Below are 57,671 nucleotides of genomic sequence, written 5' to 3'. Positions count from 1 at the left end.
CCGCGCAATACTTGCAGGTATATGCCCAATATTTTTACAAGCATCATGAAATATTTGAATATGAATACGCCCATCCAAATTCAATAATGCATCGATAATGGCATGACTCACAGGTGCATCTTTTGGAATAAACTCGCGATATTGGCGAATCATCAAAATAGCAACCATAACTTCACGTGAACCAGTCGCAGTTTGTAGTGCTCGCTGAATTAATTCAGGACGCTTCTTATTTCGACGTACATCACTACTCAGGGGTTTAATGGCATCATTTAATGCAAAACTAATTGGCGACAGCCTTAACAAAGGTAGAGGCTGTGGAGATGACCACGGAATATAAATTTCTTTCTCAGATTCTTCCAAGAAATGAAATAAACTAAACAACGGACGGTTGCGAAGCTTCTTTAAATTTTCTAATTGTAAATCTTGTAGCAAAGTGGGATTTAACTCATAAATACGTTCACGAATACTGGGGTGAATATTCATCCAGCTTTGTGGGCTCAGTGAGTTAGCAAAACACATATGCGCGATTGACTCAGAATAAGCACTATGAATTTGCGAACCAGAATGGTGAACATAAATACGCAACAAGGTTTGGGTATTCGCATTATTTTTTAATAGTCGCACTGTTTTTTGGTCATTACGAAAGGTACGTCCACTCAAAGTCAAATATTTAATAAAACGAGTAATCAGTACACCTAGGCTTCCAGCCAACCAAATGACTCCACCGACCGCAACAAAAACAGTTTCAAATTTATGTTTATAACCCGGGCTATAGCGCTTAAAACCTTGCTTGGCTAATTTACTTCCCCACTGACTAAAAGTTGTTAAGCCGCTATATAAAATCTTTAATTTAGTATTCTCAACAGCCTCACCCGATAAAATCTGATTAAATTCATGGCCCAATAAACCATATAACTCAAGCTTATCCAGATTCTGTAAAGCACCCCATGTCAGAATAATTACGATATCTTTGGGATGAAAACCTGCCGTAAGTGCATTTACACCAACTTCATCAGGTAAAACATACACGGTTGGTACTTTTAGGGAAAAATTTTGGGCTAAGTGTTCTGTAATTTTTAATGCCGCGAGTTCTTCGGGAGTACTCTCCTCTTTCACCAAACGACGTGCTTTAAGTTGTTTTGCTAAAGAGTGCCCACCTTTACGCAGAATATAAAGTTCGGTAACTACCGACCAAACCATAATAAAAAGTAATAGCGCAACGAAGTAAGGACTTAAGGTGTGCCACCAAATTGGCTGGCTATAATCAAAAAAATGAACGAGTAAACCTAAAATTAAATTTAAGATAAAAATAGTAAGCAGCACAGCAACCAAACACATAGTGATGGACCATGCCATATTTTTATTTTCGATTAGATAGTGGCTTACTTCTTTCAATGTAAATATTCCCAATTACATTGTTAGGTTTCATCATAAAAGAAAAAAGCGGGAAATACCCGCTTTTTTCGGCTATTTCTATTCTTCTTTGATGCCTGTTAAATCTACAGAAGCAGCATCGACATTAACGTCAATATAACCATCTTTTTTCTTCTTAGCAGAGTCATTACGCTTCTGCTCCAAATTATTTAGATAGTTACCATCAATATCACCTGTTACGTAGATTCCATCAAATACTGAGCAATCGAACTCAGTTAAGTCAGGCACTTTGCTGGTACGTACAGCATTTTTCAAGTCTTCCAATTCTTGGAAAATCAAACGATCAGCACCAATAATTTCTTGGATCTCTTCCACGCTGCGTTCTGAAGCAATAAGCTCAGCTTTAGCAGGCATATCAATACCGTAAACGTTTGGATACATTACTTTCGGTGCTGCTGACGCAAAGTATACTTTTTTGGCACCAGAATCACGTGCCATCTGAATAATCTCATTACACGTTGTACCACGTACAATAGAGTCATCCACCAATAGAACGTTCTTACCTTTGAATTCTAACTCAACAGGGTTTAATTTCTGACGTACAGATTTTTTACGTTGCTGTTGACCTGGCATAATAAAGGTACGGCCGATATAACGGTTTTTCATAAAACCTTCACGGAACTTCACACCTAGAATATTTGCAAGTTCTAAAGCTGAAGTACGGCTCGTATCTGGAATTGGAATCACCACATCAATATCGTGGTCCTCGCCCCAGTCACGTAAAATTTTATGAGCAAGCTTTTCACCCATTTTTAAACGTGCTTTATAAACTGAGATTCCATCAATAATCGCATCAGGACGAGCAAAATAAACGTATTCAAAAATACATGGGCGGTATTTCGGATTAGCAGCACATTGTTTAGAGAACAACTCACCATTTGCATTGATGAAAATTGCTTCACCCGGTTCAATATCACGCTCAATTTTAAAACCAAGAGCAGTAATAGCAACCGATTCAGAAGCAATGATGTATTCCATCTCACCTTGTTCAGTTACACGTGAACCGTAAATAAGTGGGCGAATACCATTCGGATCACGGAAGCCAACCAAACCATGACCAGTAATCATCGCTACTACACCATACGCACCTTGGCAACGCTCATGCACACGAGAAACCGTGTGAAAAATATCATCAGGGGTAGGATTTAAAGTGCCTTTCTTCTGTAATTCATGCGCAAACACGTTTAAAAGAACTTCTGAGTCAGAATCAGTATTCATATGACGTAAATCTGTTTTAAACAGGTCATCATGAATTTCTTCTGCATTGGTCAAGTTACCATTATGTGCAAGCGTAATACCATAAGGTGAGTTTACATAAAATGGTTGTGCTTCAGCACTGCTCGCAGAACCAGCAGTTGGGTAACGTACATGGCCAATACCATAATTACCAAGTAATGCTCTCATATGACGAGTATGAAAGACATCACGCACCATACCGTTATCCTTACGAAGGAAAAGACGGCCTTCATGGCAGGTTACTATTCCAGCTGCATCTTGCCCACGATGTTGCAACATCGTTAAAGCATCAAACAACATTTGGTTCACTGGCGATTTACCGGCTATACCAACAACTCCACACATAGCAACCTCGCAGACAAGCTAGGAATTAATAAAAAGGATTCTTTGTCGAATGGTCGGATCGGTTTTCTAAATCTTCCGATTCGTCCATTGGTTTTGAAGGAGTGCCTGATGCACTACCTCCAGATGTTATTTGATGAAATGCCTCACTTGCAGCATCTTTAGACAACTCGGTAGCTAAAGGCGCATAAGGCAATAAAAACTGTATAAATTTGGACTGTTTCCAGTGCGGTGAACTTTCAACCCAAGGTCCTACACCCTGCATTGTAATTAGTACAACCAACAAGCCCTTTAAAGAACCAAAAGCACCACCTGCTAAACGATTTAATGGCCCCAATTTCAGACTTTTCAAGAGGCCATTTAAAAATGCAGAGACGATCCATGTTAAAACAATGATCAAAAGCGCTATAAATGCAAAAGCTGCAATTTTCTGAACAACTGGATCATGACTTAAACCCGACATAGACGGAGCAAGAAGGACAGCATATTTTGCACCCATAATTAATGCAATGACCCATCCTACCAAGTTCGCAAAGGCTTTAATAAATCCTTGTCGCAAACCGTTTAGCCCCCCAATGAGCAAAAGTATCAGAATAATGATATCAATTGTGTTCATATTCACTTAAGACATAGCTGCAACACATTGTTTCACTAAAATAGGACCTGTATAAATTAGCCCACTATAGATCTGTACTAATGTTGCTCCAGCTTGCTGTTTGACTGCTGCTTGTTCACCCGACAAAATTCCACCCACGCCAATTAACGGGATTTGTCCTTTTAATGTTTGGGAAAACAAACGTAAGCATTCTGTACTTTTTTCAAAAACAGGCGCGCCTGATAAACCTCCCGACTCATTACCATAAGGAAGATTTTCTACACCTTCTCTTGATAAGGTCGTATTAGTAACGATCAAGCCATCAATTTTAAACTGCACTAACTGCGCTGCAATAAATTCAACATCTTCCGCTGTTAAATCAGGTGCAACTTTCAGAACCAAAGGAACATAGTGATTATTTTGTTCAGCTAGCTCAAGTTGTCTTTCTTTTAAGGTTTGCAATAGTTCAGTTAATGCATCGCCACTTTGTAAACTTCTTAAGTTCTTAGTATTTGGAGATGAAATATTAACGGTAATATAAGAAGCGTAGTTATACACTTTCTCAAGGCAAATCAGGTAGTCATCAACAGCTTTTTCTACAGGAGTATCAGCATTCTTACCAATATTAATGCCTAAAATTCCTTTAAACTTTGAAGCTTTTACATTTTCAATCAGCTTATCAACACCATCATTATTGAACCCCATACGGTTAATAATGGCTTGAGCTTCGGGAATACGGAATAAGCGCGGCTGCGGATTACCCGATTGAGGACGAGGTGTAATGGTTCCAATTTCAATAAAACCAAACCCTAACCCAGCTAAAGCATCAATGTGTGCACCATTTTTATCAAGACCGGCTGCCAAACCTACTGGATTTGGAAATTCAATTCCCATACAAGTCGTCGGTTTCGCTTCTACGCTCTGACGGAGTAAGCCGAACTTATGTGCTTTATCAAGCATAGATAATGTTAATTCATGGGCACGCTCTGGTGCTAAACTAAACAACATCGGGCGAGCAAGTGAATATAACATACCAATCACAATCTACTGATTTTAGGTAGGCATATTATAGGCACAGGGAGCACAAAACACCATGCTTAAGACCAGCATATTTTAATATGTTATTGAACCGTCGCTGTTAATTTAATCTGACCTTCACTTGAAACCATTTCCATTTTTTCAATACTTAAGCCCATTTGTGCCAGTTGGGTTAAAAAGTTAGCTAAAATTGCGTAATTCTGATGAGTAACAATAATTTGTAACTGCTCGCCATTTTGCTGAGAAGTAACCGTTAAACCTTGCTGTTGAGCTACACGTTGTATTTTTTCTGCCTGCCCCAGCTCAAGCTCACTCGCAGGTTTCATAGTGACCGCATTACTTTGCATCCACACCATCAAATCTTTTAAATCATTTAAGCGCTGTTGCTGCTGTTCTGCTAAGGAATGCATTTTCCAAAGTGAAGCCCCAATAATAGCCACTACAACAAAAATTGTAGTAAAGACCACCATGATACGTTCACGGACAGTCAAACGGTCTAAATATTGATTAACTTGTTCGATCCACTGATCAAAGCGGTTTTGCAATTGAGCTAACATTTTCATTATTGTATTTTCACCACCCCAATTGCCCCACCACCATCGGCTTGAACATTACCTAACTCCGCCTTAAATCCTTGCTGATTAAGCTGCTGTGTTAAAGCTTGCAAATCATCTGCCGATTTTGCTTTCAAGGCCATGGTTAGTGTAGAAGCATCATAATTTAATTGCTGAGCTAAAATTTGTCTTTGCATCAGAATAGGCCCAACACGACTCAATAAAGAAAGTGCTTGTGTATCGCCTTGTTTACTCATTCTTAAATGACTTTCAAATTGGCTTTTTATATTTTGTTCATTTACGCGACTAGAAGAACCAAACCAATATTTATATTGCTCAATTGTCTGCTCAGCTGTTTGATTTGCTACATTTCTTAATTTCACCCAACGCAACAAATCATAGCTGAACTGAACCACAATAATTGCTAAAACAATAACCGCACATGCTTTCCAGTACCCAGAAACCGTTTGCTCTTGACCTTTGGCTTTTGGTAAAACATTAAAAGGATGCTGTTTAGGTTTATCTAAGCCCTGAAACTGATAAAAAAATTCTGAACGTTGCTCAACACTAGAAGCTGCTTCTAAGCTTTCTAATTGTTCTGTCGTTAATCCACTATATTGATAGTTTGTTTCAACTGGCTGGAATTCCAAAAACAATCCCAAATCATCTAGTGAATTACCGACCCATTTACTTTCACGCGCCAGTAATTTTTGGTCAATATTACACAGGATAACTTGCTGTTCTTGTGGTTCCGGCAAAATCAAAAAGTCTGGCAACAAAGCAACCAGCTTGATTGGCAACAAATTCATCGCATGTTGCCATGTTTCCACAGTAGTTTTTGCAACACCCAATATTGTTAATTGATCAGCATGAAAATGATGAACTACTTTCATGTGATCAATAGGCAAAGTTACAAACTCTTCAAGCAAATATTTAACACCATCTGCTCCGAGTTGCTTGTAATAAGACTTTGCTATTTGTTGCTGGAATACCTGAGCATGACGACTAGGAAAAAAGACAGCAGCCTCTTTTCCTTGGTGCAATTGTAGGTCTTGTATTAATTGATCAAGGCTTTCGGCCTGTAACCAGTTTTCTCCGTTAGACCAATGCCATATTCCATTGGTTTCAGGCATCCATAAATACAGCATAATGGGCTAAATAACCTTTTTAATTATATTGTGGGTATAAAACTATTTTTTTGTGTTGATAAACCAGTTGCAATCACAGCCTGATCATAAATTCGAGCTTCAGCCAGTGCAAATGGATTAAAGTTTTCATGGGTCAGCAGTTCAGCAATATGCCCTACTACATTCATATGACACACGACCACAATTGACTCATAAGGAATCTGAGACAACCACTCGACTGCCTCTTTGGCGTTATCATCCGGTTTAATTTTATCGCATAACAACACAGGCACATCTTTAAAATAAGCTTGAATATGTGCCAATGTCTCTTGAGCACGTAACAAAGGACTAACTACAAAAATATCAGGCTTAACAATATCTTTTAAAAATGTTGCTGTCTGTTCTGCTTGAGCATGTCCACGAGCAGTAAGAGGGCGTTTAGTGTCGTTACCATTTACAGGTGGAGCGGCTTCCCCATGGCGAACCAATGTCAGTTGCATAAATTTTCCTTGTTAATAATTCCTGCATTATAACCACAATTTATGACATTTCTTCTTCAGACTTCGTGATGAGGTAAAACAAATTCAACATCACTACGGTGTCCGTTTTTCATAAGAGATAATGCAATATTTAAAGGAGGCGCCCCTTCAAAAATAACTTCATATAAAGCATTAGTAATAGGCATATAAACATCTAATTCTTCTGCTTTACCACGCACCTGAACAATTGTATTGATGCCTTCTGCTGTCTGCCCCAACTCTTTACTCGCCTGATCCAGCGTTTTACCCGAACCTAAAGCATAACCAATCTGATAATTACGGCTTAAAGGGCTATTACAAGTCGCGAATAAATCACCAACACCTGACAATCCCAAGAATGTAAGCGGATTTGCACCTTGTTTTACTGCAAAACGGCTCATCTCAGCCAAAGCACGCGTTAAAATCATACTCTTGGTGTTTTCACCAATTTTGTAAGCGGCACCAATTCCCATTGCAACCGCATAAATATTTTTAAGCGCACCACCTAACTCCACTCCGTGTACATCATCACTACCAAAAACACGGAATAAAGCACTATGCAGAGCATGTTGCACAGCATAACGAACCAGCTCAGAATCACTAGCAATAACAGTACCAGATGGCATACCTGCCATAATTTCTTTTGCAAGGTTTGGACCTGATAGCACACCATAAGGAACTTCAGGTAATTCTTCACGAATAATATCGCTCATGAAGCTGAAAGTTTTAGCTTCAACACCTTTGGTCAAAGACACAACCGCTTGTGCAGTAATATAAGGAGCGATTTGTTTTAAAACATCGCGAAATGAGTGACTTGGAATTGCGACTAAAATAATATCTCGGTCACATACAGCTTGCTCAAGATCAGACACAGCGCGTAATGATGACTCTAAAATAAAATCTGGCAAATAACGTTTATTAATGTGTGTTTTATTAATTTCCTCAGCTGTTTCGGCGTCACGAATCCAGATCATGGTATCGCAACCATTACGTGCAGCTAAATTTGCCATAGCCGTTCCAAAGCTCCCTCCCCCTAGAACGGTAATACGTAAAGCAGTTTTTTTATCAACCGCAACAGGTTCTACCAAATCTGTAAACTTAAATTCAGCCATCTTTTATTATCCTATTTCTTACTTCTACAGACGTTTAAGCCTGCCAAACTTTTACGAATTCTTTACTTTCAATATCTGCACGCGGTGCAATTACTTTAGCTGCTGTGCCGACGTAAATAATACCTGAAATTAAATCACGAGGTTGCAGACCTAAATGCTGTTTTAACCAATTTGATTCGACAACTGCACCACTACGCCACATGGTCGAAAAACCTTGAGCTTGTAGAGATAATAAAAGATTTTGTACTGCGGCACCCGTACTTAAGATTTGTTCGAAATGCGGTACTTTCGGATGATCTTGTAGTTGTGTAAGCGCTAAAATGAGTAATGGTGCGCGAAAAGGATGTTGTTTAACACGTTCGAGTTGAGCGGGATCAGTTTCACCTAAATCTGCTAGAGCCTTTGCTAAAACTTCACCAAAAGCACCACGTTGTTCGCCTGAAACAACCACAAAACGCGTTGGCTTAAGTCTATGATGATCTGGAGCAGTCAAAGCTGCTTGGAAAGCTAACTCTAATTGCTCTGTACTTGGAGCTGGCTCAACTAATTGGCCAATAGACTGACGCTGATGAATATTTTGGTGAATTATTTGTATTGCTGATTCCGTCATTAATATTGATCTAACTCAAAAATTCAAAATAGATTAGCATAATCTACCGTTAATCCACCATTGAATCTAGCTTATAAAATTAGCGAACTCTCACTTTGACATTTTTTAATACAAAACATCAAAACTCATACAACGTCTTCAAAATCAACTAGAAAACTTATGTTCAAATAGCTATGTCTTTTAGCGATTAACTTTAGGTGCATTATGAAAAAAATAATTTTAGCGAGCGCAATGAGCGGTGTTGTTTTATTACTTGGTGCTTGCGCAACTACTCCTAAAAATACTTTAGCAGTTCAAAAAGAAAATAATCAGTTTGAAGTTACAGGTATTGGCAAAACCAATTTAATTGCAAAAAATAATGCAATTACTGCAGCTCAAAAAACTTGCTCAAAAAACACTACACCAGTCGTTGTAGATGAAAAAACAACCTATAACGGTGTATTAAAAGATGTTGTAAGTGAAAAAACCGGTCAAATGGTTGAAGCAGCAGCAGGTGTTATTGGTACATTAACTGGTAAAAATGCATCTTTAGCAAAAGATGATGACTACCAAACAACGCTTACTTTCTATTGTAAAATTAATTAATAAAAAAATCCCAATCATTTGATTGGGATTTTTTTTATTAGCAATAACCATCTAATCTGGTCAGTGGTAATTTCTTACCAATTGCTTTTTCAATTTCGGGTAAATAAAAGGCATCATCTTCAGATAAGAAACTAATACTTACCCCTTGTGAGCCAGCACGACCTGTACGACCAATACGGTGTACATAATCATCAGATTGTTCAGGCAATGTAAAGTTGATGACATGCGACACGCCATCCACATGAATACCACGACCAGCAACATCTGTCGCAATCATAATATTATGTTTACCTTGCTTAAATTGCTCTAACATTTTTAAACGTTTATCTTGAGCAATCTCACCAGAAAGCATACCAACTCTATATCCATCTTTCTTTAAATGATCATAAAGACGGCGGACCTGGTCACGTCGATTAGCAAAAATCATGACCTTATCGATTGGTTCTTCACGCAAGATATCTTGTAGTAAACGATATTTGTCTTGTTTAGCTACAACATAAACACGTTGTTCTACATCGTTATTGGTCTTTTGTTCAGGCTCAATTTCAACAGTTACAGGTTCAAATAACCATTGTCTTGCCAAATTCAAAACGTCATAACTAAACGTCGCTGAGAACATGAGTGTCTGACGTTGTTCCTTGCGTGGTGAATAACGAACAATACGTTTTACGGAAGGAATAAAGCCCATGTCTAATAAACGGTCAGCTTCATCAATGACTAAAAATTCAATTTGATCGAGCCAGACTTCTTTTTGTTCTACAAAATCGATTAAACGCCCTGGCGTGGCTACCATGATATCGACAAAATTAGCATCAAGTTGCTTCTTCTGCTTATCGAAATCAACACCACCCAATAGGGTCACTAAATGTAAATTAGAGAATTTTGTGAGAAATTTCGCATCACTTTCAATTTGCAATGCCAACTCACGAGTAGGCGCCAAGATTAAAGCACGAGGCTCGCCACGGAAGCGTTGCTCTTGAATCGGATTATTGAGTAAATCATTAATTACACTAATCAGAAAGGCAGCTGTCTTACCTGTTCCTGTTTGTGCTCGCCCAATTGCATCATGCCCGGCTAATGTATATTTTAAAACCTTTTGCTGAATTGGGGTCATTTGAGTAAACCCTAAAGCATCAATCGCCTTTTTAAGTTGCGGATGTAAATTCAAGGTTTCAAAACCAGATGTCATAAATACGCGCTCTAACAAACAATCTCTCGAATGAGAAGATCATTATAAACAAAAACGCCCCAATTCAAAAATTGGAGCGTCCATCATTCATCAAAAAGATGAATTAGTCTTAGTCTAAAGGCTGAACGTTTTCAGCTTGAAAACCTTTTTGACCTTGTACAACGCTAAACTCTACACGTTGACCATCACGTAGAGAACGGTGACCGTCACCTACGATTGCACGGAAGTGAACGAATACATCGTCGCCGCCGTTACGTTGAATAAAACCAAAGCCTTTAGTGTCATTAAACCACTTTACTACGCCTTGTTCACGAGCTGTCATAAGTCAATCCTCAGATGTTGAAAAAAGGACCTTCCGGTGTTGCAAACAGCAGAGCAAACAAGGTTTTAAAATATTTATAATCTTAAAGCTTGTAATCATTCTGTAAAACTATCAACAATTTCCGGTTACATCCATTTGTTATAGGGTTATTAAATCAATTTGATTGTGTGGTAAATCCTAAAACGGTTCGAGCTTAACACGGGTTTATGACAATTAATAGAATTTTTTTCAAATATTTCCCCTATTTTTAGTTCTTTTTTTAAACAGCTTATTACAATATTTTTTATAGAAATTCCCTGCATCTTCTTTCATAAAATATGCTGTATTTATTAAAAATTTGTTAGAATATTTTTTTTAGTTGTTTTGATGATGAATGAGCAATACTTCTTCTAATACAGCACCCATTGAAATTAATGCCCTTGGACAACCCTGCCCAATGCCATTGTTAATGCTAAAACGTGAACTTAAAAAAGCGTCAGGCAAACAACAATTTTTATTAAAATCTTCAGATCCTCATAGTGAAATTGATGTAACTCGTTACTGTGGTTTACATCATTTTACGTGTCAAACTACACACATATCGGAAAGAGAATTTCACTATTTAATTGAAACTCAATAATTCTTTGCTAAACTAAAAGATTAGAAATTGCATAAAATTTTACATTTCTCTACCCAATTTTCCTTAATTATGAAGCTGATTCAAATTAAGATGAATTTATTGGTTATCCCATTCGATCCTATAAGGAGAACTCATGAGTGACAGCAGCAATCAATTGATGCCCCTGTCATTGTCTGCGCCCGGTGTAAACCTTGGTGCATATATCAGTACTGTCAATCAGATTCCTATTTTAACGGCCGAGCAAGAAAAAGAACTTGCTGAACGTTATTATTATGACCAAGATCTTGATGCCGCAAAAATGCTGGTAATGTCGCATTTACGTTTTGTCGTTCATATTGCGCGCAGCTATGCAGGTTATGGCCTACCACAAGGCGACCTTATTCAAGAAGGTAATTTAGGCTTAATGAAAGCCGTGAAACGTTTCGACCCAAATATGGGCGTGCGTCTAGTATCTTTTGCCGTCCATTGGATTAAGGCAGAAATCCATGAATACGTTATTCGCAACTGGCGTATCGTCAAGATTGCAACGACAAAAGCTCAGCGTAAATTATTTTTCAATTTACGTAGTTTAAAAAAATCGAGTAAAAAATTAACGCTCGAAGAAGCTCAATCGATTGCTAATGACTTAAATGTAACTCCAGAACAAGTTCTGGAAATGGAAGGTCGTTTAACTGCTTATGATGCTGCTTTTGAAGCACAAGGCGATGACGACGACGATACTCCACACACAGCGCCTGCGTTGTATCTTGAAGATAACCGCTACGACCCTGCCCGTTTAGTCGAGAACGAAGACTGGGAAGAGCAAAGTACTTCAGCCTTGCATGATGCAATGGACCAGTTAGATGACCGTTCGCGTAATATTTTACAACGCCGCTGGTTAGATGATGACAAGTCTACTCTTCACGAGTTAGCAGCTGAATATAATGTTTCGGCAGAACGTATTCGTCAGCTTGAAAAGAATGCGATGGAAAAAATCAAAACTGCCATGTCAGCAAGCTAAAATAAAAAAAAATAAAAGGGCGAATCGCCCTTTTGTTTTATCTGGCTATGTTTAGCCAACCCAATCTATGTTAACGTTGCCTTTCATTATTCAGTTGCGTTTTTTGTTATGTGGATCGCCATTTCAGCCCTTAATCTTGCTTTTGCAGTCATGTTGGGTGCTTTTGGAGCACATGGTCTTAAAGCTCACGCGAGTCCTGAGCAACTTGCTTGGTGGCAGACTGCAACCGACTACTTTTTTTATCATGCGCTTGGCCTACTAGCCCTTGGTATTTTAAGTAAAGTTCTTCCTCATTTCCCAATCAAGTTATCTTTCTTGCTTATCCAAATTGGTATTCTATTATTTTGTGGTTCGCTTTATATCATGGCGCTGGGTTTACCACGAATATTAGGTGCAATTACGCCAATCGGTGGAGCCTTAATGATTGCGGGATGGCTAGTCTTGGCTTGGAATGCTTTCAAATACGCAAAATAATCGGAATGTGATCATGCAAATTTATTTAAATGGCGAATTAACGGACACGCCTAGCCAAAACCTGTTGCAACTCATTCAGGAGTTGGCACTTGAAGGAAAACGTTTTGCTGTTGAGCACAATCAGCAAATCGTTTCTAAAAGCAAATTAGAGCAAATTTCTATTGCTCAACATGACCGTATCGAAATTATTCACGCTGTTGGCGGCGGCTAAGTCGGAGTTATCCATGCAAGACACCCCTCTCATTATTGGTTCACGTTCTTTTCAATCTCGCTTATTGGTCGGAACTGGCAAATATAAAGACTTAAGTGAAACGGATTTAGCTATTCAAGCCAGTGGTGCAGAAATCGTAACTGTCGCAATCCGCCGTGTGAATATTGGACAAAATCCAGATCAACCGAATTTACTTTCGGTCATTCCGCCAGAGAAATATACAATTTTGCCAAATACTGCAGGTTGTTTTGATGCTGACAGCGCAGTACGCACGTGTATGCTAGCGCGCGAGCTACTGGATGGTCATAACCTAGTAAAACTTGAAGTATTGGGTGATGAAAAAACCTTATATCCAAATGTAACCGAGACTTTAAAAGCCGCGCGCACTTTGATTGATGACGGTTTTGAGATTATGGTCTATACCTCTGACGACCCAATCATTGCTCAAGAACTTGAAAGTATGGGCTGTGTTGCGATTATGCCTTTAGGTAGTTTGATTGGTTCAGGTTTAGGTATTTTAAATCCACATACCATTTCAATTATTAAAGAAAATGCGAAAGTTCCAGTTTTAGTCGATGCAGGCGTTGGTACAGCAAGTGATGCTGCTATTGCGATGGAACTTGGTTGTGATGGTGTATTGATGAATACAGCGATTGCAGCTGCGCAAAACCCTATTTTGATGGCTTCTGCAATGAAAAAAGCTGTTGAAGCAGGACGTGAAGCATTTTTAGCAGGTCGTATGCCACGTAAACGCATGGCAAATGCAAGCTCGCCAGAAACAGGTTATTTCTTTAAATAATTTATTTCCAAGGAATCACTGCTTTTTCCAGTGATTCCTCTCCTGTCATATAACCATTTTACGTTTTAAAAATATATCGCTTTATTCTAATATGCTTAGGCTATTCCAATATTCGTCTTAAATTATCCTTGGCGTTTAACTCAAAATTCTTTTGGAAATATACAGTTTGATAAAGTGACTCAGACTGATAAAAATGTATTAAAACTTGTTTTCTCTTAATTGAATATACTTCTGGATCAACCCAAGAATACTCCTGCTGAATTTGCTGTTCATACTGGATAAAACGTTCAGGTGTTGCTGCCAAAATAGCTAAATCAATATCCAATAAAAATTGCAAATCTGTTTCATCGGTTAATGCATGCTTTTGAGTCGCAAGAATCCAACGCTTTATTTTCTTTAGGGTATCAAACGATAAATCTTGCGCCATCAATTGTTCAAATAACTCAGCACTTTTAAGCTCATTATCTGGTGCTTGAGGATCATAGATAACATCATGAAACCAGAGAGCCAATGCAACAGCATACGGATCATTTAATTCGTATTGGACCGCCTCCATTAAACTCAAACATTCATATAAATGTTGGACGGTATGGTAGGCTCGCTGTTTTTCACTATAAGCCGCAATAAGTTCATCATAGATTTTCTGCGGTTCAGAAAAATTATAATACTGATGCAGCTCAAACCAAACATGCTTTAGTTTTGATAAATAAAGCTGCATCGTCATCTATTAACCACGCTTAAGATTATTGCTCATCACGTTTAAATACCAACTCTTTTGCCGATGAGTTATCAGCATCAAAGTAATAACCCTCGGTATTAAACGCTTTGATGTCTTCAGCTTTATTTAATTGGTTTTCAACAATAAAACGAGCCATTAAACCACGTGCTTTTTTCGCATAGAAACTAATGACTTTATATTTGCCATTTTTCTGGTCAAGAAAAACAGGCTTCACAATTTCAGCCTTAATTTTCTTTTCATTGACAGACTTGTAATATTCATCTGAAGCTAGATTTACCAGCAATTCAGATTTAATTGCGGCCAAGTCTTCATTAATTTGGTTAGTGATGATATCACCCCAGAATTCATACAAATTATGACCTCTAGTATTTTTTAATTTAGTACCCATCTCTAAACGATAAGGCATCATTAAATCTAAAGGACGCAATAAACCATATAGACCAGAGAGCATACGCAAGTGCTGCTGTGCAAAGTCAATATCTTTATCTTTTAAATGGTACGCATCTAAACCGGTATACACATCCCCTTTAAATGCATAAATTGCTTGGCGAGCATTTGAGAAATTAAATTCGGGATTCCAGTCTCTAAATCGATCTGCATTTAGTGTGGCAATTTTTTCACTTACACTCATTAAACTCGCAATTTCCGAAGCAGAAAGTTTGCGGCAAACATCAATTAATTGTGCCGAGTTTTCTAACAAGCGAGGCTGAGTAAACTCATCTGTAGGTAACGCTGTTTCATAATCTAAAGTTTTTGCAGGAGAAATTAAAGCAAGCATAGACAACCTGAAAAAATTATTCTTAATACCAACTATAACAGTAGATATTTTTTAATGCTAACTCGTGTTTTCAATGACGACTATCGGTAAAATAGCACTACGTATTGTTATTTAGCGGTTCTTATATGTCTGAGCAAACTTTCATCCAGGGTCCAGTAGGTAAAATTGAACTTTTCGTTGACCGCCCTGAAGGTGAAATCAAAGGCTTTGCGGTTGTTTGCCATCCGCACCCATTGCAAGGTGGAACCCCTCAGCATAAAGTCCCTGCCCTTTTAACCCAAATTTTTAATGAATATGGTTGTATTGTTTACCGTCCTAGTTTCCGTGGTTTAGGCGGCAGTGAAGGCATTCATGATGAAGGCCATGGTGAAACTGAAGATATCTTAGCTGTAATTGAGCACGTTCGTAAGCTTCATGAAGGCCTACCCTTTTATGCAGGCGGTTTTAGCTTTGGCTCACATGTTTTAGCAAAATGCTTTGCACAGCTTGAACCTGAATTACGACCTGTACAGTTAATTTTATGTGGTTTACCAACAGCTACTGTAGTAGGTTTACGCCACTATAAAACTCCTGAAATTCAAGGTGATATTCTACTCATTCATGGTGAGCAAGATGATATTACTTTACTTTCAGATGCAATTGAGTGGGCAAAACCACAAAAACATCCAATCACAATTTTACCGGGTGCTAACCACTTCTTTACAGGCTATTTAAAGCAACTTCGCCAAATCATTACACGTTTTATTATCATGAAATAAACGGTAACTTGATGGGCATAACTCGAGAGTATGCCCATCATTTTATAAGCCGTGTCATTATTGAAAATTATTCCAACTTAACCCAAAACGTGCCAAATATTTTTTCACTCGGTCACTATCGTTCGTTGTATTACGCTGTTGACGAGATACTGAAAAGAGTTGTCTTCCCGCCTCTGCCATGGATTTTGAATTTTCGCAGATTTTGAGCACACCTCGTAATTGAATCTGATCAAATTCATCTATTTGTTCTAGCTGCTCAGGACTTAAATAGTTCAACAAAATATCTGTATTTTTATCATTGTAAGATTCATCCTGAATAAGCCAAAGCTGCTTTAGACGTTGAATTTCTTTTTCTACAGCTTCACGGCGAATTAACTCACCTTGCGATAAAGTTGCCAAACGAGTTACGCTCGCTGCTAAATCTCTAAAATTTCCTTGCCATGATGCATCTACTGATTTAGCAAACTTTAAATATGTTTCTAAAGCATCACGTTGAAAACGTAATTGTCTTTGATGAATTGCAGCAAAACGCTGTAGCTCAAAATCAATATTGGGTGCAATATCTTCTACACGGTCTTTTAAATTTGGTAAGAAGAACGTCCACGTATTCAAACGAGCCCATAAATCTTCACGAAAACGACCAGCTTGAACCTCATTGTGTAAATCACGGTTAGTACCTGCGATTAGCTGAAAATCGGCCTGAATTTCCTTATCACTTCCAACAGGAAAAAAACTTTTGTCTTCTAGCGCTTTTAGCAGCATAGCTTGTTCATCAAGTCCTAATTCACCAATTTCATCTAAAAATAAAATGCCTTGGTCAGCACTTTTTAATAAACCAGCACGAGAAGCTGCTGCTCCTGTAAATGCACCTTTTATATGACCAAATAAAGTTGACATGGCACTATCACCACGCAAGGTTGCACAGTTAACATCAATAAAACGACCGCTTAATTGAAATTTATCTTTCTTTAACTGAAAAATTTGTTTTGCTAAATGAGACTTACCAACCCCTGTTGCCCCCATAATCAAAATAGGTGCACTAGAGCGGGTTGCAACTAATTCAACTTCCTCAATAAGCTGATTAAACGCTTTATTATGAGTAGAAATATTTGCTTTAAGTTGTTGCCAATTTTGTTTTTGTTCATCATCGAAGCGCTGTTTTAAAACATCGTATCGAGATAAGTCCAGATCAATAATTCTATATTCACCTTCTGAGGTCTTTTGCTGATTAGGTGAACTTTGGATAAGTTGAGCTGGTAAATAATGTGCATCTACCAATAAATACCAACAAATTTGAGCAACATGCGTTCCGGTTGTGATATGCAATAAATAGTTATTTTTTTCAACATCAAACGGATAGGTTTTTACAAAATCATAAAGTGCACCATAAACTTCAGCAAAATCCCAAGGATCTTTAATACTTACCTTATGTCCAGAAACCTGTGTTTGGGGAGAGATCTCTTTAGCATCTGCTGCTATAGATTTAACTAAATTATGATGTTGTCGATCATATAACAGTACCAATTCATCTATAAGCAAATCTTCATGCATTAACAAGCTGATCGTAGGACGCCAACGTTGCCATCGATCTGGCTTTCTCCCCTGATCAAGTGTAGAACCGACAAAGCCAATAACGACTGTTTTCTTTGCATCCGCCATAATTTCTATAAAATTTTATAACTGTCTATAATATACAATACGCATTTGACCAAAAAATTCCAAGAATATGCTTCATTTTACTTTTTTAGGCACATCTTCAGGTGTACCGACCTTAACACGTAATGTTTCAGGATTAGCAGTTCGTAACATCAAAAATAAGGACTGGATTTTAATTGATGCCGGCGAAGGGACACAGCACCGCGTTCAACAAGCTAAACTTTCACTACAAAATCTAGTTGCCATTTGTATTACACACGTTCACGGCGACCATTGTTATGGTTTAGTTGGTTTATTGGCAAGTGCAGGCATGAATGCCCGCAGCAAACCATTAATCGTGATTGCACCGAAAGAAATTCAGCAATGGTTTGAAATCACTGCCCAGCTTACTGACTTACACTTACCTTACTCACTACAATTTATTGATGTAAATGAAGCAATGCAGCCACAACAGATCACTGATGAATTCATTGTTCAAGCACACCCACTAAGCCATCGTGTTCCAAGTTTTGCTTTTAGCATTTATATCAAATCGATTCAGAAGAAGTTAGATACCCAAGCTCTAACTCAGCTTGGCGTACCTCAAGGCGATATGTGGGGCCATTTAAAACGAGGCTACAATGTTGAATTTGAGGGGCAAACTTTAAAAGCTCAAGACTTTATCAAAGTTCAAAATCAACAAGTTCATGCAATTATAGGTGGTGATAATGACCAACCTGAACTATTAGCTGATGCTTGCAAAGATGCTCAACTCCTTATTCACGAATCGACTTACTTGCAAACGGTTTTAGATAAAGTCGGCAAAGGTCCAATGCATAGCTCAGCAAAAATGGTGGCTGAATTTGCAGAACAGCAATCTTTAAGTAATTTAATTCTGACGCATTTTAGCCCTAGACATCAGGATAAAGCTGGGCAGCAAGCTATTACTGAAGAAGTTCGCCAGTTTTATAAAGGTCATTTTTATTTAGCAAATGATTTTGATGAATTTACTTTAAATGAAGCTGGACAGCTTCTAAAAGTCGATAAAAACGGGAAGCCCAATTAAACACATATATCTAAAAAGATATTTAAATATATTTTTAGATATATTTTTAATATTAAAAACCGCCAATAAAATTTATCCGACAGAAGATAAAATTATTTTTATTTATTATTTTCAATAATTTATACTTAAATTAAATACTTTTTTAAAAAGTTGGCACACTCAGTGCAATAGTACAAAGCACACAACATCATTGGGATCTTGTGAATAACACCTGCCTGCAAACGCTTGGCAGGCAGGCTTTGAAAGGAAAAGAAAATGTCTGTCATTGAAGAAATTAACCAACAAGCTCAGTTTGAACAAAAGCAGCAACAACGTTCTTATGAAGTTCTGCAAAATGAAAAAAGTATGCCAGTCAAAATGTGGACTAAAGGCGTGCTTGTTGATGACAACTCAAAACAACAATTATTACAAACAGCTCAAATGCCTTTTATTTATAAATGGATGGCTGTTATGCCAGATGTACACTTCGGTTTAGGAGCAACTATTGGTAGCGTGATTCCAACTAAAGGGGCAATTATTCCTGCTGCTGTGGGTGTAGATATTGGTTGTGGAATGATGGCAACCCGTACAAGCTTAACTGCTTCGGATTTACCAGATAACTTACATGCACTACGTACTGAACTTGAACGTTTAATCCCACATGGAATGACTAAGCGCGGACGTGATCGTGGCTCATGGGAAACTCCACCAGAAATGGTAGATCAAGCTTGGTCCGATCTAGTGGCAGATTTTGAATACATTTGTACAAAACATCCACGTTTAAAAAACACCAACAACCGCAAACATTTGGGAACTTTAGGTACGGGAAACCACTTTGTCGAAATCTGTTTAGATGAGCATGATCATGTTTGGATTATGTTGCACTCAGGTTCTCGTGGTGTAGGAAATGCTATCGGTAATCATTTTATCGAACTTGCCCGTAAAGACATGGAGAAGCATTTCATTAATTTGCCAAATAAAGATTTAGCATACCTAGTAGAAGGAACTGAACACTTTGATGATTACTGGTTTGCTGTAGGTTGGGCTCAACGCTTTGCAATGAAGAACCGAGAAATCATGATGCAATCTGCGATTAAAGCCTTGGCGACTATTGTACCAAAGCCTTTTCAGGCACGTTTGGAAGCAGTGAACTGTCACCATAACTATGTGGAAAAGGAAGAACACTACGGTGAAGAAGTGATGGTCACTCGTAAAGGTGCAGTTCGTGCGCGTTTAGGTGAATATGGAATTATTCCAGGCTCAATGGGAGCGAAGTCGTTTATTGTCCGTGGGCTTGGAAATCAGGAATCTTTCTGTTCATGTTCGCATGGTGCAGGTCGTGTTATGAGCCGTACTGAAGCAAAAAGACGTTTTACTGTTGAAGATCAGATTGCACAAACTGAAGGTGTGGAATGCCGTAAAGATGCTGCTGTTATTGATGAAATTCCATCGGCATATAAACCAATTGAAGATGTTATGAAAGCACAAAGTGATTTGGTTGAAGTGGTTTATACATTAAGACAAGTAGTGTGTGTTAAAGGGTAAGAAAAAAATGTTTCACAAAATACTTAAACCTGAATATTTAAAATATTATGAAGGAGTTACTACTTGTACGACTCATAAACTTGAAGATACTCCGCATTGCGCAACTTTTATAGAGTTTGCAAGAAATGACTTAAGCACCTCACAGAACTTACATGCTATTTATAATGCTGTATCAAATGCTAAACGTGCCCTTCATAGAAGGGTAGATATTTTATGTTCATTAGCAGGATATGAAACTTATATTGCTAAAAGAAATAATTTTCCTAGTAAGTTAGATTTCTTAGAGAAATGTGGATTCTTCACCCCTCAAATAATTAGGCGTTTAAATTACATCAGAAATAAACTAGAACATGATTATGAAGCACCCAACTATACTGAAGCAGAAAATTATGTAGATATAATTGAACTTTTTCTAGTTGCGACTAGTGTTTTTATCAAAAACTATCCGACCATTTATGAGTTTTTTATAGTTGAAAGTGAAAGTGTTGATAATACTGAACTTTATAAAACTCTTCCAAGATGGATTTCTATAGAGGTAGAACTTGAAAAGGGGAACTTGGATATGCGTTTTCCCGGCCAAGATGAACATTTAATTAAATCAATAAAAGATACAGATTACTTTGATTGGCTTAAACCTATTATGCATGGGTATTTCTGGTACTAAAGGAATAAAAATGAAACTCGCAGAAGCACTTTTACTTCGAAGCGATCAACAAAAAAAGCTTGCTTCGTTAAAACAACGAATTAATGCCAATGTATTGGTACAAGAAGGTGATGAACCTAGTGAAGATCCAAATGAGCTCATCAAACAAGTATTCGCTTTAACTCAGGAAAGCAATCAATTGATTTGTCGTATTCATTTGACCAATGCACAAGCAAAACTGGAAGATGGCAAAGTATTGTTGTCCCTATTAAGCTTGCGCGCTAGTTATGCTGAACAGCATAAGATTTTAATCGATGCGATTGCCAATACGCATCGAGAACCTGATCGTTATAGCTCACGTGAAATTAAGTGGAAGAAAGTCATTCCGGTTTCTAGCTTACAAAAACAGGCGGATGATATCAGTGCGGAACTCCGTGACTTAAACGTAAAAATTCAGGCTGCTAATTGGCAAATTGATCTAATCAATTAAACAATAGATTTTGTGAAATCATTTTCACAATCAAAGTTTGGGCATACTGGGCGAGTACAAGATCCTGCATTACTCCGATCTGAGGGATTGAAAATAATTCAGGCGGCTATGGCAGCATGTGAGCCGTGCATCGATATTCACTTATCAGGCTCAGCACTATGCACCTAGTAAACCTTTATCAAAAGCAAAGTCACGCGTTACTTCGCATTACCATGTACTGACAGTATGTTCATTAAATTAGAAAATAAGGAAAATATAAGTGAAGACAGTTTTGGCAAATATGCCAAAAGCCATTCAAATTGATGGCTCACAAGGTGAAGGTGGTGGACAGATTTTAAGAACCGCCCTTGCCCTTTCAATGATTACAGGCCAGCCGTTTGAATTAATTAATATACGTGCTGGGCGTAAAAAACCAGGTTTAATGCGTCAACATTTGGTTTGTGTACAAGCATCTCAACAAATTAGCCAAGCTTATGTAGAGGGTGCTGAATTACATAGCCAACGTTTATATTTCACACCTCAGCATGTTCAAAGTGGTAAATATCAATTTCAAATCGGTTCAGCGGGTAGTACAACACTGGTTTTACAAACGCTTCTACCTGTTTTGTTATTACAAAATGAAGCTACCGAACTCACCATTTCAGGGGGTACACATAACCCACTTGCACCAACAGCAGATTTTATTGAACACTGCTTTTTACCTGCTCTAACAAAGATTGGAATTAACGTCGATTTTAGATTAAATAAAGCTGGCTTTTTTCCAATTGGTGCGGGTGAAATTCAAGTTACCATTCAGCCATGGCAACATCGAAACAGCTTAAAGTTATTAGATCGTGGTGCTTTGCAATGCAATGAAGCTTTTGCAGCAGTATTAAATCTTTCAGAAGAAGCACAGATAGCACAACGTGAATTAACTACATTAAGTAAAGAACTAAACTTAAGCTCTCAGCAACAATTTCATTTAAATGGAATTAGCCAAGGCAATACAGTCTATGTGAAAGTTACTCATCAATATCACACTCAACTGTTTACAGCTTTAGGTGAGATGCGCAAAAGTGCAGAGCAAATAGCTGATCATTTAGCAAAAGATGTAAATCTATATTTATCTTCGCAGGCTGTTGTAGATGAGTATTTGGCAGATCAATTGCTTCTACCTTTAGCTCTAGGTCAAGGTGGTGAATTCACCGCACAATATATTAGCGAACACACTCGTACTCAAGCAGCCATGATTGAAAAATTTATTGATTGTGAAATCGAATTTGTCGAGTTAAATCCACATCATTTTCATGTAAAAGTTAAAGTTTAAGAAGCTCACAATTGAGCTTCTTATTTGTACAAACTACTCTACAGATGCTAAAGCTGTTACCAACAGCTTCCAGCATTTCTCTACAGTATCAACTTTCACTCGCTCACCCGGTGCATGTGCTCCCTGAATATCAGGTCCAAAAGAAACCATTTGTAAATGTGGGTAATGTTCAGCAATAATCCCACACTCTAAACCCGCATGAATCACTTTTAGATTTGGCTCAATGTTAAATGCATTTTGATAGGCTTGTTGTAAACACTTTAAAGCCGCCGAGTCAGGGTTTGGTGTCCAACCCGATACTAAGGGTGTGAGTGAAGAAGTAATATTAAATTGACTAAAATGCGTTTGAATTTTTTCTGCAAAGTCTTGAGCTTCTTGGTTCACCATTGAACGAACCATTAAGACAGCTTTTCCACCTTCTCGATTTAGCTTTACCACCCCAATATTGTTTGAGGTTTCAACTACATCTGGTAGAACTTGACTCATACTTGCAACACCATAAGGACTTGTTGCTAAAGCTTGCAACCATTCATTTTGCTGTTGTTGAGCAATCACTTCGGTCACTTCAGCACTATTAGGCTGAATAGTTAATTGCAGATTGTCATCAATACCTTGTAGCTGTTTTTTCCATGCTGTTTGATATTCAGCGAGTAATTGTTCTAATTCAGGCAATTGGCTAGATGAAATGGCAATGGTTGCTACAGCTTCGCGAGGTAAGGCATTACGAGCTGTACCACCTATAAACTCAACAAGCCGTCCACCAAGTTTCGCTAAATGCTGATTTAAAAAACGGGCCAGAATAACGTTGGCATTACCACGTCCTAAATGGATATCTACGCCAGAGTGGCCACCTTTAAGACCAGCCACCTGAATATTAACAATATTCAAATTTTTAGGAATTGGTTCATAATTAAGCGGTTGCTCAACTTCAACATCAATACTACCAGCACATCCGAGATACAACTCGCCCCACTCTTCTGTATCAATATTAAATAGCCACTTCCCTTTCAGTACACCTGCCTGTAAAAGTCGCGCACCACTCATCCCTGCTTCTTCATCAACTGTTAGAAGAACTTCAATTGGCCCATGAGCAATATCATTTGAGTCTAAAACTGCCAAAGCTAATGCTACCCCAATGCCATTATCAGCACCTAAAGTAGTATCTTTAGCAATTAACCAGCCATCTTCGAGGACTGGCTGGATCGGGTCTTTAAAGAAGTCGTGTACTGTGCCAGTATTGGCTTGAGTGACCATATCTAAATGGCCTTGCAGAATAACGCCAGACACATGCTCTTTACCCAGAGTCGCATTCTTACGAATAATCAAATTCCCCACTTCATCTACGTAAGTTTCTAAATTTCGACTTTCGGCCCAGTTTCTTAAAAACTCACGAAGTTGCTGTTCATGCTTCGATGGGCGAGGAATAGTGCAAAGTGTTTGAAAATGCTGCCAAACCACTTGAGGAGATAACGCTGCAATATCAACTTGTGTCATGAAAACCACACTCTAATTATGTAAATATCTTAATAATTTCAATATACACAATGCATTAAAGATAGGTAGGGATTTCGGGAAAGATTTTGTATTTTTATATTTAATCTAAAGAGATTGTACGACTTTTCTAAAAGCCGTACTTCATGAATAACTCTTAACAGCCGTGCGCTTAGTTTTTCCATTCAAATGCTGAAAAGCTATGATCAGCTTTCAAACTATTTTCAACGGCCTGCGCAAGCTGACGAATAATGCTTTGTGTTTCGATTTTCTCAAACCAATCTTGTTCTTCATCAGGATTGGCAGAGATTTCACACATCAAATGCCCTTCATGGTCTGTTTTCTGGCAAGTAATAGACAAAGGTAAAAGATGATTATCAATACTCACTTCTACCTTTTCATGCTCATGCACAATATGCTGTGCATCAAAGCCATAATGCCCCAATTGTTTAAACAGTAAAGCCGCTACATATTCTTGAGTGATATGGCATTCATTTGGCGGATGATCAAGCACCCCATGCTGTGGGCAACTGGCAATAAATTGTAATTTTTTCATCCTTTGTCCTAACACTTTTATCATTATCTGCGCTTAGCATAAGCAATAAACAAACAGCAGCCAAGCCTTTAGCCCGCTGCTGCCGTTGCTATTGTGTTAGCAATTATAAAATGTGTCAGGTCAAAAGTTATTGGCTAACTTCGATTGTTAAGCCTGCACGATTCGCCAACTCAGTGAAAGTCGGGAAGCTTGTCGCCACAGTTTCAGTACCATGAATCGTAATCGGACCAGAATTACGAAGACCTGCCATACTAAAACTCATAGCAATACGGTGGTCATGATGTGATTCAATTTCGCCGCCAGCAAAGATTGGTGACCAATCGCCAGATTTGCCTTTACCTTCGATAATGATGCCATCATCAGTTGGCGTACAGTCAATACCCATGATTTTTAAGCCATCAGCCATAACCTGAATACGGTCAGACTCTTTCACACGAAGTTCTGCCGCACCAGTTAATACTGTTTGGCCTTCGGCACAAGCTGCTGCAATAAATAAAGCTGGGAATTCATCAATTGCTAAAGGAACTTGGTCTTCCGGCATATGAATGCCTTTAAGTGTGCGTGAACCTTTAATATGAATATCAGCAATCGGTTCGCCACCAGCAATACGTTCATTTTCAACAGTCAGGTCAGCACCCATCTGTTTTAAAATTTCAATTACGCCAGTACGTGTTGGATTAATACCTACAGCTTCCAGAACAACATCGGAACCTTCTGTAATTGCAGCACCCACCATAAAGAAAGCAGCAGATGAAATATCAGATGGAACCTGAATATCAGTACCTACTAATTTTCCACCACCAACGAGTGAAATCTTGTTGCCTTCGGTTTTAACATCATAACCAAATGCACGAAGCATACGCTCTGTGTGGTCACGAGTTGGTTCTGGCTCAGTTACCGAAGTTTCACCTTCAGCCCATAGGCCCGCAAGTAAAATACCCGACTTCACCTGAGCAGATGCCATTGGCAAGTCGTATTGAATGCCCTTTAATTGCTGGCTACCCGTAATGCTTACAGGTGGTGTACCTTTCTCACCTGTTGTCTGGATTTGCGCACCCATTAAACGCAATGGTTTAGCAATACGCTCCATTGGACGTTTAGAAAGTGATGCATCACCTGTCATCACTGAATCAAATTTTTGTGCTGATAACATACCTGAAAGCAAACGCATGCTCGTTCCAGAGTTACCCATATACAAGGCACTCGCTGGTGCTTTTAAACCATGCATGCCCACGCCATGAATGGTCACTTCACCATTTTTAGGGCCTTCAATGCTTACACCCATATCACGGAAAGCTTGTAAAGTTGCTAAAGCATCTTCACCCTCAAGGAAACCAGTGACATGAGTCGTGCCTTCGGCAATAGCACCAAACATAATGGAGCGATGTGACACAGATTTGTCACCCGGTACGGTAAATTTACCTTTAAATGCCTTATTTCCCGGTAAGATACTGAATTGCTGTGTCACCTTATTTTTCTCCATTAAAGGTTTTTTGGCTAACATATGATTGAAATGCTGACGTGCTGCCTGAGCATGGCCGAGTAAACCCATTAATGCATGAGAATCTTCGTTTTCAATCAATTTTCTAAGTACGGTAAGTTGTTTCTCGAAGCCATCTACAGCATTTAATATAGCGGTTTTATTGGCAAAGAAAATATCATGCCACATTTGTGGATCACTAGCAGCAATACGCGAAAAGTCACGAAAGCCACCTGCTGCATAGCGGAAAATATCAAGATTATCTTCACGATTCGCAAGTTGCTCAACCAAATTAAATGCCATCAAGTGCGGTAAATGACTTGTATGTGCTAAAACTTCATCATGCTTGGCAACAGCCATACATATCACTTCAGCTTTAGCAGCTGACCAAAGTTGAATCAGTTTCTCAACTGCCCATTCTGCACTTGTTGGTAATGGAGTCAAAATCACTTTGTGATTTGCAAAGAGATCGACCTTACCTGCGTGAACACCCGTGTGTTCACTTCCCGCAATAGGATGCCCGGGAACAAAACCTGCTGGTAAATCTTCACCAAATACAGCTTTTGCTGCATCTACGACATTACCCTTTGTACTTCCCACATCAGTTACAATTGTGGTTTCTGACAAATAAGGTTTAATTTGCTCAAGCACTTTTTGTGTTGCACGTACTGGCAAGGCTAAAACAACTAAATCTGCCCCTTTCACGGCTTCAACAGGATCAGAAAATCCTTCTTGTATTAAGCCAAGTGATTTTGCATCTTCTAAAGTTTTTTGTGAGCGTGTAGAAGCCACTATAGTTGTCGCCAACTTTTCGGCAACAATAACCCGTGCCAAACTCGACCCGATGAGTCCTAAACCAATAAATGCAACTTTTTTAAATAGGGGTTGTGACATAACTTCAACTTTGCTTTTGCTCAAAGTGATTTAAACCTTTGAGCAATTTGTTTTTAAGCATAATGACATGACCATCTTGATGCATGTCATTATTCCAACATGAGTAATTAGAGAACGGCAGCAGGATATGAACCTAAAATACGAAGCTCTTTCACCATTGGACGAATATCATTGATTGCAGCAGCAACATTCTCTTGATCGATATGACCTTCTAAATCGATAAAGAATACATATGCCCATTTTTCAGGTAATGCTGGACGGGTCTCAATACTTGTTAAGCTAATATTATGTTTTGCAAACGGCGCTAAAATTTCTAATAAAGCACCAGCACGGTCATGTGCTGAAATTAATAATGAAGTTTTGTCATTGCCACTTTGTGGAATTTTTTCACGGCCAATGACTAAGAAACGAGTAGTATTTTCCGGATTATCTTCAATATTGCTATGTAAAATTTCGAGGTTATACATACCTGCTGCAATATCTGATGCAATCGCTGCTGAGTGCCATTCGTTGCGAATACGGCGTGCAGCTTCTGCATTTGAGTTTAAAGCAACACGTTCAACACCCGGATAATGCGCGTCTAACCATTGACGACATTGAGCCAAAGTCTGCTGGTGGGCATAAATCTGTTTAATACTGTCTTTACGTGTATTTTCAGAGACAAGGAATTGATGATGAATACGTAATTCAACTTCACCAATCACATTTAAATTCGATGTTTTAAAACAATCTAAAGTATGGTTCACAATACCTTCAGATGAGTTTTCAACTGGCACTACGCCGTAATGTGCACTACCTGCTTCTACTTCACGGAACACTTCATCAATTGTTGGTAATGGACGAACAACTGCATCTTTACCAAAATGCTTAAGCACGGCAGATTGAGTAAAAGTACCTTCCGGTCCTAAAAATGCAATACTTTGCGGAGCTTCTAAAGCAAGGCAAGCAGACATAATTTCACGGAACAAACGCGCCATGGTGACATCAGACAAAGGACCTTGGTTGCGCTCCATGACTTTGCGTAAAACTTGTGCTTCACGTTCAGGACGATAAAACAAAGGATTCTCTTCGGAAGCAAATTTAGCTTTAGCAACAGCTTCAGCAAGGCTTGCGCGGCGATTTAATAATTCTTGAATCTGTTGATCTACACTATCAATATCTTCACGAATTTGTTCTAAACTAAGAGAAGTCGTTTTGTTTTGATCATCGTTGATCATTAGAATGCAGCCTCAGTAAAATCATCTTTTAAACGAGAGTATAACAATAGTCTGCTTTGATTTGTTAGGCAATATAGCTGTAAGAGCTTTTTTCATTAACCTTTTTGCTTCCATTTCTTGATTACTTTATTTGATAATGATTTTCATTTATCATTTGTATAATAAATTTTATTATCGCCCATTATGCAAAGATCATTTTTCCTTTTATCTACTAGTTTTTTATTTAGTACTTTAATAAGCTGTTCTACCTTCGCCCAAACGCCTATACAAAATCAACCAAAAATCGTTTTTCAAAATAATCAGGCACAATTTCAAATTAAATCTAAAAATACAGGCCATGATTATCTTATTCAAATTTATAAACCACCTGTCGCCCCACCCCAACATGGGTATCCAGTACTTTATATATTAGATGGAAATGCTACATTTCCAAGTGCTGCCAATATTGCCCAGTCGATTGGCGCTGGTTCTAACAAATTAGGACTAGATCCACTCATGATCGTAGCGGTTGGTTACCTTCATCAAAAAACCTTTGATGTGCAAAAGCGTGCTTATGATTACACTCCAAAACCTTCTGCTGAATTTCAAGCACAAGGTAAATATAAATATGGGGGTGCTGATCAGTTTATTGCTTTTTTAAATAGCGAACTCAAGCCTACAATTGCAAAACAATTTCCGATTAATAGTCAACAACAGAGTCTATATGGGCATTCTTTTGGTGGCTTATTGGTTCTTTATCATTTTTTTCAAAAGCCAGATGCATTTCAGCGTTACTTTGCTGCAAGCCCTTCCCTCTGGTTTGACCAAGGCATGTTATTTCAGCAGTTAAATCATTGGCAAAGTCAGAAACCAAATCATTCCCCTTTACTCATGACCACAGTCGGTACACATGAGCAAGGTGGTCCTCACACTCAACTTAACAATAAATTTAATGAAGCAGATTTCTTTAAAGCTCTGGAAAATAAACGTTCAGATCAATTTACTTATTGGCATTTTTATAACCCAGCTGAACAACACATTACAAATTTGTATGCGAGCTTACCTAAAGCCCTTGTGTTTGCTTCTTGTCAAAATTTAGAAAGCTGTAAATCTTTATTTGATGAGCGATTGCAGCAACCAGCCAAGTAAAAAATAATTACATTTAAAGATGATTATTTCGTTGTTCTTAAAGATAGTCCTCTTAATGTATAGATTGGTTATACTGACCCAATATGTCATAACAACAGTAAAATAGAATGAATAAAATTATTGTTTTAGGCTTACTGGGTATTACAAGTTTTAGTTTAACGGCTTGTGGCGGTTGCCCCTTAATTGCAGGATGCAATGGTAGGGATAATTCTCCGTACTATATGACGACTGTCAGTAATCAAGTTCGTGGCATTCTAATTCCACCTCAAACCAAGCTGACATATCAGTCACAACATTTTAGGCAGAAATATGAGCAAACACATGCTTTAAAAGAGAAAAATTTATCAGGCATCTATTTACCACCAGATATAGCAATCATTTGGGGCGGTATGCCAGTAGATATGTTTATACAGTTTTCTAATCCCGAAATGAAAGGCTTCTCGGTCTATCCAGCACGAGGATTTAAAGCAGAATTATCAAATGAATTTTTACGTTTATGGAAAAGCTGTGAAAGTGATTTAAACATTAACTTAAAGAATCCAAATGATTGGTCATTTAATCCTGAAAATATGAAAATAACGGGTTGTGGTGTCGTCTTTCAAGAACGTAGTAAATACACCGAAGATTCATTCCATCAAGATGAAGCAGATAAGTTTTTAAGAAAGATGAATCATGCATTACAGCAATTACCGAAACAACAAGACTATCCTGTCATTCAACAGAAGACCAAATAGTTAAAAACAAAACAGCCCATTCTAGGACAGGCTGTTTTTCTCTGCTTAATTAAGCTTTGCCAATTAATCCACGCGCTACAATTTCTTTCATAATTTCATTTGTACCACCGTAAATACGTTGAATACGTGCATCTACAAAGAAACGTGAAATTGGATATTCAGTCATATAACCATAGCCACCAAAAAGTTGCAGCAAGTTGTCTGCAACTTTCATTTGCATGTCAGTGCTGAAACTTTTAAGCGCTGCTGCTGTTTCAACATCAAGTTTACCTTCTTGATATAGAGCAACATTTCTCTCATAAAAAGCAGCCGTAGCAAGCTCATCAATTTTTGCTTGTGCTAAAACAAAACGAGTATTTTGGAACTGTGAAATAGGTTGACCAAATGCATGACGTTCTTTTACATAAGCAGTTGCCAAATCAATTGCACCACGAATAGCGCCAATTGCGGTAGATGCAATAGCTGTACGTTCTCGCGGTAACTCTTGCATTAAATAAGCAAAGCCTTGTCCAGCTTGACCGAGTAACTGGTTTTTAGGAACTTTAACATTGTCAAAAAATAGCTCAGATGTGTCTTGAGAATGCAGACCGATTTTGTCTAAATTTGTGCCTTTTTTAAAGCCTTCTAGATGCGTATCTGCCAATAATAATGACACGCCTTTTGCACGCGCTTGAGGATCAGTTTTTACTGCAAGCACCACAAGATCAGCATGTTGTCCATTTGAAATAAAGGTTTTTGAGCCATTTAATAAATAATGGTCATCTTGCAAAATGGCGCTAGTACGCATTGATTGTAAATCCGAACCCGCTCCAGGTTCAGTCATACCAATTGCACCAACCACTTCACCTGTTACCATTTTCGGCAACCAATATTGTTTTTGCTCTTCTGTCCCGATGTGTAAAATATATGGTGCAGCAATTTCAGAGTGGCAAGAAATCGCTGTTGATAATGCACAAAAACCAGCGCGTGCCGATTCTTCAACCAACATTAATGAATAATAGGTTGGCACACCATAACCACCGTATTCTTCTGGAACATCCACACATAAAAAGCCATTTTCGCCCAGTTGATTCCAGACAGAACGTGGCATGATTCCTTCGCGTTCCCATTGGTCATAATGTGGAGCAATATGCTCATTCATAAAACGTTTAAAATTATCACGGAATAATTCTAAATCTGCATCGTATGCCAACATAATATTTTCCTTCGGCTTTATTGTTTTATCTAATCTGATTGTTGTGCATGCTAATCATTTTTTAAGCTACTGTCATGACATAGCTGCTCATTAAAACTGTACTTTTCAGTCAGCCAATAAAAAAGGAAGCCAAAGCTTCCTCTTTTATATAGGTTTATTTGAATTAATCTAAACCTTCAGCGACTTGAGGAGTTTTTTGCTCCATCATTTTTCTGTCGACTTCATCTGGATTGTTTAAAGCATCATTTAGCTTATCTTTATCTAAAGCACCGACCCATTTTGCAACAACAATCGTTGCTAGTGAGTTACCAACAAGGTTAGTTAATGCACGGGCTTCTGACATGAAACGGTCAATACCTAAAATCAATGCCAGACCTGCCACTGGAATATGTCCTACAGCAGATAAAGTTGCAGCCATAACAATAAAGCCAGAGCCTGTTACACCCGCAGCACCCTTAGATGAAATTAAGAGTACCAACAACAAAGTAATCTGATGTTGAATATCAAGCTGTGTATTTGTTGCCTGAGCAATAAAGATTGCAGCCATAGTCAAATAAATTGACGTACCATCGAGGTTAAATGAATAACCTGTTGGAATAACCAAACCAACTACAGATTTTTCACAACCTGCAATTTCAAGTTTACGTAACATGCGAGGCAAAACAGATTCAGAAGAAGATGTACCAAGTACAATTAATAACTCTTCACGAATCAGGCGAATCATCTTAAGAATACTGAATCCACTAATACGGCTGATTGTACCCAAAATTAAGAAGATAAAGAGTAAGCACGTAATATAGAAGCAGATAATGAGCTGCCCTAATTGTACGAGTGAACCAACGCCATATTTACCGATAGTGAATGCCATTGCACCGAATGCACCAATCGGAGCTAATTTCATGACCATATTCACAATGTTAAAGAACACATGTGCAACTTGATCAATAAATTTTAAAACTGGACGTCCTGCATCCCCTAACTTATGTAAAGCAAAACCAAAGAGAATTGCAAAAAGAAGGACTTGTAAGATTTCACCATTTGCAAACGCGCCAACCACCGTATCCGGGATGATGTGCATTAAGAAATCAATGGTAGATTGTGACTCACCAGAACTGACGTATTTTTGAATGCCCGAAGTATCGAGAGTGGTAGGGTCAACATTCATCCCTACACCCGGTTTAGCAATGTTAATTACAACAAGGCCAATTAGAAGTGCAATTGTTGAAACGATTTCAAAGTATAACAACGCAACGCCGCCAGTTTTTCCGACTGACTTCATGCTTTCCATGCCAGCAATACCGCTTACCACGGTACAGAAAATAACTGGAGCAATGATCATCTTGATCAAACGAATAAAGGCATCACCTAATGGCTTGAGTTTTTCACCTAACCCCGGAATATGCTGTTCGACACCATTGACAATTTGCGTTGAGCTTGGGGAAAAATGCCCTACCAAGATACCCGCAATAATCGCAATAATCACCTGAAAATAAAGTGATTTATAAATCGGTTTTTTAGCCATAACTTTACTTCAATCTATATTTCCAAGTCCGTTGGAAATACCAAAATGAAACGTCTATTCTTTACGAATACACAGCCCTAACCTTTCACATTAACACCGCAAAAGGGAAATGGTTTTTTGTGAACAAAAAACCTTCCTACTACCTCAATGAAAACAAAATCAAGTTTTCTAAAACAGGAGAATACCTGAAGTTTCTAACCACTTTGAGTAGCTAGAAATAACCTCTTACTTTTTCAATAAAAAGCTGAAGATATAGGAGAATCACATAAAATTATGATATGAGTGCTCAAAAAAGCACGAGAAAGTGTACTCGAATTAAATAACAATTCGGTTAAATTTTTAGCTGATACGCATAAAAAACACTCAGGCAGTCCTAAGACTTTAGTATAAGAAACACTTTTGATATTTTTTCAGCAGCTTTTTATGTCATATTGATTAAATACTTGTGGACATTTCATTTTGAGCTGCCTACATCCCATCATTTTTATTGTTTTGAACTACGATGAATACTAAACGTAATATCTATAAAGATGCTGAACATCCCTTTGCTCAATATGTCCGTATTTTAGGTAAGGGGAAAACTGGTTCTCGCTCTTTAAGCTATGAAGAAGCTTATCAAGCATTTACCATGATTTTAAAAAGCGAAGTGTTAGATGTACAGCTAGGTGCATTTTTAATGCTACTTCGGGTTAAAGAAGAATCTATTGAAGAACTCGCAGGTTTCGTTCAAGCAACCAAAGACCAGCTTCATTTTGAGCCTTTAGAAGTCGATTTAGATTGGTCATCTTATGCAGGTAAGCGAAAACACTATCCATGGTTTTTGTTAGCCGCCCTTACACTTGCCCAGCATGGCCATAAAATTGTTATGCATGGTGCGTCAGGTCACACGCTTAACCGTGTTTATACAGAGCAAGTCTTAGAATATCTTGGTTATCAAATTTGCCATTCTGAACAAGAAGTTCGTACACAATTAGCAGAGCAAAATTTTGCTTACTTACCACTAGACGTGATTTCACCAGTTTTAAGCGAATTGATTTCTCTAAGAAATGTCATGGGATTGCGTTCACCTATTCATACTTTGGCTCGTTTAATTAATCCTTTTAATGCCAAGGCTACCTTACAAGCAATATTCCATCCTGCTTACAGAACTTCCCACCAACATAGCGCATTACGCTTAGGCTATCAAAATAGTGCCGTTATTAAAGGCGAAGGTGGTGAATTTGAACGAAACCCAGATGCTAAAACACTCATTTGCGGTATTAAAAATGGTGAGCTCTATGAACATGAGTTGCCAAAGCTCACACCTGAGCGAAGCCCAATTGAAGAAGAATTAGATTTAGCAACATTTAAAGCAGTATGGCTTGGTCAACAGCACCATGAATATGGAGAAATGGCCGTAACAGAAACCATCGGAATCGCGCTATATACGATGGGCGTTGTTGCTAATTTTGAAGAAGCGATGCAAAAAGCAAAAGTGTTATGGGAAACACGAAATTTAAGCAATCTTAATTCGTAGTTAACAAATGCTATCGTGAAGGTCGACATGGATGTCGACCGTATCACTGCGATACAGGAAATATCGTCAGTGATACAAAGGATTTTTGGTTACTTTTGATCCTTCAAAAGTAATAAAAGCCTATATGCTATAACTTATGAAAAACATGCTATATAAGGCTGTATGGAATAACCAAAAATAATTTTCTGTCTTATTAAGTTTTAAACAAAACGAATCGGTTTAAACTCTGGCTCATGCTTGTGATGGTCATCATCACATTCTTCGCCTTCTTCTTTTGTACCACGGTCAATATAACCACTACGCTGATCTTCTGGTAAGTTCTTCAACTCCCAAGCGATTACAGCTTGCATACAAGTCTCACGTTGCTCTTTAGTTAAAACAACGCCGTTTGGCCATTTACCAATTTCTACTGCTGTTTTTAAACGCTCCACAATTTCAGGGTTTAAAACAGATAGCATTTGTTCAATATTCATGATTCATCTCTTTGAAAAGATTCAAAATCTTGGTTCCAACCAAGTTTGGTACGGCAGGCCATATAGAAATCATAACCTGGTGGATGCAATAAACTTAGTTTAAATGGGTGTTTGCGGATGTGTAAACTGTCTCCAACATTGAGCGAGACACTATGTTGCCCATCTGCACTCACCATTGGTAATACCCGATTTTCGCGAATAACGATTTTAATTTCGCTTTGACCACCGACTACGATGGGACGTGATGACAATGTATGGGGATGCATTGGAACTAATGCAATAGCATCCATACTTGGATGTAAAATTGGTCCACCACCTGACAATGCATAAGCCGTTGATCCGGTTGGCGTCGAAACAATTAAACCATCACTATGTTGGCGGTAAACATATTGACCATCAATATTAAGTTCGAAGTCAATCATGTGTACCGATTTGCCCGAATGCAAAACCACATCATTTAAAGCAATGGCGTCATAAATGACTTCACCATTTGTTCGTACTTCCATTTCAAGTAAGAAACGACGGTCAAGCTGGAAATGACCTTGAAGTACTTGGTCAAGTTTGAAAATGGCTTCTGAAGGTTTGATATCAGTTAAAAAACCTAACCGCCCGCGGTTAATACCAATAACAGGCGTATTGTAACGAACTAAAGCTCTAGCAGCGTGGAGTAAAGAACCGTCGCCTCCAACAACTATGACTAAATCAGCAACTTCACCCAATAAATGACGGCTTACAATTTGTGCATGATCATAAGGCACTAATTCAGCAGTTTCCTGATCAAAAATGGGGTTTAAGCCAAGGTTCAACAAATGATCATGAATTAAACATAGTGTTTCTACTACTGATGATTTATCTGGTCGACCGATTAACCCGACGTTTCTGAAGGACTTATGTGAAATTTGCACGAATGAGTAAGCTCCGCTGCGATACTTCGCTATAATAACATTAACCTGATTAATTTAAAAAAACATAACAACAAGATGCTGTAAAATTCAATCTAAGTTTTCCAATTATTCACAGTTTTATCATTGCAAATTGATGACAAGCTATCGCATCATTACAGGCATTGTTAGGGTTTTATCTCATTTTTATGAAGTTTGAACGTGGTATCGGTTTCTTTGCACTAATCTTTTCCATTTTGGTCATTGGTGCTTTTATTGCTCTTAGTATCTATCTGATTCGTTTAGATAATATTATCCGTGAAAAATTTGAAGGACAACGGTGGGATATTCCCGCCAAAGTGTTTGCACGTCCTTTGGAAATTTATAATAACGCACCTATTACCCAAGCAAATTTCACTCAAGAATTAAAACTCTTGGGTTACAAAACTTCAAGTAATTATGACAAGTCTGGAACCTATGTTGCTCAGGGTAGCAATATGTATATCCACACGCGTGGTTTTGATTACGGCGACAGTGTTGAACCCGAACAAGTCCTAGAGTTAAGTTTTGCAAATGACCAAGTTGCTGAAGTTAGAAGTACAAAACCTTCTTCAACGGGTGTTGCGCGACTAGAGCCACTTCTGATTGGAGGGATCTACCCTCAACATAATGAAGACCGTGTTCTCATTAAACTGAATAATGTCCCTAAACCACTTATTGAAGCTTTAATTTCAACAGAAGACCGTAATTTCTATCATCATCACGGTATTTCAATTCGTGGTACTGCCCGTGCATTAGTGAGTAATATCACAGGTGGTAAACGTCAAGGTGGTTCAACCCTGACTCAGCAATTGGTTAAAAACTTCTATCTCACACCTGAACGCACATTAAAACGTAAAGTTAATGAAGCATTAATGGCTTTACTCATTGAGCTGCATTACAGCAAAGATGAAATTTTAGAAGCCTACTTAAATGAAGTGAATCTAGGCCAAAATGGTAGCTACTCAATTAATGGCTATGGTTTGGCTTCTCAATTTTATTTTGGTTTACCGTTACGTGAACTTAGCGTTGCACAGCAAGCTTATTTAGTTGGTTTAGTGCAAGGCCCTTCTTTATATAATCCTTGGAAAAATCCTGAAGGTGCAAAAAAACGCCGCGATACCGTGTTAAATAACATGCGTGTAATGGGTTATTTAACTCAAGCAGAATATGAAGATGAAATTGCACGTCCTTTAAATGTGTTAAGTAAGCCAAGTTTAGGCCCTGCAAAATTCCCTGACTTTTTAGATATCGTGCGTCGTCAATTACGCACAGAATATCAAGAAAGTGATTTAACTAATCAGGGCTTACGTATTTTTACGACTCTAGACCCAATTACTCAAACTCAAGTTCAAAATGCTTTTAAAGCTTCAGTAGACCGCTTAGCAAACAGCAACCCAGCACGTTTGAAAAACTTACAGGGTGCTGTACTGATTGCACATCCAGAAAACGGCGAGCTTGTTGCTGCTGTTGGTTCTACACAAGACTTTACTGGTTTTAACCGTGCTGTAGATGCAAAACGCCAAGTCGGTTCTTTATTAAAACCTGTGATTTATTTAAGTGCTATTGAATCTGGGCGTTACAACTGGGCAACCCAAATTGAAGATGCGCCGATTAGTGTCCCTGTAGATGGTGGCAAAAGTTGGACACCTAAAAACTACAGTGGTGGCGGACATGGTGTAGTCAGCCTGAGTGAAGCTTTGGCAAACTCATATAACCTCTCTGCTGTACGCTTGGGTCAAGAGTTTGGTTTATCTACATTTACCAACAACTTAAGAAAGTTTGGTGTTGAGTCGACCATTCCTGCCTACCCTTCTATTTTCCTTGGGGCAGTCAATATGTCACCAATGGAGGTTCTGGGAATTTATGAGAACTTTGCTACAGGTGGCTTTAAATATCCGACTCGTGCGATTCGATCTGTCGTAGATGCGAATGGTCGCCTGCTTGACCGTTATGGCCTTAATGTTCAACAAACCATTGATCCATCTGTTGGCTATATTATGAATTATGGTCTACAACAGGTCATGTCTTCGGGTACTGGTCGCGCAGCTTATAATAGCTTGTCTCCTGCTTTAAAATTGGCAGGTAAATCAGGTACGACTAACGATACACGTGACTCATGGTTTGCGGGCTACTCAGGTAACCACGTTGCTGTAGTGTGGTTAGGTTTAGATGATAACAAAGTAACAGGATTAACAGGTTCATCGGGTGCATTGCCAGTATGGATTAATGTGATGAAACAATTACGTCAAACGCCTGTAAATCTACGTCAACCAGACACAGTACAGTGGCAGTGGATTGACCGTGCAACGGGTGATTTATCTGCTCAAGCTTGTGATGGTGCTATGTATATTCCGATGCTAACGCATACGGTTCCGCACCGTGCTACGCCATGTGGAGCACCTTATTATCAAGTTGATCCAACATATACGCCACAAAGTGATAACACAATTCCTGACTCTCAGGATGATAATACCGACAGTTATATTCGTGAAAGTGAAAACCAGATGGAACAAGATCTGTCGAACAACTCACGAGTAATTTCAAGTGGTAGTTATAACAACTAAGCGTTAACAGGAAATTAGGATATGTTGAAGAAAGGTGTTTTTTATATTGGTGCTGTTCTTATGGTCGGCTGTACAACTCTGCCCGATCATTCTGACTCCAAAGAGAAAACACCTACTCCTCCAGTCAAAAAGACGGAAACTCCATCAGGTGTAAAAATTACGCCTTATGATCACCCAGAAATTCAACGTAAAAATTTACAGGTGATTGTTCCTCAACAGAAAAAGCCTCAACATTTTAGTGATGATGGCAGCCAGCTACCGGCATTTAAAGTTTTAATGCAAAAAACACAGCAGGCTTATAAAAATCAACAGTGGTCAGAGGCTGAGCGCTATTCGCTTCAAGCACAGCGTTTAGCGCCACAAGCGGCTGAGACTTATCTATTTCTTGCACTTACGGCAAATCATAAACAGCAATATTCTAATGCTGAGTCTTTAGCAAGACGTGGTTTGAGTTTTGCCCAAAGTCAGCCAATGAAAAAGCAGCTATGGTTAGTCATTCTAAAAGCTGGTCAACAACGCAATAATCAAAAAACTGTTCAAGAAGCACAACAAGCATTAAAAGCTCTCTAGCTTTTAATGCTTTTTTATTTTCTCATTAGAAATTACGAATACCTGCTAAGCCATATGCACCATGCTGCTGTGCAGTGGCTAAATCTTCCGGATGCACTCCTCCTAATGCAAAAACCGGAATCTGGCTATTTTGGGCAAGCTCACTAAAACGCTCCCAACCTAATGGCACAGCTTCTGGATGAGTCGTTGTTGGTTTTACAGGACTAATAAAAACAGCATCGCAACCAATCTGCTGAGCTTGCTTTAAAGAAACGGCATCATGACAAGCAGCAATATAACGAACGCCCACTGTTAAATCGCCTTTATGCAAATTCATGAGCTGAGATTGTTTTAAATGAACGGTCTTTATTTGTTTTTGTAATTCAGGGCTTAATTGCCGCCAAATATCTACATTTATAATTAAATTTGATCGTTGCCCTTCATCTAAAGCAGTTAGTTGCTCTATATATTGCTGCTCAGCTTCATTTTCTATACGCCAATACAATAAAGCCTCACTGCTTTCTACCATTGAAAGCGTATTGCTAATTTTGATGAGATGAGGCCAGTAGAGCCTTTTTATAATATCTTTATTCGCTTTTGGAAAGTTTAGGTGAAGCAACTGTTCACGTGTATACCATGCCCATGGTTGATGAATAAGATTTAATAACTCGTCAGGTACATAACTATGGAATAAATGTAAATTGACAATAATGTCATCATATTCATGGTGAATATAATCAAACTGGTGCCAATCTTTTAAACCAATACCCACTTCTTCATAGATTTCACGGCGGCAGGCTTCTTCTGGTGTTTCACCCTGCTCAACCTTTCCACCAGGGAACTCATGCTTTCCACCTTGATGTTGCTGCTCTTCGCGCCATCCAACTAATATTTTTCCACGATGGATCAAGATTGCTATAGCGACATCGACTATTGGTTTGGGCATCTTTTTACTCTCTAAAACTTTTCTCAAGTGTAAGCAAATTTTATCATTTTATAAAATCTTAAAAATCTCATTGACAGATCTATTCGATAATGATTATCATTTAAATCGTTCAAGAACATACCACGGAGCACAACAAATGAACGCACCTTTTAGCTTATTTACCCGTAACAATGACACAGCTCACGCCTTACCAATGTTACATTCTAATAACCTCTTTGCATTAGGCCGTGAAATTCGCATTATGCATGCTGGCGAGGAATATCGTTTACGCCTCACTCGCAACAATCGCCTAATTTTAACTAAATAAAAAACATACTCGCGTTTCAATAATATTCGTGGGAAAACAAAAAATGGATAGCATGGGTAACCATGCTATTTTTTATGAAGGAAGAATAATCTCTGCCCTCAGCCCACCTTGTTCAGCATGCATAAAACGTAACTTGCCATTATGCAATTCAATAATTTTTCGAGTAATTGAAATTCCTAAGCCAGAACCTTGCTGCTGAGTACCAAGTACCCGAAAAAAACGCTGCCCTAACCGTAATAGCACTTCATCATCTACTCCATTTCCCGTGTCTTCAATAGACACCTTAATTTGCTGTTCATATTGACTAATCTCAACATGAATAGAGCCTAGTGTCGGACTATAACGAATGGCGTTATCAAATAAATTTCTAAAAGCAATAAACAGTAATTCTTCATTCGCATATGTTTTAGTTTCTGTCGATAAGGTATTTACCTCTATCAACATCTGTTTAGCTTTCGCGTCTAAATCTACAGTTTCAATCACTCTAGCCAGTAAGTAATTTAAATCGATAACTGTCTTAGGAAGTTCGGGTTGTTCAGCTTCATTGGGTTCTAAGCGGGCCAGAAGTAGTAAATTCTCAAGGATTTTTGTACTTCTAGAAACGTCTTCTTGTATGCGTTCAAAATCTTGATGAAGTTCTGGAAGATGTTGGTATTTACGCTGTAAAACCTGAAGACGCATTTGTATGGCAGATAAGGGAGAACGTAGCTCATGCGAAGCATCCGCGGTAAAACGCTGTTCAGCAACAAGAGCCCTTTGCAATCTTGCAAGCAATTGATTTAATGCATCTATAACAGGTTGAATTTCTGTAATGACATCTGGTTCTTGAATTGGCTCTAAATTTGATGCAGTTTTTTGAGCAATTCGTCTAGAAAGTAAATTGAGTGCAGCCAATTGATGCTCGGTACGCCAACTTACAATGACCCATTGCAGTAACCAAAACAACACCATAAGTCCGCTATATCCAGCAAGTGCTTTAAGTACCTCTTCAACACGTGTACTCATTGGTTGAAAAACTTCAACTTGTAGCTGAGAGTCTTCTTGTTGTGCAGCCAGACTACGCCATAATTGGCCATCAAACCAAAAATACGAAAAACCTTCTGATAAGTTACCTTGTTCAAAAAGTTCATACTGATAGGTATGAGAATGGGTAAGTACTTGGCCTGTGTTTAATAACTCATACTGAATATCAAATTCATCACTCAGCTCATCAAACTGTTTCATGGAGTGTTCAGAAAGATCGGAAACCAGCAAAGTATCTGAAATTTCATCCATGATTTCATCTTGCACTGACATGTTATGATAGATAGAAAATATGGTGAGTAAGCTTAAAGCCAGTAATCCCACCACGATACTACTCCACATCGTAGTTTTAACCAGTTGAGACTGCAAAGATGAGCGATTCGATTTCATTTTACATCTCCCATACGGTAGCCTAGCCCCCGTATGGTTTTAATACTGCTGCTTCCGATTTTTTTTCGAAGTTGATAAATAAATACTTCGATTGCGTTACTTTCAATTTCCTCGCCCCATGCATACAGTGCCTCTTCTAATTGATCACGGGTAATAATATGCTCGGGATGCACCATAAGCTTACGCAATATTTGGAATTCTTTTGCCGTTAAATCGATAGACTTGCCTGCGCTTAATACAACTTTCGCTTGTGTATCAAGTTGTAGGTCACCCCATGTTAAAACCGATTGCTGACTCAAAGTTTGTTTGCGTAATTGAGCGCGGATGCGAGCCGATAATTCTTCTAAACTAAAAGGCTTAACCAAATAATCATTTGCGCCTAAATCTAGCCCCTCTACCCGATCATGAATGCTGTCACGTGCAGTGATAAAAATAACAGGAACATTTTTTTGTTTATGGCGGATCGTTGTTAAAACCTTTTCACCAGCCAGTTGAGGCAGCCCCCGATCAAGTAAAATACAGTCATAATCATGCTGTTCGATTGCCGTCAGTGCATAATCACCTCTTTCTACCCAATCTACCTGATAACCGTCTAACTCTAACCATGATTGAATGCTTTCAGCTTGAGAGCGATCATCTTCTGCAAGCAAAATTCTCATCTATTTTTCCTGTTGTATCCTGTTTTGATCTTGCCAAGCCTTTATAAAAAAAGCAAAGCCGCATGATTTAAATGCGGCTAAAAATAGTAAATCTACAGATCTCATTCATTAGAACTGAACTTGATCCACATCAATTTCTACGCGTTTTAAAGGTTTATAGTCAATGTCTACTTCACCAATTAAAGTCACATTTGTATTGGCTGAAATAGGGCGACCTTGCCAAAGTTCATCATCTACATCAATTGTAATGCTACCTGTCTTATCACGGAATTGATATTTTTCATCACCTAAAGACTTTACAACCTGACCATGTAATTTGATCGGTGTATTATCTTTTGAGGTTAATGCCTGTTTTACTGTGGTGACAGTTGCCGGAGCAATTGCAGCTTGATTCACTGGTGTATTCGCCACAACTACGCCAGCAGCAGTCATACCAGCAGTCATCAACATTACTTTAAGCATATTCATATTATTACCCTCTGTTTATGGTTCCCTTTTGGGATAAAGCAATTAAATCAACCATAAATGAGGTGAATCTTAAGAAAAACTTAATTTAATGGCACAACCCTCAAGACCTCTTCTAATGTCGTAAGTCCTTCAATCACTTTACGGGCTCCCGCAATTCTTAAAGGTTCTATACCTTCTTTTTTAGTTTGAGTTCTTAAATCATTTAATGTCACATGACTACTAATAAGATGTTTAAGCTCAAGACTGACCGGCATAAATTCGTAAATACCGACTCGCCCTTTATAGCCTGTATGACGACATTCTTCACAGCCTACCGCTTGATAAACCGTTTCAGGCATTTCCATAATGTAGTCAAAGGTTAAGTGTTCCCACTCATCCTCATTAATGTGAGTTTTTTTCTTACAGTGTGGACAAAGTTGGCGGACTAAGCGCTGCGCGAGAACACCCAAAATTGTTGCAGCTGTCAGAAATGGCTGTACACCCAAATCATGCAACCGAGTCAAACTAGACGGTGCATCATTGGTATGTAAAGTTGATAAAACCAAATGACCTGTTAATGCTGCCTGAATGGCCATATTCGCTGTATCTTGATCACGAATTTCCCCAATCATAATAATGTCAGGGTCTTGACGCATCAGTGCACGTACACCGTCTGCAAAGCCTAATTCAATTGCATTATTGACCTGCATTTGGTTAAAACTAGGCTCTAGCATTTCAATCGGATCTTCAATGGTACAGACATTGACCTGCTCGGTTGCAAGCTGCTTTAAAGATGAATATAGCGTAGTTGTTTTACCGGAGCCTGTAGGACCCGTGACTAAAATAATACCGTGGCTATTTTTTGTTAATTGTTGCCACTGTTGTAATAAACGCTCTTCAAAACCCAATTGCTGAAAAGAACGTACCAACACATCAGGGTCGAAAATACGCATAACCAGTTTTTCACCAAATGCGGTTGGTAAGGTTGATAAACGTAATTCGGTTTCTTGCCCTTTAGGTGTACGTGTTTTTAACCGGCCATCTTGTGGTTTACGTTTTTCCGCTACATTCAAACGTCCTAAAATTTTAATCCGAGAAATCACGGCGGTCAGCGTATTTGAAGGCATGTTATAAATGGTGTGTAAAACGCCATCAATCCTAAACCTGACTTTACCATTATCTTTACGCGGTTCCATGTGAATGTCACTGGCACTCTGCTCAAATGCAAACTGTAAAATCCAGTCGACTAATTTCACAATATGCTGATCATTAGCATCTGGGTTTTGGCTATCGCCAAGCTGCAAAAGCGCTTCAACATTTTTACTGTCACGGTCATGAGCTGCATCTTTTTGAGCAGAGTTTACCGCGCGACTCACCTGATAATATTCGCGCAAATAGCGTTGTAACTGTTCGGGATTAAGCAGTACCCGTTCAATTTTTTTAGGCGCTAGACTTCGTTCAAGGTTATTAAGCCAATCTGTTTGAAATGGTTGATCTGTTCCAATCACGATTCGGTCAGCACGAATTTCAACAGCTAAAATATGGTTGCGAATCGCAAACTCTTGTGACATGACCTGCGTTAAAGCGCTGACATCTGCCTTTAAAGGATCGATCACAAATAGAGGTAGCTGAACCCGATCTGCAAACCATAAACATAAGCGGTTTAAACTCAAATGGGCATGTGTATGCTGCTGATCTTTTAAATTGAAATGTGCAATCCACTGTAATGGATGCCACTTTAACTGGTCTTTTTGGCGGTGACTTGTCTGTACCAGTAATTTATCTCGTTCTGTTATACGGCCTTCTTGTAATAGTTGTTCTAGACACCAATACGTATCTATTTCTACATGTGCATTCATGCGTTATCCCCAATATATTTTTATAATATAGCAGAGATGTTTTACATTTAAATATCCTTTAACATCAGTTAATTAAACCACTTCTCATCTTAATATTTTTTTGTGTCACAGGTCATATTTATAGAAATATTTTCTACATAGTTTTGTCTAAAAAAGACACTATGCTCACTATAATAAAAAGCATAAACTGAACATGAATACATGATTTTAAAATGATTCAAATCTACATATAACAATAAGCAAAGAGGAAGTAATATGGAACTTCCAATGACAATGTCATTACAAACAGCATCATTTGAAGAATTTATTACTGTCATTGCTGCGGCGCTTGGTTGTGGCTTATTAATTGGTTTAGAACGAGAACGAAGTAAGCTTAAACATGAATATAAAACCTTTGCGGGATTTCGATCTTTTGCCATTAGTGCATTATTAGGAGCAATCTGTTTTTTATTTGGCATTGAAATTGGAATTGTGGGTGCCTTACTCATTGGTGCTATTAGTATTGTTTCGCTCAAAAATCAACCCAATGACCCGGGCGTGACCACCGAACTCGCCTTTATTATGACTTACTTCATCGGGGCACTTTGCATTTGGAATATTTCGCTCGCAGCCGGCCTAGCTGTGATCATGACAACTATCTTAATAGCTAAGCAGTCTATGCATGGTATTGCCAGTCAATGGATTACCGAATCGGAATTGCGTGATGGTATTTTTCTACTTGCCTTACTGTTAATTGCTTTGCCTTTAGTTCCAAATAAACCTTTTTGGGGTCCAGTTTTAAATCCACATGTGATTTTAAAATTACTGACTTTAATCTTATTTGTACAAGCCCTTGCCCATATAGCAAAGCGACTTTTGTCATCTAAAAATGCTTTATTGCTTTCTTCTTTAGCTTCCGGATTTGTTTCTAGTACAGCAACTATTGCCAGTTTAGGTTTAGAAGTACGCTCTGGCAAAGCCAACGCAACAACAAATGCAGGTGCTGCATTGATGTCTTGCGTTTCAACACTGATTCAAACATTAATTATTGTGATCGGTATTAGCTTTGCTTGGTTCAAGCTGATTATATTTCCTACACTTATTGCCTTAGTAGTTTTAGCAGTATGGGCCTTTATTTTATTACGTAAAGCCGAGCCTAGTACAGCTTCACCCGAGCTGGACTCAAGAATGTTCAGCTTAAAAGAAGCCATTATTATTGCGGGTACACTTACCCTTATTCAGGCAGGTGTTTATGGTTTAAGTTTATCTTTAGGCGATGCGGGATTAATCGCGGGGACTTTACTTGCTTCATTATTTGAAATACATGCAGCTATAGCGGCTGTCATTGTGCAAGGCGAACCTGATAGCGCACATATGACACCTTTATTAATTGCCTTTTTAGGAGGTTTTGCAGTTCACGCTCTTGCTAAAAGTGTGAACTCTGCAATTTCGGGCGGACTACGCTATGCCCTTGCTTTCGTTCCCGCCCAACTCATTCATATGACTATTTTTATTACTTTACTTTGGCTCAACATCCACTGGTTTTAAAATATCTATTATGCAAGCGCAGAAGTCTTCACCACATCAATGACGGTAACTACAAATTGATCGACCTTAAAATGAATATCAAAGTCTGAAAATTTCATTTTATAGATTCTTTCAGGGTCTTGTTGATAGGCAGGCCGAGGATCTAAAGCTAATACTTGCTCAAGCTCATTAATGTACTGCGAATCTATTTCTTTATTTTGAAGAAAATATTTTTGCGCTGTTAATGCAGCTTCAGTCCACATGACTGCTTTTCGTTCAGGTTCTGCATGTGCATAACCACTTTGAGCCTCCGCAATTGCATCAGAATATTGAATATAGGGTTTGATATCTAAAATTGGGGTGCCATTTAATAAATCACTTCCTGTGACATAGACACGGACAGACTTCCCCACTTTTTCCACTTTATTAAGTTTTACGACTGAAAGCCCGATTGGAGAAGGTCTATACATACTTCGTGTAGCAAATACTCCAATTTTTTCATTACCACCTAAACGTGGCGGACGAACCTGTGGACGGAACTTATCTGTACTGCCTTGATTTTTATTGTCATGAAACTGCCAAACTAACCAGAGATGACTAAATTGCTCAATTCCCTCAAATGCTAACAAGTCGTTATATGGTTCTATCATGTCAATATAAGACTCAATATTGACCAAATTAGGCTGACGTGGAATACCAAATTTTTCACGATAGGGAGAGCACATGTGCCCAATGATGGGGAAGGTGACAGAATTGATCATCACTTTTTCTTATAAACACAATTAAATATATTCAGTTTATCGGGAATGAAATTAGATTAGAATAGCAATCTGTTTTCTTTTAATCGTGATCGAGACCTTTAATGGCTGCTTTTAACGTTGAACGCATTACTCATGTTCACCACTGGAATGACACTCTTTTCAGTTTTAAAACTACACGCGATACCAGCTTACGTTTTAAAAATGGTCAGTTCGTAATGATCGGACTTGAAGTGAATGGCAAACCGTTAATGCGTGCGTATTCGATTGCAAGTGCAAACTACGAAGAAGAGTTAGAATTCTTCTCAATTAAAGTACAAGACGGTCCTTTAACTTCGATTTTGCAAAAAGTACAAGTTGGTGATGAAATCTTAGTTTCTAAAAAACCAACAGGTACTTTGGTTCATGATGACCTTTTACCAGGTAAAAACTTATACCTTTTATCTTCTGGTACTGGTCTTGCTCCATTCTTATCAATTATTCGTGATCCAGAAACTTACGAACGCTTTGAAAAAGTAATCGTTGTTCACGGTACACGCTATATTTCTGAATTAGCTTATCAAGACCTTATCTTGAACGAATTACCAAACCACGAATTCTTTGAAGAGTTAGGTATTAAAGACAAGCTTGTTTACTACCCTACTGTTACTCGTGAACCTTTCCACACTCAAGGCCGTGTAACAACTGCAATTGAAACTGGCGCTTTATTTGAAAAAATCGGTTTACCACGCTTCAACCGTGAAACTGACCGTGCAATGCTTTGCGGTAGCCCTGCATTCTTAAAAGATGTGGCTGCATTACTTGACCAACACGGTTTAGTTGAATCACCTCGTATGGGTGAAATGGGCGACTACGTCATTGAACGTGCGTTCGTAGAAAAATAATTTTTTCTAGACATAAAAAAACCGAGGCAAAGTCCTCGGTTTTTTTATTTCTGTTTTTATAACTTAATTGTGCCATCGATACAGGTGACAGCGGTTCCACCCACCAAAATTTTATCTTGATACAATTCAAGTTGAAGTTGTCCGTCTCGACCTACCACCCCACCTTGTGAAGAAACTACGACATCATTTTGTGCAGGAAGAATCCCATAATAACGAATAAATGAAGCTACGCTACCATTACCACTACCACAAACCGGATCTTCATTTATTCCACATGAAGGGGCAAATGAACGAACTTCTATGTGTTTTTGTTCATCATTATTTTCATGAAAACCAAAAACTGTCGCACCCGTAACTTTCATTTCTAAATCATGTTCTTTTAAAGCGGCAAAGTCTGGTTGGCTATCTAGAACAGCCTCAGCATTAACAGCTTGCAATACAATCCAGCGCGCCCCTACATCAACCAATGCAGCGTTCCATTGAGTATTAATTTCACATTTTAAAATTTCTGCTAATTTCTCAGTATGCATAGCATCTAGTGGAGTAATTTTAGGCTTAGGTAGTTCAAATGAAATATGACTTGATTCACTCACGGTCAGAGTCACCAAACCAGCACCGCACTGCTGTACCAGCTTACCTTCTTTCGCTTTAATTAGATTAGCCTCAAGTAAAGCATAGGCAGTACCAATTGTAGGATGGCCTGCAAATGGCAACTCACTTTGCGGAGTAAAGATTCGAACCTGATAGTCAGCTTGTGAATCGGTCGCAGGGAGTACAAATGTGGTTTCAGAAAGATTGGTCCAGTTCGCAATGGCTTGCATCTGCTCAGACGTTAAGGTGCTGGCGTCCATAATGACCGCAACAGGATTTCCTTTAAATGCTTGTGAAGTAAAAACATCAACTTGTTTAAATGCAACAACAGACATAGACCTCTCCTACTGATTTTGTAATTTAAAATATGGTTTTTAAGTCCTCACCATTTCTTGATCTTACTGATTTATTTTTAATGGTCACAGTATCAGTTAATATGAAAAATAATAGACACAGTTATTAAAACTATATCCCTATTAAATGGATTAATCTAAATGCATAACAATATTTGAGATAAATCAGGGATCGCTATAAACTGTATCCATTGCTTTGGCTTTTTAATGAATGGATATGTACAAATATAAAAAAGTGAGTGATGACCTCACCCTGCAAATTCAAAATGGCAGGCAGCCTATTGGTTCTCGGTTGCCATCAATTCGAGATTGTGCCCAGCATTATCAGGTTAGTATTAATACCGTAAAAGAAGCTTATCGCCAGCTTGAAGACCAAGGTTTAATTTCAGTTCGTCCACAGTCTGGTTACTATGTTTGTCATGCACCTTCAAACTTACTAGAACTCGAAGAGCGTTATGTCAGTGAAGAAAAAGTATCACTTTCAGGAGTTAGTTGTTTTCTCGCACAAATTGTTAAAAAGCAAATGGACCCCGACTATGTCAATTTGGCCCTAGCTTGCCCTTCTGGGGAAAATTTTTATCCAATTGAACGCTTAAAACGCTTAACTGCTCAAGTTTTACGGACACAGCCAGATATTTTTAAAAGCTATACCTTGCCGCCCGGTTCTATACGTTTACGTACTCAAATTGCTAGGCGAAGCTTACAGTTAGGTATGTTTCTTTCAGCAGATGATATTGTGCTCACTCATGGCACGATGGAGGCTTTAAGTCTCGCGATTATGGCAACCACTCAAGCGGGTGACAGCATAGCGCTTGAGATTCCTACATTTCATAACCTGTACCCACTCCTTCATAATTTAGGTCGAAAAATTGTAGAAGTGCCGACCTCACCACATACAGGTATGTGTCTGGATGCACTTGAAGAATACTTAAAATCTCAAAGTGTACAAGCCATTTTAACCATTCCGACAGGACACAATCCTCTCGGTTTTAGCATGCCTGAGAGCAGCCGCCGTCGCTTGGCAGAGTTAGCTAATCAGTTTCAGATTCCTGTTATTGAAGATGCGATGTATGCCGAATTGCAACTCACCGAGCCTCTCCTACCCAATATTAAGGCATTTGACCAAAATGGATGGGTTTTGGTGTGTGGCAGCTATACCAAAACTGTAGCACCTGATTATCGGATTGGTTGGTTAGAAGCTGGACGTTTCCGTAATATTGTGCAGCAGCTTAAATTTACAACCACTGTTGCTGAGCCAGCTTTACTCACAGAAACTTTAGGACTTTTCTTAGAGAATGGCGGATATGATCTACATTTACGTCAACTCAAAAAACGCTATCAACAACAAATTGACACCATCAAATCTTATATTTGCCGCTATTTCCCACTCGGTACCCGAGTCAGTCGTCCGCAAGCGGGATTTATTTTATGGTTAGAGCTCCCCGAATCTATCGATACATTAGAACTGTTTCATCAGGCAATGGATGAAAAAATCTTATGTATGCCGGGAATTTTGTGTTCAGCTGATAAACGTTTTAGTCATTGTTTACGTATAGCAGCTTGTTTTGAGTTAAATCCCAAAATGTTAAATGCTTTGATGCGCTTAGGAGAGCTAGCAAAAAATATGCTGCCCGTACAAAAGGATAATGATCAAATCCCTACTAATTCAGTAGGTTGAATCCCAAATCCGGAGTTAATAAAATAAAACCATATATTTTTTATGCCTTTTATTTTATGAAAACTGAGCTTCTCTCTCCCGCAGGTTCACTTAAAAACATGCGCTATGCTTTTGCCTATGGTGCAGATGCCGTATATGCTGGCCAACCACGTTACAGTTTACGTGTTCGTAATAATGCTTTTGATCATGACAACCTAAAAATCGGAATTGATGAAGCCCACGCTTTGGGCAAAAAGTTTTATGTTGTAGTGAATATTCAGCCACATAACAGCAAATTAAAAAACTTTATTCGTGATCTTGAACCAATTATAGCCATGCAACCAGATGCACTCATTATGTCTGACCCGGGCTTAATCATGATGGTACGTGAGCATTTTCCAGAAGTGCAAATTCATCTATCGGTTCAAGCCAACGCTATTAACTGGGCCACTGTTAAATTTTGGAAAGATTATGGTCTAAGCCGTGTGATTTTATCGCGTGAGTTATCTTTAGAAGAAATAGAAGAAATCCAGCAACACGTACCCGATATTGAACTCGAAGTTTTTGTACATGGTGCTCTATGCATGGCCTACTCAGGCCGCTGCTTACTTTCCGGATATATGAATAAACGTGATGCCAACCAAGGTGCTTGTACCAATGCTTGCCGTTGGGACTATAAACTGCATGAAACCCAAGAAGATGCAAACGGTGATGTGATTCCAGTTACTCAGCTCAATGAGTCGGAAAAGTCTTGCTGCTCATCAGCACAATTAGAAACAACCTCGGCTCAAACACTGTTAGTACAACGCAATGATGAAGAAATGTTTGCTGCCGAAGAAGATGAACACGGCACCTATTTTATGAACTCCAAAGATTTACGTGCGGTACAACATGTAGATCGTTTAACCAAAATGGGGATTGCCTCACTGAAAATTGAAGGCCGTACTAAATCCTATTTTTACTGTGCACGTACCGCCCAAATTTATCGAAAAGCTATTGGTGATGCTTTAGCAGGCAAACCATTTGACCCAAGCTTAATGAACCAACTCGAAGGTTTGGCAAACCGTGGTTATACCGAAGGCTTTTTAAGACGTCATGTGCATAGCGAATATCAAAACTATGCTGATGGTTCATCGCATTTCGACTACCAACAATTTTGTGGAGAGGTTTTAGAACGTCACGGCGATTATATTCGCATTGAAGTTAAAAACCGTTTTGTGGTGGGCGACTCACTTGAGCTGATGACGCCTCAAGGTAATATCACCTTTACTTTAACCGAAATGCGCGATTTAAAAGGTAACCCAATTACCGATGCTAAAGGTTCGAGGCATTTTGTTGAGATTCCACTTTCACAAGATGTTGATGTTAGTTATGCCCTACTCATACGCAATTTGCCGCATGCTAAGGAAAACATTACTGCCTCAACATTAGCTTATTCAGCGAGTTAAACATGGCACTTTTGATAACAAGTGACTGTATCAATTGTGATATGTGCTTACCGGAATGCCCCAATACAGCTATTTTTGAAGGCAACAAAGTTTATGAAATTGATCCACTTCGTTGTACCGAATGTGTAGGCTTTTATGATGCACCCACATGTAAGGCGGTTTGCCCTATCGATTGTATAAAACCAGATCCTGCGCATATTGAAAATAAAGAGCAACTGCTAGAGAAATTTAAAGGGTTAAATTTACTCGGCTAATCTATCTCTTAAAAAGTCTATAGAGGATCAGGCCAAAGTTACTGATCCTCTTCAATGACTAAGCTGCTCAATGAATAAATAAACGAATAAATAGCTGAGACCACTTTGCTAATGATAAAATCAAATGATCAGTTTGGTTTAACGGTGTCTTGGTACCAAAAAATTGAATAATCGTTAAAGCTGATCTAACCATTTCAACATTTCATATAGATTGATTAAAACTCTTTCTGGCGTAGCTTCCCATGTCTTATCTTTATTTAGCAATTGCGATTGCTTGTGAAGTCGTTGCAACTTCAGCCTTAAAAGCATCTCAAGGTTTTACTGTTCCCATTCCGTCCATCGTTACTGTTGTGGGCTATGCAATTGCTTTTTATTTATTATCCCTTACGCTAAAAACAATTCCGATCGGGATCGCATACGCTATTTGGTCGGGTGCAGGTATTATTTTAATTTCTGCAATAGGCTGGATATTTTACAAACAGCATTTAGACTTAGCAGCATGCATTGGTCTTACTTTAATGATTGCAGGTATTGTGATTATTAATGTGTTTTCTAAAAATACTCATCTATAAAATATAATTAAAAAGCAACCGAGTACGATGCGAATCTTTTTTTTAAATTCCACCATACTCGGTATGAACAGCTTATTTTAAACTACCCGTCAAAAATTGCTTTAAACGTTCACTTTTCGGATTGTTGAGCACTTCATCAGGATGACCTTGCTCTTCAATTTTCCCTTGATGCAAGAAAATCACTTGATTAGATACATGACGCGCGAAGCCCATTTCATGTGTCACCACAATCATAGTACGTCCTTCTTCAGCCAAGCCCTGCATTACTTTTAGTACTTCACCCACCAGCTCTGGATCAAGCGCGCTGGTTGGTTCGTCAAACAACATAACTTCTGGTTCCATAGCCAAAGCACGAGCAATCGCTACACGTTGCTGCTGACCACCAGATAAAAATGCCGGATATTTACTTTCAACACTTTCAGGTAATCCAACTTTGCGTAGATATTTCCGTGCACGCTCTTCTGCTTCTGCACGTTTTACCCCAAGTACGTGAATCGGCCCTTCAATGACATTTTCTAGCACTGTCATGTGTGACCACAAATTAAAATGCTGAAATACCATCATGAGCTGCGTACGCATTTTTTGTAGTTGCTTTGGTTCAACTACTTTTAAATTGCCTTTTTTATCAAAGACTGTGCGTAGTTTTTCACCATTGAGCTTAATCGTGCCATTGCTCGGTTGTTCCAAAAAGTTAATGCAGCGGAGTAAAGTACTTTTACCTGAACCCGATGAACCAATAATACTAATCACATCACCGGCATTTGCATCAAGTGATATTCCTTTAAGCACTTCATGATCGCCGAATGTCTTGTGTAAATCGCGAATCACTAGTTTTGCAACTTGTTCCATTTATGTCTCCTAATGATTCGATGGCTTTAAAAATGCCAACCAACGTTTTTCCAACTTACGAAATATCCCAATCAAAATAAATGCCAGCATTGCATACAACACCGCGGCAATTCCAAAAGCATTGAAAGTGTCATAGGTTGCCGCATTCACATCACGCGCAATTTTTAAAATGTCAGGAACTGTTGCTGTAAATGCAATGGTTGTAGCATGCAACATTAAAATGACTTCATTGCCGTAAAATGGTAAAGCACGGCGTAACATCGACGGAATGATAATGCGAGTGTATCGTTTCCATTTCGACATACCGAAAGCTTGTGCAGCCTCAATCTCGCCATGTGGAATAGAACGAATCGCCCCAGCGAAGATTTCAGTGGTATATGCACCAGTATTGAGCGCGAATGCCAAAATGGTGCAATTTATGCCCTCTCGAAAAAAAGCATCAAGAGTCTGGTGTTCATGGATGTAATCAAAGCTGTAAATACCTGAATAAATAATCAGCAGTTGGATATAAAGTGGTGTGCCACGAAAAACATAGGTATATAACCAAACTGGACCACGCAACCAGATATTTTCTGATACTCGTGCAAGTGATAAAGGCACAGCAAGCACAAAACCAATGCCAATAGAAAGCACCAATAACCAAGCAGTCATCGCGACACCGGTCATTTGCAAACCATCGGTCCAAAGGTATGCCTGCCAATATTGTTGAAGGATTTCAATCATAATTGTCCCTTCCTTACACCAGCAGAATAACGACGTTCAAGCCACATTAAAATCAGATTTGACACGGTGGTAATCGCTAAATAAATGGCAGCAGCCACGATGCTAAAAAAGAACAGTTGCATGGTACTTCTACCTGCATCTTGCGTAATTTTTACAATATCAGTCAGGCCAATAATAGAAACTAGTGCGGTCGCCTTAATTAAAACTTGCCAGTTATTACCAATACCAGGCAGCGCAAAACGCATCATTTGAGGGAATAACACTCGGTGAAAAACCTGCCAAGGCGACATACCATAAGCCATTGCTGCTTCAATTTGGCCTTTTGGAACCGATTGAAATGCACCACGAAAGGTCTCGGTAAAATATGCACCATAAATGAACGCTAAAGTAATCACACCAGCCACAAATGGGTTGATATCAATTTGGTCCATTTGCAGTGCTTCAGTAATTTGGTTTAAACCCAACTGTAAGCTATAAAATAACAGCAGCATAATCACCAAATCAGGCACACTTCGAATGAGCGTAGTATAAGCTGTTGCTATATAACGTAAAATTTTAATACTAGAGAGTTTTGAGCTCGCACCAATTAAGCCAATAATCACAGAAAGTAAAAGTGACAACAACGCAAGCTGTATGGTCATCCATGTCCCGCTGAGCAGGAGTGGCCCAAAGCCAGAAAAAAACATGACTCATCTTCTCCTTAAAAACAATATCTAATATTGATGAGATGAGAATAGATCTAAAAATGTCGGCTTAAAGCCGACATTTTTCACATCATTAGTAAATGCTAAAGGAGAAATATTTTTTCTCGAGTTTTTTGTATGTACCATCTGCAATGATTGCAGCGAGTGCTTTATTAATATTGGCTTTTAAATCCGCATCTTCTTTGCGTAAACCAATAGCTGCGCCTACACCTAGTGTTTTTGCATCAACCACATTACCACCAGCAAAACTGAAGTTTTTACCTTTTGGTTGTTTTAAGAAAGCGCCATCAACCATAATTGCATCTTGTAAAGTCGCATCCAAACGACCTGACATCATGTCTTGATAAATCAAATCTTGGACTGGATAAGGTACAACCGTTACACCTTTTGGCGCCCAATAGGTTTTAGCATAAGTTTCTTGAATTGTGCCCTGTTGTACACCGACACGTTTACCTTTCAAAGAGGCAGCGGTAGGCAATAAAGGCGAGCCTTTTTTTGCAACCATACGGGTTGGTGTATTGTAGATTTTGCTACTAAATGCAATTTGTTTTGCACGCTCATCAGTGACTGTCATTGATGAAAGAATGCCATCAAATTTTTTCGCTTTAAGTGCTGGAATCATCCCATCAAAAGAGTTTTCAACCCAAACACATTTGGCTTTGAGTTTTGCACAAATTGCATTACCTAAATCCACATCAAAACCAGTTAACTTACCATCTGGTGTTTTATATTCAAACGGCGCATAAGACGACTCAGTACCAAAACGAATCACCTTCCAATCCTTTGCTTGAACATTCGTTGCAACAGCAGCCAAAACTAAGGTTGTTGAAACGAACATTTTTTTCATAAAGCTTGCCATCTTGAAGCTTCTCCTTAAAATCCTAATAAGGTGATAAAAACTTGAGCAATTTCTAAATTACTCTTCTGCCGAAAGAATTGCAATTTCTATACCAGTAAATTAAGGATTTATGAAGGTGTCTGAATAATGGATTGTATTAACTGTTTAAATGTTGAAAAATCACTCAAATTTTAAGTTAGTTTTTGAGTGTGTAAGCTTCAGCAATATTATGCTGCTCGACCAAAGTACGAATTGTATATTCATGACCAGTTTCTTTATCACAGGCAAATTCACATTTTTGATCTAAGGACATTGAGCAACCACTCAGCAATGGACAACCTGCAAACAATTCGGCGACCCAATCTACAAACACTTTTACTTTAAGCGATAAATGACGATTTTGAAGATAAACTGCTGAAATGGGCATTGGCGCCGGCGTCCATTGAGGCAATACCTCTTTTAACAAACCCGATTCTAAATGGTTGGTGAGCATATAACGTGGGCCTTGAATTATACCGAAACCCTGCAACGCTAAGTCGATATAAGCATCACCGTCATTTACAGAAACACGTCCACGTACTGACACACTTTTAATTAGATCATCAACTACAAAGTCCCAATCAAAGTTGCGTCCGGTACGGCTTGAAAAGAAGTGAATCGCTTTATGATTTTTCTGTAAATCTTCAATTGAGGTAGGCTCGCCATATTTTTCTAAATAAATCGGTGAAGCAGCTGTTGCACACTGAAAAGTTCCAATACGACGCGCAATTAAGCTTGAATCTTTTAATTCACCGACCCGAATTGCACAATCGACGGCCTCTCCCACCAAATCTACAGGTCGGTCGTTAAGGCCAATTACTAAATCAATATCTGGATAGCGTGCATGGAAATCGCGCAGCCTTGGAATTAAAATCAAACGTCCAATCGATACAGGCACATCAATACGAAGCTGACCTCTTGGTCCCCGCTCTGCATCATGAAAGGAAGATTCAATATCAGAGACATCCGCTAAAATGCGGGCTGTCCGATCATAATATACGGCACCATCCGGTGTGAGACTAATTTTTCGTGTCGTACGATTCAACAGACGAACTTGTAAATGTCTCTCTAAAGCCTGAATGGTTGTCGTCACAGAAGCACGCGGTAGGCCTAAACTGTCAGCAGCTAAACTGAAACTATTTGTTTCGACAACTTTGTTAAATACTTTCATCGCATGAAATAGATCCACACGCACACTCCTATCAATCAATGCATTTTTTAATCAAATGCACCAATTGTTATAAAAATACGAATAGTGTTATCGAATTTAATATATTTATTCGTGATTGACAAACTTTTATGCTCCGTCCATCCCATAAACCCTGTTTCTCCCATACGGACCAAAACTAAAAGTCTGAAAACAGGTATCCAAATAACTAGGAGCACCTCATGTCATTTTCCAGCAAACAGTTCGCACTGTCTGCCATCTTTGTTGCCCTCTTAGCAACAGGAGGCAGTTTTATGTTTTTACATGAAAATGCCGATGCAAAAGCTGCACCGACCTCTGCCCAACAAGCTGCAACTGTTGATATTTCTAATGTTATCAGCAAAACCATTACAGACTGGCAAGAATATTCCGGTCGCTTAGAAGCAATTGATCAAGTCGATATTCGCCCCCAAGTTTCCGGCAAACTTATTGCCGTACACTTCAAAGATGGCAGTCTCGTAAAAAAAGGCGATTTACTTTTTACAATTGATCCACGGCCTTTCGAGGCAGAACTGAATCGTGCCCAAGCTCAACTCGCTTCAGCTGAAGCACAGGTCACTTATACGGGTTCTAATCTTTCTCGTATTCAACGTTTAATTCAAAGTAATGCTGTCTCACGTCAAGAACTGGATTTAGCTCAAAATGATGCACGTTCAGCCAGTGCCAACCTACAAGCCGCTAGAGCAGCCGTTCAATCTGCCCGTTTAAATC

The 57,671-nt window shown here is 38.6% G+C and carries 59 protein-coding genes (2 of these 59 only partly in view); 25 read left to right on the top strand and 34 right to left on the bottom strand.

All coding sequences use genetic code 11. The features are described 5' to 3' along the window. The 9 genes from AC52J8_RS06305 to AC52J8_RS06265 form a co-directional block, all read right to left on the bottom strand. Nucleotides 1-1,395, bottom strand: partial view of a M48 family metalloprotease gene (locus tag AC52J8_RS06305; RefSeq protein WP_086399161.1) — the 5' portion only. 495 nt of this gene lie to the left of the window's left edge; the window shows 1,395 of its 1,890 coding nt (coding positions 1-1,395); the start codon lies at nucleotides 1,393-1,395; its stop codon lies beyond the left edge, outside the window. A gap of 78 nt (nucleotides 1,396-1,473) precedes the next feature. Beyond that, complete coding sequence (gene purF, locus AC52J8_RS06300) at nucleotides 1,474-3,015, bottom strand: amidophosphoribosyltransferase (RefSeq protein ID WP_005068333.1); 1,542 nt, start codon at nucleotides 3,013-3,015, stop codon at nucleotides 1,474-1,476. Nucleotides 3,016-3,040: 25 nt separating this feature from the next. Beyond that, the gene (locus AC52J8_RS06295) at nucleotides 3,041-3,628 is read right to left on the bottom strand and encodes a CvpA family protein (RefSeq protein WP_002115251.1); all 588 of its coding nucleotides are present in this window, start codon (nucleotides 3,626-3,628) and stop codon (nucleotides 3,041-3,043) included. Between the two features lie 6 nt (nucleotides 3,629-3,634). Further along, nucleotides 3,635-4,639 (bottom strand): quinone-dependent dihydroorotate dehydrogenase, encoded by a 1,005-nt coding sequence (locus AC52J8_RS06290; RefSeq protein WP_032004644.1) that lies wholly within the window; start codon nucleotides 4,637-4,639, stop codon nucleotides 3,635-3,637. A gap of 89 nt (nucleotides 4,640-4,728) precedes the next feature. Then, nucleotides 4,729-5,208: a type II secretion system protein M gene (locus AC52J8_RS06285; protein ID WP_005073507.1), complete on the bottom strand. Its 480-nt coding sequence runs from the start codon at nucleotides 5,206-5,208 to the stop codon at nucleotides 4,729-4,731. Beyond that, a complete protein-coding gene (gene gspL / locus AC52J8_RS06280; RefSeq protein WP_086399163.1) occupies nucleotides 5,208-6,347 on the bottom strand; it encodes a type II secretion system protein GspL in 1,140 nt (379 codons plus the stop codon). Before gspL ends, AC52J8_RS06285 begins: the two co-directional genes overlap by 1 nt. 23 nt (nucleotides 6,348-6,370) lie before the next feature. Further along, entirely contained in the window at nucleotides 6,371-6,826 is a 456-nt protein-coding gene (locus tag AC52J8_RS06275; RefSeq protein WP_005068324.1) for a SixA phosphatase family protein, read from the bottom strand. 56 nt (nucleotides 6,827-6,882) lie between these two features. Continuing rightward, nucleotides 6,883-7,956: an NAD(P)H-dependent glycerol-3-phosphate dehydrogenase gene (locus AC52J8_RS06270; protein ID WP_002115297.1), complete on the bottom strand. Its 1,074-nt coding sequence runs from the start codon at nucleotides 7,954-7,956 to the stop codon at nucleotides 6,883-6,885. A 34-nt stretch (nucleotides 7,957-7,990) separates the two neighbouring features. Next, nucleotides 7,991-8,566, bottom strand: coding sequence for a nitroreductase family protein (locus AC52J8_RS06265; RefSeq protein ID WP_005073504.1), 576 nt, complete (start codon nucleotides 8,564-8,566; stop codon nucleotides 7,991-7,993). Nucleotides 8,567-8,770: 204 nt separating this feature from the next. Here AC52J8_RS06265 and AC52J8_RS06260 point away from each other — a divergent pair, with 204 nt between their 5' ends. Continuing rightward, on the top strand, nucleotides 8,771-9,151 hold the full coding sequence (locus AC52J8_RS06260; protein ID WP_005073503.1) for a putative periplasmic lipoprotein: 381 nt from the start codon (nucleotides 8,771-8,773) through the stop codon (nucleotides 9,149-9,151). 37 nt (nucleotides 9,152-9,188) lie between these two features. Here AC52J8_RS06260 and rhlB read toward each other — a convergent pair whose 3' ends face one another. Both rhlB and AC52J8_RS06250 read right to left on the bottom strand, forming a co-directional pair. After that, complete coding sequence (rhlB, locus tag AC52J8_RS06255) at nucleotides 9,189-10,340, bottom strand: ATP-dependent RNA helicase RhlB (RefSeq protein ID WP_002115257.1); 1,152 nt, start codon at nucleotides 10,338-10,340, stop codon at nucleotides 9,189-9,191. A 109-nt stretch (nucleotides 10,341-10,449) separates the two neighbouring features. Next, the gene (locus tag AC52J8_RS06250; protein WP_000126912.1) at nucleotides 10,450-10,662 is read right to left on the bottom strand and encodes a cold-shock protein; all 213 of its coding nucleotides are present in this window, start codon (nucleotides 10,660-10,662) and stop codon (nucleotides 10,450-10,452) included. Between the two features lie 373 nt (nucleotides 10,663-11,035). Here AC52J8_RS06250 and AC52J8_RS06245 point away from each other — a divergent pair, with 373 nt between their 5' ends. From AC52J8_RS06245 to AC52J8_RS06225, 5 genes are all read left to right on the top strand, one after another. Beyond that, nucleotides 11,036-11,281 carry a sulfurtransferase TusA family protein gene (locus AC52J8_RS06245; protein WP_005068314.1) on the top strand — a complete coding sequence of 82 codons (246 nt, stop codon included), beginning with the start codon at nucleotides 11,036-11,038 and terminating at the stop codon, nucleotides 11,279-11,281. 133 nt (nucleotides 11,282-11,414) lie between these two features. Further along, the gene (rpoH, locus tag AC52J8_RS06240; RefSeq protein ID WP_002115267.1) at nucleotides 11,415-12,281 is read left to right on the top strand and encodes an RNA polymerase sigma factor RpoH; all 867 of its coding nucleotides are present in this window, start codon (nucleotides 11,415-11,417) and stop codon (nucleotides 12,279-12,281) included. Between the two features lie 108 nt (nucleotides 12,282-12,389). Beyond that, entirely contained in the window at nucleotides 12,390-12,755 is a 366-nt protein-coding gene (locus tag AC52J8_RS06235; RefSeq protein ID WP_086399164.1) for a DUF423 domain-containing protein, read from the top strand. 13 nt (nucleotides 12,756-12,768) lie between these two features. After that, nucleotides 12,769-12,966, top strand: coding sequence for a sulfur carrier protein ThiS (gene thiS, locus AC52J8_RS06230; RefSeq protein WP_002115323.1), 198 nt, complete (start codon nucleotides 12,769-12,771; stop codon nucleotides 12,964-12,966). Nucleotides 12,967-12,979: 13 nt separating this feature from the next. Then, nucleotides 12,980-13,765: a thiazole synthase gene (locus AC52J8_RS06225; protein ID WP_086399165.1), complete on the top strand. Its 786-nt coding sequence runs from the start codon at nucleotides 12,980-12,982 to the stop codon at nucleotides 13,763-13,765. A 100-nt stretch (nucleotides 13,766-13,865) separates the two neighbouring features. On the opposite strand, the gene AC52J8_RS06220 is transcribed toward AC52J8_RS06225, so the two are convergent. Further along, nucleotides 13,866-14,489, bottom strand: coding sequence for an HD domain-containing protein (locus tag AC52J8_RS06220; protein WP_086399166.1), 624 nt, complete (start codon nucleotides 14,487-14,489; stop codon nucleotides 13,866-13,868). 19 nt (nucleotides 14,490-14,508) lie between these two features. Then, complete coding sequence (gene yaaA / locus AC52J8_RS06215; RefSeq protein ID WP_002115321.1) at nucleotides 14,509-15,282, bottom strand: peroxide stress protein YaaA; 774 nt, start codon at nucleotides 15,280-15,282, stop codon at nucleotides 14,509-14,511. Between the two features lie 125 nt (nucleotides 15,283-15,407). Between yaaA and AC52J8_RS06210 the strand changes: the two genes are divergently transcribed. After that, complete coding sequence (locus AC52J8_RS06210) at nucleotides 15,408-16,040, top strand: alpha/beta hydrolase (RefSeq protein ID WP_002115250.1); 633 nt, start codon at nucleotides 15,408-15,410, stop codon at nucleotides 16,038-16,040. A gap of 57 nt (nucleotides 16,041-16,097) precedes the next feature. Here the strand turns inward: AC52J8_RS06210 and rtcR are convergent, their stop codons facing one another. Continuing rightward, a complete protein-coding gene (gene rtcR / locus AC52J8_RS06205) occupies nucleotides 16,098-17,699 on the bottom strand; it encodes an RNA repair transcriptional activator RtcR (RefSeq protein ID WP_208753322.1) in 1,602 nt (533 codons plus the stop codon). Nucleotides 17,700-17,766: 67 nt separating this feature from the next. Here rtcR and AC52J8_RS06200 point away from each other — a divergent pair, with 67 nt between their 5' ends. The 5 genes from AC52J8_RS06200 to rtcA all read left to right on the top strand — a co-directional run bounded on the left by AC52J8_RS06200 (nucleotide 17,767) and on the right by rtcA (nucleotide 22,704). Then, a complete protein-coding gene (locus tag AC52J8_RS06200) occupies nucleotides 17,767-18,741 on the top strand; it encodes a ribonuclease Z (protein ID WP_086399168.1) in 975 nt (324 codons plus the stop codon). Between the two features lie 255 nt (nucleotides 18,742-18,996). Next, nucleotides 18,997-20,265: an RtcB family protein gene (locus tag AC52J8_RS06195; RefSeq protein WP_032055480.1), complete on the top strand. Its 1,269-nt coding sequence runs from the start codon at nucleotides 18,997-18,999 to the stop codon at nucleotides 20,263-20,265. A gap of 7 nt (nucleotides 20,266-20,272) precedes the next feature. Continuing rightward, complete coding sequence (locus AC52J8_RS06190) at nucleotides 20,273-20,929, top strand: metal-sensitive transcriptional regulator (RefSeq protein ID WP_032055478.1); 657 nt, start codon at nucleotides 20,273-20,275, stop codon at nucleotides 20,927-20,929. A 10-nt stretch (nucleotides 20,930-20,939) separates the two neighbouring features. Next, nucleotides 20,940-21,398: a DIP1984 family protein gene (locus tag AC52J8_RS06185; protein WP_086399169.1), complete on the top strand. Its 459-nt coding sequence runs from the start codon at nucleotides 20,940-20,942 to the stop codon at nucleotides 21,396-21,398. A 259-nt stretch (nucleotides 21,399-21,657) separates the two neighbouring features. Beyond that, a complete protein-coding gene (rtcA, locus tag AC52J8_RS06180) occupies nucleotides 21,658-22,704 on the top strand; it encodes an RNA 3'-terminal phosphate cyclase (protein ID WP_032055473.1) in 1,047 nt (348 codons plus the stop codon). A 33-nt stretch (nucleotides 22,705-22,737) separates the two neighbouring features. Here rtcA and AC52J8_RS06175 read toward each other — a convergent pair whose 3' ends face one another. The 4 genes from AC52J8_RS06175 to pheA all read right to left on the bottom strand — a co-directional run bounded on the left by AC52J8_RS06175 (nucleotide 22,738) and on the right by pheA (nucleotide 28,342). Next, nucleotides 22,738-24,198, bottom strand: a complete 1,461-nt coding sequence (locus AC52J8_RS06175) for an aminoacyl-histidine dipeptidase (protein WP_086399170.1) — start codon at nucleotides 24,196-24,198, stop codon at nucleotides 22,738-22,740. Nucleotides 24,199-24,367: 169 nt separating this feature from the next. Further along, nucleotides 24,368-24,751 (bottom strand): hypothetical protein, encoded by a 384-nt coding sequence (locus tag AC52J8_RS06170; RefSeq protein WP_005068294.1) that lies wholly within the window; start codon nucleotides 24,749-24,751, stop codon nucleotides 24,368-24,370. A gap of 127 nt (nucleotides 24,752-24,878) precedes the next feature. Then, nucleotides 24,879-27,125 carry a bifunctional prephenate dehydrogenase/3-phosphoshikimate 1-carboxyvinyltransferase gene (locus AC52J8_RS06165; protein WP_032062831.1) on the bottom strand — a complete coding sequence of 749 codons (2,247 nt, stop codon included), beginning with the start codon at nucleotides 27,123-27,125 and terminating at the stop codon, nucleotides 24,879-24,881. A gap of 107 nt (nucleotides 27,126-27,232) precedes the next feature. After that, nucleotides 27,233-28,342, bottom strand: coding sequence for a prephenate dehydratase (gene pheA / locus AC52J8_RS06160; protein WP_002049199.1), 1,110 nt, complete (start codon nucleotides 28,340-28,342; stop codon nucleotides 27,233-27,235). 183 nt (nucleotides 28,343-28,525) lie between these two features. On the opposite strand from pheA, the gene AC52J8_RS06155 reads away from it, so the two are divergent. Then, on the top strand, nucleotides 28,526-29,470 hold the full coding sequence (locus AC52J8_RS06155; RefSeq protein WP_086399171.1) for an alpha/beta hydrolase: 945 nt from the start codon (nucleotides 28,526-28,528) through the stop codon (nucleotides 29,468-29,470). A 107-nt stretch (nucleotides 29,471-29,577) separates the two neighbouring features. Next, a complete protein-coding gene (locus AC52J8_RS06150; RefSeq protein ID WP_086399172.1) occupies nucleotides 29,578-30,204 on the top strand; it encodes a hypothetical protein in 627 nt (208 codons plus the stop codon). A 49-nt stretch (nucleotides 30,205-30,253) separates the two neighbouring features. Here the strand turns inward: AC52J8_RS06150 and AC52J8_RS06145 are convergent, their stop codons facing one another. Together AC52J8_RS06145 and AC52J8_RS06140 are read right to left on the bottom strand one after the other, a co-directional pair. Beyond that, nucleotides 30,254-31,399, bottom strand: coding sequence for an acyl-CoA dehydrogenase family protein (locus AC52J8_RS06145; RefSeq protein ID WP_017386519.1), 1,146 nt, complete (start codon nucleotides 31,397-31,399; stop codon nucleotides 30,254-30,256). A gap of 163 nt (nucleotides 31,400-31,562) precedes the next feature. Next, entirely contained in the window at nucleotides 31,563-32,921 is a 1,359-nt protein-coding gene (locus AC52J8_RS06140) for a dicarboxylate/amino acid:cation symporter (protein ID WP_002118145.1), read from the bottom strand. A gap of 502 nt (nucleotides 32,922-33,423) precedes the next feature. Here AC52J8_RS06140 and AC52J8_RS06135 point away from each other — a divergent pair. Further along, nucleotides 33,424-34,437 carry a glycosyl transferase family protein gene (locus tag AC52J8_RS06135; RefSeq protein ID WP_086399173.1) on the top strand — a complete coding sequence of 338 codons (1,014 nt, stop codon included), beginning with the start codon at nucleotides 33,424-33,426 and terminating at the stop codon, nucleotides 34,435-34,437. A 200-nt stretch (nucleotides 34,438-34,637) separates the two neighbouring features. Here AC52J8_RS06135 and AC52J8_RS06130 read toward each other — a convergent pair whose 3' ends face one another. Next, nucleotides 34,638-34,910, bottom strand: a complete 273-nt coding sequence (locus AC52J8_RS06130; RefSeq protein ID WP_002118245.1) for a YeaC family protein — start codon at nucleotides 34,908-34,910, stop codon at nucleotides 34,638-34,640. Then, nucleotides 34,907-35,815 carry an NAD(+) kinase gene (locus tag AC52J8_RS06125; protein ID WP_005073476.1) on the bottom strand — a complete coding sequence of 303 codons (909 nt, stop codon included), beginning with the start codon at nucleotides 35,813-35,815 and terminating at the stop codon, nucleotides 34,907-34,909. Before AC52J8_RS06125 ends, AC52J8_RS06130 begins: the two co-directional genes overlap by 4 nt. A gap of 185 nt (nucleotides 35,816-36,000) precedes the next feature. On the opposite strand from AC52J8_RS06125, the gene mrcB reads away from it, so the two are divergent. Further along, a complete protein-coding gene (mrcB, locus tag AC52J8_RS06120; RefSeq protein ID WP_017402976.1) occupies nucleotides 36,001-38,397 on the top strand; it encodes a penicillin-binding protein 1B in 2,397 nt (798 codons plus the stop codon). A gap of 21 nt (nucleotides 38,398-38,418) precedes the next feature. Further along, entirely contained in the window at nucleotides 38,419-38,967 is a 549-nt protein-coding gene (locus AC52J8_RS06115; RefSeq protein WP_086399174.1) for a tetratricopeptide repeat protein, read from the top strand. Between the two features lie 25 nt (nucleotides 38,968-38,992). On the opposite strand, the gene AC52J8_RS06110 is transcribed toward AC52J8_RS06115, so the two are convergent. Continuing rightward, nucleotides 38,993-39,892, bottom strand: coding sequence for an NUDIX domain-containing protein (locus tag AC52J8_RS06110; protein WP_086399175.1), 900 nt, complete (start codon nucleotides 39,890-39,892; stop codon nucleotides 38,993-38,995). A 136-nt stretch (nucleotides 39,893-40,028) separates the two neighbouring features. On the opposite strand from AC52J8_RS06110, the gene hemP reads away from it, so the two are divergent. Beyond that, nucleotides 40,029-40,199, top strand: a complete 171-nt coding sequence (gene hemP, locus AC52J8_RS06105; RefSeq protein WP_002118129.1) for a hemin uptake protein HemP — start codon at nucleotides 40,029-40,031, stop codon at nucleotides 40,197-40,199. A gap of 72 nt (nucleotides 40,200-40,271) precedes the next feature. On the opposite strand, the gene AC52J8_RS06100 is transcribed toward hemP, so the two are convergent. The 4 genes from AC52J8_RS06100 to tfpB all read right to left on the bottom strand — a co-directional run bounded on the left by AC52J8_RS06100 (nucleotide 40,272) and on the right by tfpB (nucleotide 44,577). Then, nucleotides 40,272-41,612, bottom strand: coding sequence for a sensor histidine kinase (locus AC52J8_RS06100; RefSeq protein ID WP_086399176.1), 1,341 nt, complete (start codon nucleotides 41,610-41,612; stop codon nucleotides 40,272-40,274). After that, nucleotides 41,609-42,271, bottom strand: coding sequence for a response regulator transcription factor (locus AC52J8_RS06095; RefSeq protein ID WP_014207221.1), 663 nt, complete (start codon nucleotides 42,269-42,271; stop codon nucleotides 41,609-41,611). Before AC52J8_RS06095 ends, AC52J8_RS06100 begins: the two co-directional genes overlap by 4 nt. A 108-nt stretch (nucleotides 42,272-42,379) precedes the next feature. Continuing rightward, entirely contained in the window at nucleotides 42,380-42,739 is a 360-nt protein-coding gene (locus AC52J8_RS06090) for a NirD/YgiW/YdeI family stress tolerance protein (protein ID WP_002118236.1), read from the bottom strand. Between the two features lie 80 nt (nucleotides 42,740-42,819). Beyond that, the gene (gene tfpB, locus AC52J8_RS06085) at nucleotides 42,820-44,577 is read right to left on the bottom strand and encodes a type IV pilus assembly ATPase TfpB (RefSeq protein WP_086399177.1); all 1,758 of its coding nucleotides are present in this window, start codon (nucleotides 44,575-44,577) and stop codon (nucleotides 42,820-42,822) included. A gap of 255 nt (nucleotides 44,578-44,832) precedes the next feature. On the opposite strand from tfpB, the gene AC52J8_RS06080 reads away from it, so the two are divergent. Further along, nucleotides 44,833-46,104, top strand: coding sequence for an MgtC/SapB family protein (locus AC52J8_RS06080; RefSeq protein WP_086399178.1), 1,272 nt, complete (start codon nucleotides 44,833-44,835; stop codon nucleotides 46,102-46,104). Between the two features lie 8 nt (nucleotides 46,105-46,112). Here the strand turns inward: AC52J8_RS06080 and tsaA are convergent, their stop codons facing one another. Further along, a complete protein-coding gene (tsaA, locus tag AC52J8_RS06075) occupies nucleotides 46,113-46,844 on the bottom strand; it encodes a tRNA (N6-threonylcarbamoyladenosine(37)-N6)-methyltransferase TrmO (RefSeq protein WP_086399179.1) in 732 nt (243 codons plus the stop codon). A gap of 101 nt (nucleotides 46,845-46,945) precedes the next feature. Here tsaA and AC52J8_RS06070 point away from each other — a divergent pair, with 101 nt between their 5' ends. After that, nucleotides 46,946-47,725: a ferredoxin--NADP reductase gene (locus AC52J8_RS06070; RefSeq protein ID WP_002118187.1), complete on the top strand. Its 780-nt coding sequence runs from the start codon at nucleotides 46,946-46,948 to the stop codon at nucleotides 47,723-47,725. Nucleotides 47,726-47,781: 56 nt separating this feature from the next. On the opposite strand, the gene AC52J8_RS06065 is transcribed toward AC52J8_RS06070, so the two are convergent. Continuing rightward, nucleotides 47,782-48,651 carry a PhzF family phenazine biosynthesis protein gene (locus tag AC52J8_RS06065; RefSeq protein ID WP_496538894.1) on the bottom strand — a complete coding sequence of 290 codons (870 nt, stop codon included), beginning with the start codon at nucleotides 48,649-48,651 and terminating at the stop codon, nucleotides 47,782-47,784. A 229-nt stretch (nucleotides 48,652-48,880) separates the two neighbouring features. On the opposite strand from AC52J8_RS06065, the gene AC52J8_RS06060 reads away from it, so the two are divergent. The 4 genes from AC52J8_RS06060 to abeS all read left to right on the top strand — a co-directional run bounded on the left by AC52J8_RS06060 (nucleotide 48,881) and on the right by abeS (nucleotide 52,600). After that, entirely contained in the window at nucleotides 48,881-50,347 is a 1,467-nt protein-coding gene (locus tag AC52J8_RS06060; protein WP_086611373.1) for an aminotransferase-like domain-containing protein, read from the top strand. 56 nt (nucleotides 50,348-50,403) lie between these two features. Further along, a complete protein-coding gene (gene trhP, locus AC52J8_RS06055; protein WP_086399180.1) occupies nucleotides 50,404-51,774 on the top strand; it encodes a prephenate-dependent tRNA uridine(34) hydroxylase TrhP in 1,371 nt (456 codons plus the stop codon). Nucleotides 51,775-51,776: 2 nt separating this feature from the next. Next, nucleotides 51,777-52,028 (top strand): YfhL family 4Fe-4S dicluster ferredoxin, encoded by a 252-nt coding sequence (locus tag AC52J8_RS06050; protein WP_025466507.1) that lies wholly within the window; start codon nucleotides 51,777-51,779, stop codon nucleotides 52,026-52,028. A 242-nt stretch (nucleotides 52,029-52,270) separates the two neighbouring features. After that, entirely contained in the window at nucleotides 52,271-52,600 is a 330-nt protein-coding gene (gene abeS / locus AC52J8_RS06045) for a multidrug efflux SMR transporter AbeS (RefSeq protein WP_017402972.1), read from the top strand. Nucleotides 52,601-52,672: 72 nt separating this feature from the next. Here abeS and AC52J8_RS06040 read toward each other — a convergent pair whose 3' ends face one another. The 5 genes from AC52J8_RS06040 to adeL form a co-directional block, all read right to left on the bottom strand. Further along, nucleotides 52,673-53,449 (bottom strand): ABC transporter ATP-binding protein, encoded by a 777-nt coding sequence (locus AC52J8_RS06040; RefSeq protein ID WP_003650668.1) that lies wholly within the window; start codon nucleotides 53,447-53,449, stop codon nucleotides 52,673-52,675. Between the two features lie 9 nt (nucleotides 53,450-53,458). Then, nucleotides 53,459-54,172 carry an ABC transporter permease gene (locus AC52J8_RS06035; protein ID WP_086399181.1) on the bottom strand — a complete coding sequence of 238 codons (714 nt, stop codon included), beginning with the start codon at nucleotides 54,170-54,172 and terminating at the stop codon, nucleotides 53,459-53,461. Beyond that, nucleotides 54,169-54,858: an ABC transporter permease gene (locus AC52J8_RS06030; RefSeq protein WP_005068247.1), complete on the bottom strand. Its 690-nt coding sequence runs from the start codon at nucleotides 54,856-54,858 to the stop codon at nucleotides 54,169-54,171. Before AC52J8_RS06030 ends, AC52J8_RS06035 begins: the two co-directional genes overlap by 4 nt. Nucleotides 54,859-54,949: 91 nt before the next feature. Beyond that, nucleotides 54,950-55,735 carry an ABC transporter substrate-binding protein gene (locus tag AC52J8_RS06025; protein WP_014207231.1) on the bottom strand — a complete coding sequence of 262 codons (786 nt, stop codon included), beginning with the start codon at nucleotides 55,733-55,735 and terminating at the stop codon, nucleotides 54,950-54,952. A 175-nt stretch (nucleotides 55,736-55,910) separates the two neighbouring features. Beyond that, nucleotides 55,911-56,942, bottom strand: coding sequence for a multidrug efflux transcriptional repressor AdeL (adeL, locus tag AC52J8_RS06020; protein ID WP_002118242.1), 1,032 nt, complete (start codon nucleotides 56,940-56,942; stop codon nucleotides 55,911-55,913). Nucleotides 56,943-57,142: 200 nt separating this feature from the next. Here adeL and adeF point away from each other — a divergent pair, with 200 nt between their 5' ends. Further along, on the top strand, nucleotides 57,143-57,671 hold the start of the coding sequence (gene adeF / locus AC52J8_RS06015; RefSeq protein WP_086399182.1) for a multidrug efflux RND transporter periplasmic adaptor subunit AdeF. Its footprint extends 692 nt past the window's final position; 529 of the gene's 1,221 nt are visible here — the first part of the coding sequence; the start codon lies at nucleotides 57,143-57,145; its stop codon lies beyond the right edge, outside the window.

This window comes from Acinetobacter sp. S-1, assembly GCF_059579785.1.
The sequence above is the reverse complement of the archived record's forward strand: the minus strand, read 5'-3'. Positions and strand labels throughout refer to the sequence as shown.

Coding starts and splice junctions, on each gene's coding strand:
- AC52J8_RS06165 (WP_032062831.1), bottom strand. CDS start 27,125: ATGTCACAACCCCTATTTAAAAAAGTTGCATTTATTGGTTTAGGACTC.
- AC52J8_RS06035 (WP_086399181.1), bottom strand. CDS start 54,172: ATGATTGAAATCCTTCAACAATATTGGCAGGCATACCTTTGGACCGAT.
- AC52J8_RS06130 (WP_002118245.1), bottom strand. CDS start 34,910: ATGAATATTGAACAAATGCTATCTGTTTTAAACCCTGAAATTGTGGAG.
- AC52J8_RS06190 (WP_032055478.1), top strand. CDS start 20,273: ATGTTTCACAAAATACTTAAACCTGAATATTTAAAATATTATGAAGGA.
- AC52J8_RS06155 (WP_086399171.1), top strand. CDS start 28,526: ATGCAAAGATCATTTTTCCTTTTATCTACTAGTTTTTTATTTAGTACT.
- AC52J8_RS06225 (WP_086399165.1), top strand. CDS start 12,980: ATGCAAGACACCCCTCTCATTATTGGTTCACGTTCTTTTCAATCTCGC.
- AC52J8_RS06220 (WP_086399166.1), bottom strand. CDS start 14,489: ATGACGATGCAGCTTTATTTATCAAAACTAAAGCATGTTTGGTTTGAG.
- AC52J8_RS06150 (WP_086399172.1), top strand. CDS start 29,578: ATGAATAAAATTATTGTTTTAGGCTTACTGGGTATTACAAGTTTTAGT.
- AC52J8_RS06245 (WP_005068314.1), top strand. CDS start 11,036: ATGAGCAATACTTCTTCTAATACAGCACCCATTGAAATTAATGCCCTT.
- trhP (WP_086399180.1), top strand. CDS start 50,404: ATGAAAACTGAGCTTCTCTCTCCCGCAGGTTCACTTAAAAACATGCGC.
- AC52J8_RS06175 (WP_086399170.1), bottom strand. CDS start 24,198: ATGACACAAGTTGATATTGCAGCGTTATCTCCTCAAGTGGTTTGGCAG.
- AC52J8_RS06295 (WP_002115251.1), bottom strand. CDS start 3,628: ATGAACACAATTGATATCATTATTCTGATACTTTTGCTCATTGGGGGG.
- AC52J8_RS06235 (WP_086399164.1), top strand. CDS start 12,390: ATGTGGATCGCCATTTCAGCCCTTAATCTTGCTTTTGCAGTCATGTTG.
- purF (WP_005068333.1), bottom strand. CDS start 3,015: ATGTGTGGAGTTGTTGGTATAGCCGGTAAATCGCCAGTGAACCAAATG.
- AC52J8_RS06060 (WP_086611373.1), top strand. CDS start 48,881: ATGGATATGTACAAATATAAAAAAGTGAGTGATGACCTCACCCTGCAA.
- AC52J8_RS06135 (WP_086399173.1), top strand. CDS start 33,424: ATGAATACTAAACGTAATATCTATAAAGATGCTGAACATCCCTTTGCT.
- AC52J8_RS06050 (WP_025466507.1), top strand. CDS start 51,777: ATGGCACTTTTGATAACAAGTGACTGTATCAATTGTGATATGTGCTTA.
- AC52J8_RS06145 (WP_017386519.1), bottom strand. CDS start 31,399: ATGTTGGCATACGATGCAGATTTAGAATTATTCCGTGATAATTTTAAA.
- pheA (WP_002049199.1), bottom strand. CDS start 28,342: ATGATCAACGATGATCAAAACAAAACGACTTCTCTTAGTTTAGAACAA.
- gspL (WP_086399163.1), bottom strand. CDS start 6,347: ATGCTGTATTTATGGATGCCTGAAACCAATGGAATATGGCATTGGTCT.
- abeS (WP_017402972.1), top strand. CDS start 52,271: ATGTCTTATCTTTATTTAGCAATTGCGATTGCTTGTGAAGTCGTTGCA.
- AC52J8_RS06110 (WP_086399175.1), bottom strand. CDS start 39,892: ATGCCCAAACCAATAGTCGATGTCGCTATAGCAATCTTGATCCATCGT.
- tfpB (WP_086399177.1), bottom strand. CDS start 44,577: ATGAATGCACATGTAGAAATAGATACGTATTGGTGTCTAGAACAACTA.
- thiS (WP_002115323.1), top strand. CDS start 12,769: ATGCAAATTTATTTAAATGGCGAATTAACGGACACGCCTAGCCAAAAC.
- AC52J8_RS06210 (WP_002115250.1), top strand. CDS start 15,408: ATGTCTGAGCAAACTTTCATCCAGGGTCCAGTAGGTAAAATTGAACTT.
- AC52J8_RS06040 (WP_003650668.1), bottom strand. CDS start 53,449: ATGGAACAAGTTGCAAAACTAGTGATTCGCGATTTACACAAGACATTC.
- AC52J8_RS06260 (WP_005073503.1), top strand. CDS start 8,771: ATGAAAAAAATAATTTTAGCGAGCGCAATGAGCGGTGTTGTTTTATTA.
- AC52J8_RS06170 (WP_005068294.1), bottom strand. CDS start 24,751: ATGAAAAAATTACAATTTATTGCCAGTTGCCCACAGCATGGGGTGCTT.
- AC52J8_RS06030 (WP_005068247.1), bottom strand. CDS start 54,858: ATGTTTTTTTCTGGCTTTGGGCCACTCCTGCTCAGCGGGACATGGATG.
- AC52J8_RS06070 (WP_002118187.1), top strand. CDS start 46,946: ATGGCTGCTTTTAACGTTGAACGCATTACTCATGTTCACCACTGGAAT.
- AC52J8_RS06270 (WP_002115297.1), bottom strand. CDS start 7,956: ATGGCTGAATTTAAGTTTACAGATTTGGTAGAACCTGTTGCGGTTGAT.
- hemP (WP_002118129.1), top strand. CDS start 40,029: ATGAACGCACCTTTTAGCTTATTTACCCGTAACAATGACACAGCTCAC.
- AC52J8_RS06250 (WP_000126912.1), bottom strand. CDS start 10,662: ATGACAGCTCGTGAACAAGGCGTAGTAAAGTGGTTTAATGACACTAAA.
- AC52J8_RS06115 (WP_086399174.1), top strand. CDS start 38,419: ATGTTGAAGAAAGGTGTTTTTTATATTGGTGCTGTTCTTATGGTCGGC.
- mrcB (WP_017402976.1), top strand. CDS start 36,001: ATGAAGTTTGAACGTGGTATCGGTTTCTTTGCACTAATCTTTTCCATT.
- AC52J8_RS06095 (WP_014207221.1), bottom strand. CDS start 42,271: ATGAGAATTTTGCTTGCAGAAGATGATCGCTCTCAAGCTGAAAGCATT.
- AC52J8_RS06200 (WP_086399168.1), top strand. CDS start 17,767: ATGCTTCATTTTACTTTTTTAGGCACATCTTCAGGTGTACCGACCTTA.
- AC52J8_RS06285 (WP_005073507.1), bottom strand. CDS start 5,208: ATGAAAATGTTAGCTCAATTGCAAAACCGCTTTGATCAGTGGATCGAA.
- yaaA (WP_002115321.1), bottom strand. CDS start 15,282: ATGCTTGCTTTAATTTCTCCTGCAAAAACTTTAGATTATGAAACAGCG.
- tsaA (WP_086399179.1), bottom strand. CDS start 46,844: ATGATCAATTCTGTCACCTTCCCCATCATTGGGCACATGTGCTCTCCC.
- AC52J8_RS06080 (WP_086399178.1), top strand. CDS start 44,833: ATGGAACTTCCAATGACAATGTCATTACAAACAGCATCATTTGAAGAA.
- AC52J8_RS06065 (WP_496538894.1), bottom strand. CDS start 48,651: ATGTCTGTTGTTGCATTTAAACAAGTTGATGTTTTTACTTCACAAGCA.
- AC52J8_RS06290 (WP_032004644.1), bottom strand. CDS start 4,639: ATGTTATATTCACTTGCTCGCCCGATGTTGTTTAGTTTAGCACCAGAG.
- AC52J8_RS06140 (WP_002118145.1), bottom strand. CDS start 32,921: ATGGCTAAAAAACCGATTTATAAATCACTTTATTTTCAGGTGATTATT.
- AC52J8_RS06185 (WP_086399169.1), top strand. CDS start 20,940: ATGAAACTCGCAGAAGCACTTTTACTTCGAAGCGATCAACAAAAAAAG.
- AC52J8_RS06275 (WP_005068324.1), bottom strand. CDS start 6,826: ATGCAACTGACATTGGTTCGCCATGGGGAAGCCGCTCCACCTGTAAAT.
- AC52J8_RS06025 (WP_014207231.1), bottom strand. CDS start 55,735: ATGGCAAGCTTTATGAAAAAAATGTTCGTTTCAACAACCTTAGTTTTG.
- rhlB (WP_002115257.1), bottom strand. CDS start 10,340: ATGACATCTGGTTTTGAAACCTTGAATTTACATCCGCAACTTAAAAAG.
- rpoH (WP_002115267.1), top strand. CDS start 11,415: ATGAGTGACAGCAGCAATCAATTGATGCCCCTGTCATTGTCTGCGCCC.
- AC52J8_RS06265 (WP_005073504.1), bottom strand. CDS start 8,566: ATGACGGAATCAGCAATACAAATAATTCACCAAAATATTCATCAGCGT.
- rtcR (WP_208753322.1), bottom strand. CDS start 17,699: ATGGCGGATGCAAAGAAAACAGTCGTTATTGGCTTTGTCGGTTCTACA.
- AC52J8_RS06090 (WP_002118236.1), bottom strand. CDS start 42,739: ATGAATATGCTTAAAGTAATGTTGATGACTGCTGGTATGACTGCTGCT.
- AC52J8_RS06100 (WP_086399176.1), bottom strand. CDS start 41,612: ATGAAATCGAATCGCTCATCTTTGCAGTCTCAACTGGTTAAAACTACG.
- AC52J8_RS06195 (WP_032055480.1), top strand. CDS start 18,997: ATGTCTGTCATTGAAGAAATTAACCAACAAGCTCAGTTTGAACAAAAG.